General features: G+C 63.4%; 32 protein-coding genes and 3 pseudogenes. 15 read left to right on the top strand and 20 right to left on the bottom strand.

The window, feature by feature from the left end:
- The 3 pseudogenes from P3H15_RS40420 to P3H15_RS40410 all read right to left on the bottom strand — a co-directional run.
- Positions 1 to 606 (bottom strand): annotated as a pseudogene (locus P3H15_RS40420) (IS3 family transposase); the annotation flags it as partial.
- Between the two features lie 66 nt (positions 607 to 672).
- Positions 673 to 1,080, bottom strand: a pseudogene (locus P3H15_RS40415) (VWA domain-containing protein); the annotation flags it as partial.
- A 133-nt stretch (positions 1,081 to 1,213) separates the two neighbouring features.
- Positions 1,214 to 2,287: pseudogene (locus P3H15_RS40410) on the bottom strand (APC family permease); the annotation flags it as partial.
- Between the two features lie 156 nt (positions 2,288 to 2,443).
- Here P3H15_RS40410 and P3H15_RS40405 point away from each other — a divergent pair.
- Positions 2,444 to 3,955, top strand: a complete 1,512-nt coding sequence (locus P3H15_RS40405) for a CdaR family transcriptional regulator (protein WP_276142407.1) — start codon at positions 2,444 to 2,446, stop codon at positions 3,953 to 3,955.
- On the opposite strand, the gene P3H15_RS40400 is transcribed toward P3H15_RS40405, so the two are convergent.
- Positions 3,938 to 5,041 (bottom strand): transporter substrate-binding protein, encoded by a 1,104-nt coding sequence (locus tag P3H15_RS40400; RefSeq protein ID WP_346348829.1) that lies wholly within the window; start codon positions 5,039 to 5,041, stop codon positions 3,938 to 3,940. The two genes, P3H15_RS40405 and P3H15_RS40400, sit on opposite strands and share 18 nt — an antisense overlap.
- A 334-nt stretch (positions 5,042 to 5,375) precedes the next feature.
- Here P3H15_RS40400 and P3H15_RS40395 point away from each other — a divergent pair, with 334 nt between their 5' ends.
- The 3 genes from P3H15_RS40395 (at position 5,376) to P3H15_RS40385 (ending at position 11,275) form a co-directional block, all read left to right on the top strand.
- Positions 5,376 to 7,427, top strand: a complete 2,052-nt coding sequence (locus P3H15_RS40395) for a hydantoinase/oxoprolinase family protein (RefSeq protein ID WP_276142406.1) — start codon at positions 5,376 to 5,378, stop codon at positions 7,425 to 7,427.
- A 43-nt stretch (positions 7,428 to 7,470) separates the two neighbouring features.
- Entirely contained in the window at positions 7,471 to 9,483 is a 2,013-nt protein-coding gene (locus tag P3H15_RS40390) for a hydantoinase B/oxoprolinase family protein (RefSeq protein ID WP_276142405.1), read from the top strand.
- A 127-nt stretch (positions 9,484 to 9,610) separates the two neighbouring features.
- The gene (locus P3H15_RS40385) at positions 9,611 to 11,275 is read left to right on the top strand and encodes a cytosine permease (RefSeq protein ID WP_276142404.1); all 1,665 of its coding nucleotides are present in this window, start codon (positions 9,611 to 9,613) and stop codon (positions 11,273 to 11,275) included.
- Between the two features lie 326 nt (positions 11,276 to 11,601).
- Here the strand turns inward: P3H15_RS40385 and P3H15_RS40380 are convergent, their stop codons facing one another.
- The 4 genes from P3H15_RS40380 to P3H15_RS40365 all read right to left on the bottom strand — a co-directional run bounded on the left by P3H15_RS40380 (position 11,602) and on the right by P3H15_RS40365 (position 15,990).
- Positions 11,602 to 12,753, bottom strand: coding sequence for an alpha/beta hydrolase (locus tag P3H15_RS40380; protein WP_276142403.1), 1,152 nt, complete (start codon positions 12,751 to 12,753; stop codon positions 11,602 to 11,604).
- A 243-nt stretch (positions 12,754 to 12,996) separates the two neighbouring features.
- Positions 12,997 to 13,656, bottom strand: a complete 660-nt coding sequence (locus P3H15_RS40375; protein ID WP_276142402.1) for an SDR family NAD(P)-dependent oxidoreductase — start codon at positions 13,654 to 13,656, stop codon at positions 12,997 to 12,999.
- A gap of 73 nt (positions 13,657 to 13,729) precedes the next feature.
- Positions 13,730 to 14,752: a zinc-dependent alcohol dehydrogenase family protein gene (locus P3H15_RS40370; protein ID WP_276142401.1), complete on the bottom strand. Its 1,023-nt coding sequence runs from the start codon at positions 14,750 to 14,752 to the stop codon at positions 13,730 to 13,732.
- Positions 14,753 to 14,775: 23 nt separating this feature from the next.
- Positions 14,776 to 15,990 (bottom strand): multidrug effflux MFS transporter, encoded by a 1,215-nt coding sequence (locus P3H15_RS40365; RefSeq protein WP_276142400.1) that lies wholly within the window; start codon positions 15,988 to 15,990, stop codon positions 14,776 to 14,778.
- Between the two features lie 152 nt (positions 15,991 to 16,142).
- Between P3H15_RS40365 and P3H15_RS40360 the strand changes: the two genes are divergently transcribed.
- The gene (locus tag P3H15_RS40360; protein WP_276142399.1) at positions 16,143 to 17,015 is read left to right on the top strand and encodes a helix-turn-helix transcriptional regulator; all 873 of its coding nucleotides are present in this window, start codon (positions 16,143 to 16,145) and stop codon (positions 17,013 to 17,015) included.
- Positions 17,016 to 17,290: 275 nt separating this feature from the next.
- On the opposite strand, the gene P3H15_RS40355 is transcribed toward P3H15_RS40360, so the two are convergent.
- From P3H15_RS40355 to P3H15_RS40340, 4 genes are all read right to left on the bottom strand, one after another.
- Complete coding sequence (locus tag P3H15_RS40355) at positions 17,291 to 18,172, bottom strand: aldo/keto reductase (protein WP_276142398.1); 882 nt, start codon at positions 18,170 to 18,172, stop codon at positions 17,291 to 17,293.
- Positions 18,173 to 18,379: 207 nt separating this feature from the next.
- Positions 18,380 to 19,144: an SDR family NAD(P)-dependent oxidoreductase gene (locus P3H15_RS40350; protein WP_276142397.1), complete on the bottom strand. Its 765-nt coding sequence runs from the start codon at positions 19,142 to 19,144 to the stop codon at positions 18,380 to 18,382.
- A gap of 62 nt (positions 19,145 to 19,206) precedes the next feature.
- Entirely contained in the window at positions 19,207 to 20,688 is a 1,482-nt protein-coding gene (locus P3H15_RS40345; RefSeq protein WP_276142396.1) for an aldehyde dehydrogenase, read from the bottom strand.
- Positions 20,689 to 20,801: 113 nt separating this feature from the next.
- The gene (locus P3H15_RS40340; RefSeq protein WP_276142395.1) at positions 20,802 to 22,163 is read right to left on the bottom strand and encodes an MFS transporter; all 1,362 of its coding nucleotides are present in this window, start codon (positions 22,161 to 22,163) and stop codon (positions 20,802 to 20,804) included.
- Between the two features lie 1,340 nt (positions 22,164 to 23,503).
- Here P3H15_RS40340 and P3H15_RS40335 point away from each other — a divergent pair.
- Positions 23,504 to 26,767 carry a protein kinase gene (locus P3H15_RS40335; RefSeq protein WP_276142394.1) on the top strand — a complete coding sequence of 1,088 codons (3,264 nt, stop codon included), beginning with the start codon at positions 23,504 to 23,506 and terminating at the stop codon, positions 26,765 to 26,767.
- Positions 26,768 to 27,033: 266 nt separating this feature from the next.
- Here the strand turns inward: P3H15_RS40335 and P3H15_RS40330 are convergent, their stop codons facing one another.
- Positions 27,034 to 27,561 (bottom strand): cupin domain-containing protein, encoded by a 528-nt coding sequence (locus P3H15_RS40330; protein WP_276142393.1) that lies wholly within the window; start codon positions 27,559 to 27,561, stop codon positions 27,034 to 27,036.
- Positions 27,562 to 27,764: 203 nt separating this feature from the next.
- Entirely contained in the window at positions 27,765 to 28,139 is a 375-nt protein-coding gene (locus P3H15_RS40325; RefSeq protein ID WP_276142392.1) for a nuclear transport factor 2 family protein, read from the bottom strand.
- 368 nt (positions 28,140 to 28,507) lie between these two features.
- Here P3H15_RS40325 and P3H15_RS40320 point away from each other — a divergent pair, with 368 nt between their 5' ends.
- The 3 genes from P3H15_RS40320 (at position 28,508) to P3H15_RS40310 (ending at position 31,544) form a co-directional block, all read left to right on the top strand.
- Complete coding sequence (locus tag P3H15_RS40320) at positions 28,508 to 28,732, top strand: hypothetical protein (RefSeq protein ID WP_276142391.1); 225 nt, start codon at positions 28,508 to 28,510, stop codon at positions 28,730 to 28,732.
- Between the two features lie 434 nt (positions 28,733 to 29,166).
- On the top strand, positions 29,167 to 30,675 hold the full coding sequence (locus P3H15_RS40315) for a sugar porter family MFS transporter (RefSeq protein WP_346348830.1): 1,509 nt from the start codon (positions 29,167 to 29,169) through the stop codon (positions 30,673 to 30,675).
- A gap of 101 nt (positions 30,676 to 30,776) precedes the next feature.
- The gene (locus tag P3H15_RS40310) at positions 30,777 to 31,544 is read left to right on the top strand and encodes a glucose 1-dehydrogenase (protein ID WP_276142390.1); all 768 of its coding nucleotides are present in this window, start codon (positions 30,777 to 30,779) and stop codon (positions 31,542 to 31,544) included.
- Positions 31,545 to 32,450: 906 nt separating this feature from the next.
- Here P3H15_RS40310 and P3H15_RS40305 read toward each other — a convergent pair.
- The 3 genes from P3H15_RS40305 to P3H15_RS40295 all read right to left on the bottom strand — a co-directional run bounded on the left by P3H15_RS40305 (position 32,451) and on the right by P3H15_RS40295 (position 36,192).
- On the bottom strand, positions 32,451 to 33,260 hold the full coding sequence (locus P3H15_RS40305) for an IclR family transcriptional regulator (protein WP_276142389.1): 810 nt from the start codon (positions 33,258 to 33,260) through the stop codon (positions 32,451 to 32,453).
- Between the two features lie 393 nt (positions 33,261 to 33,653).
- Complete coding sequence (locus tag P3H15_RS40300) at positions 33,654 to 35,144, bottom strand: NAD-dependent succinate-semialdehyde dehydrogenase (protein WP_276142388.1); 1,491 nt, start codon at positions 35,142 to 35,144, stop codon at positions 33,654 to 33,656.
- Positions 35,145 to 35,400: 256 nt separating this feature from the next.
- Positions 35,401 to 36,192 (bottom strand): hypothetical protein, encoded by a 792-nt coding sequence (locus P3H15_RS40295; protein WP_276142387.1) that lies wholly within the window; start codon positions 36,190 to 36,192, stop codon positions 35,401 to 35,403.
- A gap of 292 nt (positions 36,193 to 36,484) precedes the next feature.
- On the opposite strand from P3H15_RS40295, the gene P3H15_RS40290 reads away from it, so the two are divergent.
- The 6 genes from P3H15_RS40290 (at position 36,485) to P3H15_RS40265 (ending at position 42,997) form a co-directional block, all read left to right on the top strand.
- Positions 36,485 to 37,309, top strand: a complete 825-nt coding sequence (locus P3H15_RS40290; RefSeq protein WP_276142386.1) for an SDR family NAD(P)-dependent oxidoreductase — start codon at positions 36,485 to 36,487, stop codon at positions 37,307 to 37,309.
- Positions 37,310 to 37,348: 39 nt separating this feature from the next.
- Entirely contained in the window at positions 37,349 to 38,803 is a 1,455-nt protein-coding gene (locus P3H15_RS40285) for an aldehyde dehydrogenase family protein (RefSeq protein WP_276142385.1), read from the top strand.
- Positions 38,804 to 38,835: 32 nt separating this feature from the next.
- Complete coding sequence (locus P3H15_RS40280) at positions 38,836 to 39,627, top strand: HpcH/HpaI aldolase/citrate lyase family protein (protein ID WP_276142384.1); 792 nt, start codon at positions 38,836 to 38,838, stop codon at positions 39,625 to 39,627.
- Between the two features lie 29 nt (positions 39,628 to 39,656).
- On the top strand, positions 39,657 to 40,643 hold the full coding sequence (locus P3H15_RS40275) for a ketopantoate reductase family protein (RefSeq protein ID WP_276142383.1): 987 nt from the start codon (positions 39,657 to 39,659) through the stop codon (positions 40,641 to 40,643).
- Positions 40,644 to 41,141: 498 nt separating this feature from the next.
- The gene (locus tag P3H15_RS40270; protein WP_276142382.1) at positions 41,142 to 41,600 is read left to right on the top strand and encodes a MarR family winged helix-turn-helix transcriptional regulator; all 459 of its coding nucleotides are present in this window, start codon (positions 41,142 to 41,144) and stop codon (positions 41,598 to 41,600) included.
- A complete protein-coding gene (locus P3H15_RS40265) occupies positions 41,597 to 42,997 on the top strand; it encodes an MFS transporter (RefSeq protein WP_276142380.1) in 1,401 nt (466 codons plus the stop codon). The genes P3H15_RS40270 and P3H15_RS40265 overlap by 4 nt, the downstream gene beginning before the upstream one ends.
- A 406-nt stretch (positions 42,998 to 43,403) precedes the next feature.
- On the opposite strand, the gene P3H15_RS40260 is transcribed toward P3H15_RS40265, so the two are convergent.
- Genes P3H15_RS40260 through P3H15_RS40250 form a run of 3 tightly spaced genes read right to left on the bottom strand, consistent with a single transcriptional unit; the run spans position 43,404 to position 47,437 of the window.
- Entirely contained in the window at positions 43,404 to 44,903 is a 1,500-nt protein-coding gene (locus P3H15_RS40260) for an aldehyde dehydrogenase (RefSeq protein ID WP_276142379.1), read from the bottom strand.
- A gap of 32 nt (positions 44,904 to 44,935) precedes the next feature.
- Positions 44,936 to 45,964, bottom strand: coding sequence for a zinc-binding dehydrogenase (locus tag P3H15_RS40255; protein WP_276142378.1), 1,029 nt, complete (start codon positions 45,962 to 45,964; stop codon positions 44,936 to 44,938).
- A gap of 18 nt (positions 45,965 to 45,982) precedes the next feature.
- The gene (locus P3H15_RS40250; protein ID WP_276142377.1) at positions 45,983 to 47,437 is read right to left on the bottom strand and encodes an MFS transporter; all 1,455 of its coding nucleotides are present in this window, start codon (positions 47,435 to 47,437) and stop codon (positions 45,983 to 45,985) included.
- Positions 47,438 to 48,105 lie beyond the last annotated feature (668 nt).

Below are 48,105 nucleotides of genomic sequence, written 5' to 3'. Positions count from 1 at the left end.
GGTGGATCCGCATCAGCCGGGTCACCCGTTTGCGGTTGATCCTGCGCCCGCGGGAGCGGAGTTCGGCATGCACCCGCGGGGCGCCGTACGCGCTGCGGTGCTCGGCGTGGATGGCACGGATCTCGGCGACCGTGGTGGCTTCCTCGGTCTCGCGCTCAACTCGGGCCGGCTCGGTGGCCAGGTGCTTGTAGTAGCCGGAGCGGGAGGTCCCGAGCACCCGGCACAGCCGCTGCACGCCGAATTCGGCGCGATGAGCGGAGATGAAGTCCCAGCGGCGGGTCTTCACTTCACCTCCTTTGCAAAATAGGCGGCTGCCCGGCGCAGAATCTCGCGTTCGAGCTGCCATTCCTTCGCCGCACCGCGTAGCCGGGCGTTCTCTGCCCGCAGGCGCGCGAGTTCGTCCGTTTCGGTCTCACCACCGGCGGTGCGGCGGTGATCGGAGTGTGCATTGCGGGCGGTGTCCTTGCGGACCCAGGTTCGCAGCGTCTCGCCACTGATGCCCAGATCTGCGGCGACCGCCGCGTAGGTGCGTTTACCGTCGGCCGCGCGGTACAGCGCGATCGCATCCTTCCGGAATTCCTCCGGGTATAGAGACTGGCGTCCCACTTCGACATCCCTCCTGGCTCTCCTAGAACCATTGTCAGGGGTGTCCACTCCAAGGGGGCAGCCTTAGAAGGACACCAGCCCGAGGTTGATCCCCGCGGTCAGGTCGTCGGCGAAGGCCTTGGCGGCCTCCTGGGCCACCGCGATCCGGGACGGCGGCACGTCGGTGGCCTGCATCGACAGGGACACGTCGATCACCAGGACGACGATGGCCCGGTTGCGGGGCACCCTCTTGTCGGCGGTGGGCCCGGCCAGGGCGACCGCCAGCAGCAACAGTCCCACCACCATCAGGGCGACCGGGATGTGCCGTGTCGGCCCGGGACGTTTCGGGGCCACCCGTTCGAGGAGGGCGAGGTTGGTGAACCGCAGCAGGTGCCGGTGCCGCACCCGCTGCACCAGAACGTACCCGGCCGCGACCGCGACCGCGGTGACGGCGAACAACAGCCAGAACGGGGACGCGAACGCGAGCCCGCTCACCGCGCCACCCCCACGTGAGAGGGGCGCGCGACAGCCCCCCAAACTGGCGGGGTACTTCCACTATCGGCCCCCGTGGACGGGTCCGGCACCCTGCACGGTGCCGCCGCCGATCCCTCGCCGCGGGGTGTGCCACTCAGCGCGGGTGGTGCGACGCTGCCGTTCCGGGTGCGATGGTTCCGCGGCGGATGTCGCCGGAGGCGGGCCTGGCCGTCGGATACGTGATGTGTTCGGCCGAGTCCAGCAGCCAGGGCACGCTGGTGACCATCACCCCCGGGGTGTACAGCAGCCGGCCCTTGAGCCGCAGGGCGCTCTGGTTGTGCAGCAGGTGTTCCCACCAGTGCCCGACGACGTATTCGGGGATGTAGATGGTGATCACCTCGCGGGGGTTGTCCCGCCGAATATTTTTGACATAGGTGACGATCGGCCGGGTCACCTCCCGGTACGGGGACGCGAGCACCTTCAGCGACACCGGCATACCCTGCTTGTCCCACTCCTTCTGCAGGCGGGCCGTGTCGTCGCTCTGCACCGTGACGGCCTCGAGGAGCGAGGGCCGGGTGGCCCGGGCATACGCGAGGGCGCGGGCGGCCGGTTTGTGCAGCTGAGAGATCAGCACGATGGCATGCACCCGGGAGGGAAGGTCGAAGCTGTCCTCGTCGAGGACCAGGGCGGCGGCCACCCGGTCGTAGTGCCGGCGGATGGCCTTCATCATCACGAACAGGATCGGCATCGCGATCACCACCAGGTAGGCGCCCTGGGTGAACTTGGTGGCGGTCACGATGATCAGCACCAGCCCGGTGAGGGCGCAGCCGATCCCGTTGACGGTGCGCCGCAACCGGATCCGGTGCCGCTCGGCCCGGCCGGGTTCGGCGCGCAGCAGCCGGTTCCAGTGCCGCACCATCCCGGCCTGGCTGAGGGTGAAGGAGGTGAACACCCCCAAAATGTAGAGCTGGATGAGGTGGGTAACCGAGGCGTCGAAGACGACGATCAGGATGCCGGCGGCCAGGGCGAGCAGCACGATGCCGTTGCTGAACGCGAGCCGGTCGCCGCGGGTGTTGAGCTGGCGGGGTAGGTAGCGGTCGCGGGCCAGGATCGAGGCGAGCAGCGGGAACCCGTTGTAGGCGGTGTTCGCGGCCAGGATCAGGATCAGCACGGTGGCGGCCTGGATGTAGAAGAACCCGACGTTGGTGGTCCCCCCGAACACCGCGGCCGGTGACCGGCAGTGTCGCGGTTGCTATCGCCGCTGGTGGGTGACCGGTGTCGAACGACACCGTCCGCCTCGACCACGCGTGCGCCCTCCACCGGTCGAGAAAACCCCTGTATGGCGCGATAATCGGCGCACGACCCGAGTCCGGAGGGAGGCGCGTTGGCCACGGTAGGCGATCTTGTCGATCATGGGGGCCTGCGATCCCTCACGCCCGGCGCCGTGGAGAAGGTGCGGCATGATCCGGTGAATGCGCTCTACGAGCTCGACCCCGCGTCGTCGATCGATCCCCCGGAGGGCAGCCTGGTCTACCTCCCGTCGACGGTCTGGTCCTCGCTGCCGGGACCCGAATCGCTTCCCTCCGCGTTGCGATCGGCCGGAGGGATTGCGGTGGTCATCGATAATGACGACTGCAGTCTTCCGCCGGAATTCCTGACCGAGTGCGTGCGCCGATCCATCCCGGTCTTCCTGCTACCGAAGACCATGCCATTCGATCAGCTCGGTGCCGCACTCCTGCCACAACCCGTGGGTTCCCCGAGCGAGCAGAAGCGGGAATCGGGCCCCGAAGCGATTAGCGACCTGATCGACCGGTTCGCCGGAAAGAGCGGTGTCAGAGGCGCCCTGGTGATGCAGGGGTGTGTCCTCTCCGGATCGAACCCACCCGACATCGACCTTCTGACAAAAATCCTGGCGCGCAATCCGGTTCCATTGGAGCGAATCTCGAGCGCCGCCGCCGCAATACACGCGACACTTCCTAGATCCGGCCACGCTCTCATTCTGACGAATCCGAATCGCATTTCGTGGGACGTGCAAAGGGTGAGCCGGCTTGCCGAACAGATCGACGCCCAGGCTCACGCAATCGAGGTGACAAGGACGGCGCGACAGCAGTCCGAGAGCGCGTTGATCCGGGAGCTGATCGGAGCGAAGGTCGCCTCCGCGGCACTCGATCCGTGGGCGCGATCCCTGGGGCTGGAACCGGGGACCCGGATCCGGGCGGTCGCGGTCGTCGTGCCGGAGAGCGCGGCCACACCGATTGAGCAGGTTGTTGCCGCGCTGCAAGATCTCGGGCTGCGCAGCGGCGGTACCTGCGTGTGCGGTACCTACGAGGACGGCGCGTACACCCTGATCACGATCGACGGTGGGGGTGCTGCAGGCGGTGCCGCCGACGGCACCGGGTTCGATCATCACCTCGAGGTCCTGGCGAGGCTGTTCGCCCAACGACACGGCTGCACGCCCTCCATCGGCACGAGCTCCTGTGTCCTCCGAAGCAGCGACGACCTGGTGCGAGGATTGATCAGCGCTCGTCAACTGGCAGATCGTCACGCCCGCTCCTCGCGCTCCGAGGGACATTCAGTTCCGCTTCCGGCACCCCTGGCGGCGACACTGCTCGCGACCGAGCCGCGGCTGGCGAGCGTCCTCTACCAGGCGCTGCTGAAACCGGTCGTCGACTACGACGAACACAAGGGTTCCGCCTACCTCGAGACGCTGCGCACCTTCCTCGCGCTGGACGGGCACTGGGGTGCGACGGCTGCCGAGCTGGGCATCCACATCAACACGCTTCGATACCGACTCACCCGCATCGAGCGCTTGACCGGGCGCGGGATCCACGCCACCGCCGATCGTGCGGACTTCTATCTCGCTCTCGCCCTGAGGGAATCAGCTCGACGCGGATAGCGGAATGCTCCCCGCCCACCAGGGTTCGGGAAGCCTGGGTGGGAACTCCTCGATGACGTCGTAGTCGCCGTCGGCCGCCCGCCCGACGTAGGACGGATGCGCGCTGTAGTGATCGCTTCGGAAGTAGAAGGGCAATCCCTCCGGATTGGCGTCGAATCGAACACAGAGCAGGGCCTCGGAGAGATCGACCGGGTCCAGTGACCGGGACTGCTCTGCGGCGAGACGCAGTGCGTGTACGGCGTTGTACGCGCCGACCTGCGCCGCGTGTGTGCGGTGTTGTCCGCAGATGTCGATCAGCGATTGCCGGTACGCCGCGTTGACGTCCGACTCGACCCTCGAGAAGTAGGTGGCGACCATGTAGTGGCCGTCGCTGACCTCCGGTGGCATGTGCCCCAGATCGATCGCGGTGGTGGCCGTCGCCGCGATGGGAAGTGAAGCCGCCGTGAAGCCGGCACCGTGAAACTGGGTGTAGAACGCCGTCGTCGAGTCACGCCCGACAAGGTTGCAGACAATCACCGACGGACGTTGACGCCCGATGTCGTCGAGGACCTCCGCGAAGGAGGTCTCGCCGAGCGGTGCGTACCAGTCCCCGACGGTCTCGACGTCCCAATGCGCCCCGAGTCGGCGTATCGCCTCGCCGAGGACCCTGGGGTAAATGTAGTCGGATCCGACGATGTAGACCCGTCGCCCGAGCGTGCCCGCAATCCAGCCGAGATAGTCAGTGAGGTACTGGTTGGGCGCTGCGCCGCAATAGAATACGCGCGAATCGGTCTCTTCGCCCTCGAAGTACGTCGGATACATCAGCAGTGACCGATTGGCGTGGATGGCCGGCCGCATCGCAACCCTGCTGGCCGAGGTGTACCCACCGACGATGACGTCGACGGACTCGTCACGGCACAGATGGTCGATTCCGCGTGCCGTCGATGCGACTTCCGAGCGATCGTCGAACACCGCAACTGTCAGTTCCTCGCCGAGTACTCCACCGCTCGCGTTGATCTCGTGAACCGCGACCACGGCGCCGTCGAGTATGGACTTCTCCATTTCCGCCTGCGCGCCGCTGAGTGAGTACAGCATGCCGATCTTCACTCGTTCACTCCTCTCGCGGGAGGGGGCCACCTCGTGGCGGTCGAATGCCACTCTACGGGCACTCCGGACGCGCCACACGGCGGAGACGGGAAGTGCTCCGCACCCCGCGCGGAGCGTGTTGCAATCCGGTGACCATCGGTTTCGCCGGGATGTCGGATACCTGGATGTTACTCGACTCGTCCACTCGTTCCTGCAGGTAGAGGCGAGCGCGGGTAGTCGACCTGTGTCAATCTCCAGTATCGGCGGGCCTCCGATCGGTCGATGGGCCAATTGCCGGTTCCGGCGGCGAAGCGTTGTGTGACGGAGGTCAGCGACACATCCCGAGGAGGGCACCATGACCGAAGCCATCAGTAGGCCGGAGAAGATCCGCACCGCGGTCGACATCGGAGGAACCTTCACCGACGTGTTCGTTCAGCGTGAGGACGGGCAGATCATCACCGCGAAGTACCCGACCCAGGCCGACCCGATCGAGGGCGTGCTCGCCGGGATGAAGCAGGCGGGTGTGAGCTGGGAGGATGTCGAGTTCTTCTCGCACGGAACGACGATCGCGACCAATGCCCTCATCACTCGCAACTTCCCCCGGATCGCGCTCGTCACGACCGAAGGATTTCGCGACGTCATCGAAATTCGCCGAGGAGACCGCGAAACCTGGGATCCCTACCAAGAAGTCGCCGAGCCCTTCGTTCCTCGCCGGCACCGCCTGACGGTCCGCGAGCGCATCGGCTACGACGGCACGGTTCTCGAACCGCTGGACGAAGATCAGGCGCGTGACGTCGCGCGGATCCTCAAGCGCCGTGCGGTTGAGACCGTGGCCGTGTGCTTTGTCAACTCGTTCACCAACCCCGACCACGAGAACCGGATGGCGGAGATCCTGGCGCAGGAGCTGCCGGGTGTCGCGATCACGACATCGAGCGACGTCCTTCCCGAAATCTTCGAGTACGAACGATTTTCGACCACCGTCGCCAATGCTGCACTGGTACCGATCATCGGGCCATACGCGCGCACCCTGGAGGGGCGGCTCGCAGAGAACGGATACGCCAACGACGTCCTGCTTCTCCACTCCGGCGGCGGCATGATGACCCCCACCATGGCGGAGAAGTACGGTGCGCGCCTGGCAGCCTCGGGTATCGCCGCGGGCGCGATCGCCAGTCGTCACATCGCGCGAATGTGCGGATACGAGAACTCGATCGGGTTCGACATGGGCGGCACCTCCACCGACGTGTCCCTCACGGACAACGGGGTGCTGGGGACGACGAACATGTGGAGTGTCGAATTCGGCTATCCGATCTGCTTCCCGAGCATCGAGGTCCTCACCATCGGCGCCGGTGGCGGTTCGATCGCATGGCTGGACGACGCCGGCTCACTTCGCAACGGACCGCAGTCGGCAGGATCGGAGCCCGGGCCCGCCTGCTACGGCGGCGGGGGCGAGTTGGTGACCAACACCGACGCCAACCTGATCCTGGGCACCGTCGGCAAGAAGCTGGCCGGCGGAGTCAAGGAGCTCGACGAGTCGCTCGCGCGCACCGCCGTCGAGAAGGTCGCCCGACCACTCGGCCTGGACGTGGAAACGGCCGCGCAGTCGATCATCAAGGTGGCCAATGCGAACATGGCGGACGCCATTCGACTGATCTCGATCCGCAAGGGTCACGATCCGCGCGACTTCGCCCTCGTCGGATTCGGCGGGGCCGGACCGTTACATGCCGCCTACCTGGCCAAGGACCTGGGCATCCCCGCGGTGATCATCCCGCCGCACCCGGGAGTGACCTCGGCGATGGGCTGCATGCTCGTCGACATCCAGCACGACCTCACCAAGATGTATCTTGCTGATGCGGCCGAGGCCGACCTCGGCCACCTCGCAGAGTCGTTCCGCGAACTCGAGGCGCAGGGACGCGAACGCCTGGCCGCGGAGCACGTCGACGACGCGGACATGATCTTCGAGTACTACCTCGACATGCGGTACCTCGGTCAGTGGCGGGCCATCGCCGTGCCCGTGACCGTGCCGCTGGCGAACCTCGACGACGTTGTCGCCACGTTCCACGCCACCCATCTCAGGGAGCACAACTTTGCCGCCGACGACGCGGGCGTGGAGATCTACCGAATCCTGGTCCGCGCCATCGGTCTCACTCCGAGGACCGAGGTCAAGCCTGCGAAACTCATCGACCCCGCGGACTTCGTGCCGGTTCCGACCGAGGTCCGGCACGTCCTGTTCCCGGACGAGGTGGCTCGCCTCGACACTCCGGTGTTCGACCGCGCCGCCCTTCCCTCGGGGGCGGTCCTGTCCGGTCCCTGCATCGTGGACCAGCTGGATTCGACCACCGTCGTTCCGCCTCGGACAACCGCCCGGGTCGACGAATGGGGAAATCTCATCCTCGAGCACTCCGCATAAATAACGTTCGGCTGCAATCGAATTCGGAAGAGGTATTGGAATCATGGCTACATCACTGGACCCGGTGACATTCGAAGTTCTCAAGAACGCCTTCATCAACACCGTCGATCAGATGGCAGAACAGATCCTGCGGACCTGCTATTCGTTCGTCATCTACTCGCGTGACTTTTCCTCGGCGATCTGCGACCCCGAGGGCAACACCGTCATGCAGGGAACGGGTGACATCGCAGCGCACGTCGGCACCCTCCACTACACCGCCAAGGCCGTGATCCGCCAATTCGAGGGCGACATCCATCCGGGGGACGTCTTCGTCATCAACGACGTGTACGAAGGAGGTAGCCACTTCAACGACACCCGGATCATCCGGCCGATCTACTACGAGGGCGAACTGCTCGGCTACGCGCAGGCCAACGGCCATTGGGCGGACGTCGGCGGCGCGACCCCGGGCTCGTTCAACGTCAAGGCACTCGACCACATGGGCGAGGGCCTGCGAATTCCGCCGACCCGACTGTGGAGCAAGGACCAGTTCCTCGAGGACGTCGCCTACCTCATCGCCAAGAACACCCGGAACCCACGCGACATCATCGGCGACATGCAGGCGCAGGCCGAGGCCACTCGTGTCGCCGAACGCGAAATACAGCGTCTGTGCGACAAATACGGTGTCGACACGATCAAGACGGCCATGGCCGAGGTCCAGGATTACGTCGAAGATCTCACCCGCGCCAAGATCGCCGCCCTGCCCGACGGCGTGTGGTACACCGAGGACTACATCGACCAGGATCCGGCACTGGGCGAGGGCCTGATCCCGGTCACCATGAAGATGACCATCAAGGGTGACACCGTCCACTACGACCTCAGCGAGTCACATGCGTCCATCTCCTCGATGCTCAACGCCGGGTTCGGTGGTTCGTTCGCCGGAATCGTCGCCGGCACCAAGATGCAGTTCCCGGACATCCCGCTCAATTCCGGCTTCTACCGTGTCGTAACAGCAGATCTCGGCCCGCTCGGTTCGGTGGTCAACGCAGACTGGCCGTCGCCGTGTGCCGGATTCTGCTCCGGGCCGTTCGAAAAGATCATGAGCTCGGTGTTCGAGATCTGGTCCGACATCCAGCCCGAACGCGCCATGGCCTGCACCTTCAACCTCGAGTATCTGCTGGTGGGTGGGCGCGACGGGCGCGAAAACGGCAACCCCAACTTCATGTGGTACGACTGGATGATGGGAGGCTGGGGCGCCCGAAACGGTGCCGACGGCTACAACGCATCGGCCGCCGTGTTCGGAGTCCAGTACGGCACTCAACCGTTCGAAGGCCAGGAGCGACTGGCCCCGGTACTCACCTCGTGCCATGATCTGGTACCCGATTCCGGAGGCCCGGGAAAATACCGCGGCGGACTCGGTGCCGAGAAGGGCGGCCGACTGTGGGCCAGCAGCAACACCGTGATGTCCTACTGCTGTGACCGGGAGCGCTCGGTCACCTGGGGGCTGTGGGGCGGATTGCCCTCGATTCCGCACGGTGTCTGGCTCAACAAGGGAACCGACAACGAGCAATACCTGGGCTCGATCTTCGCGGCAGTACCGATCAAATCCGGAGACGAGTTCACCCGCCCTTCCGCCGGGGGCGGCGGCCTGGGCGATCCGCTGCAGCGTGCCGTCGACGCCGTGCTCGAGGACGTCATCGACGGCTACGTCACGATCGAACGCGCCGAAAAGGACTACGGAGTCGTCATCAAGGAGATCGACCCCGAGGTCTTCGAGTACGAGGTGGACGCCGGCGCCACCGGCAAGGCCCGCGAGTACATCCGGAACAACCGGCATGCCTGGATGGAGCGTGATCCACAGGAGGTATCGGCGGAGTACCGGTCCGGTCTGATCAACGAGATGGACTGCGTCCGCCAGTACGGAGTGATCCTGGACTGGGGCAGCGGCGAGGTGCTGCCCAATACCACCGATCAGTTCCGCGCGATGCTGAAGCGACGCACGATCGTCCACTGGACCGATGATCCCGGCGTCGACTACATCAAGGGGACGCTCTCGATCTCCGAGACCGCGGCAGTCTGAGCCCACGTCCGCTCCTACCTGCTCGGGTGCCTCATCGAGGTCGTGGGGCACCCGGGCGAGGTGCAACCTCCAAATTTCAGGATCCAGATGGCAACGGCGCCAGAAACCGTCATCGAAAGGAACAACCATGCCACTATCGCCGGAGTTGAGTGCGAACAACACAGTGCCCGCACTCGTCGTGTCATCACATGACGATCCCAAGGTTCTCGAACACGCTGCTGCCGAGGACTACTCACTGCACATCGTTCCCCTGTCGTGGCGCAGCGGGCGCCTGTCGGTCCCGATGGCGTGGCTCGGGCTGATGAGCGCGATGTTCTGGGTCGTGGTAGGAAGTACGGTCACGCTTGCCGTGGGTACGGTCGACACCCTGATCGGCATCGCACTGTCGGCCGTGAGCTATGGCGCGATCAACTCGGTGGCCGCCAGGTACGCCGCCAAAACGGGAACAAGCGTGTCCCTCTTCTCCCGCGCCCTGTTCGGTCGAGCCGGTTCCGCATTCGCGGCCGCGCTCTTCGGAGTCACCATCACCTACTACGTCGTCGCAGAAGGCGCCATCGTCGCCAGCGCCCTGCACGCCTACATCCCCGCCCTCCCGATCGCACTGTGCTGTCTGATCGTCGTGGTGTACCAGGCACCCCTGGCGATGCGCGGCGTGACCACATGGCTGGACAAGATCAACGGGGTGCTCCTTCCGCTCTACCTCGTCGGCCTCATAGGTTCGGTCGTCTGGACCATCGTCCGCTACGGGTACAACAACGACTGGCTCACCTACGAACCCGACGGCGCAGCCGACCTCGGTGTGCCGGGCTGGTGGTTCGCGTACACCGTGTACATGGGTGTTTGGGTCGTCACCATGATGGCGTGGGACTTCGCCCGCTTCGGTCGTCCCGAGGACGCGACGTTCAACGGGCGCGTGACCTTCGGAACGCCCTTCTACGTGATGACACTTCTCGTGAATGCGGTCGTGGGGATGTTTCTGGCGCACACCATCGCCATCGAGGGAACGCTGAGCGAGGAGTCGGCGATCCTCGGGATCGTCGCGATGATGGGGTTCTGGGGACTGTTGTGGGTCCTCGTCAGCCAGACTCGGGTCAACACCGGGAACTTCTACCTCGCCTCGACGAACCTGCAGAACTTCTTCGCGCGGGCCTTCAAACTCACTCTCCCCCGGGTGTTCTGGCTGGCGGTCGTTGCCGTGATCGTCTACGTGATGATGCTGACGAACGTCCTGACGTGGATCCTGCAGGCGCTGAGCTACCAGGGCGTGATCATCGTCAGCTGGGTGGCGATCGCCCTCACCCACATCCTTGTCTCGTCGCGAACCAAGGGACCGGACGCCGCGGCGGCGGAATTCCGGCCGGGACGCGTCCCGTCGGTGAATCCTGCGGGGGTGTTCGCCTGGGGCGTCTCATCTCTGACGGGCATCGCCATGGTCGCATTCGGGGGAACCACGGGCGCCGTCTGGGCACCGCCAGCGAGCTGCGTACTCGCGGCAGCCCTGTACGGGATCGCCCTCCGATTCTCGAAGCCCTCCTGGTTCACGCTCGATCGCCCGTTCGACCCGCGCGACGAGGTCGCCGACCCCTGGGAGTCGCGAATTCAGTGCCACCGCTGCGGTGACTCGTACATCGCCTACGAGATGGATCGGGATCCCTCGGCAGACCATCAGGCGATCTGCCTCGCCTGTGCATCGAACACCCCCAGCTTCCTGCGCGCAGCCGACGCGGAAGCTGCGGCGTACCGGTCCGGAACCATCGACCCCGGGACCCCGACAAGCGTGTCCCCGATCTGACCGCCCCGGCGACCCATGCGCTGGGCTACGTGCTCGACCATCGCGCCGGTTCCGGCACGGTGGTCGAGCACGGCACGGATCGTCCTCTCCTCCGAGCGTGCAGCTAGTCGTGCACCGCTCAAAGCCCGCGGTTCGCTTGCGCGTTCAACTTTGCTCGTTTCACCTCGCCCGAACCAGCCTCGCCGGCGGCAAAACCTACGCCGTCACAGTGGTCTCGAACGGAACACGGTTCTCGCCCCGGTACCGGTGAGCGGCCCTCCATCCTCGGAGGTCAGCTCACCGGTGTCGGCACACACTGTCGGTTCTTCCTTCTCCTTGAGGCGTGGTCAGTTCAGGTTGGTACGGAAGAAGCTGGTCAGCTTGTCGAAGGGGATGAGGTCGACGCGGTCGTAGAGATCGACGTGACCGGCACCGGGCACGGTCACCAGTTCCTTGGGCTCACCGGCGAGCCGGTAGGCCTCTTCACTGAACTCCCGGGAATGGGCCTGGTCGCCGGTGATGAACAGCATCGGGCGGGGCGAGATGGTCTCGATGTCAGTGAAGGGGTAGAAGTTCATGAACTTTGAATTGCTCGACAGCGTCGGATGCGTAGTGGTGTCCGGGCTGTTCCCGCGCGCGGTGCGGTAGAAGTCGTAGAACTCGCGCTCGATCGCCGTCGACTGATCATTGAGCTCCTCCGGGGTGCCGCTGGTGTATTCGGTTGCACCACCGGCGAACTCCACATCACGCTGTTCGGCTGCCTGGGCCAGGGCGGCTTGACGCTGCTCGGGGGTGACCGAGTGGCCCAGACCGTTACGGGTGGCGCCACCCATGTCGTACATGCTGACCGTGGCGACGGCCTTGATCCGCGGGTCGATCTTGGCGGCGCTGATCACGAAGCTGCCGCTGCCGCAGACCCCGAGCGCGCCGATCCGCTCCCTGTCGACGAACGACTGGGTGCGCAGAAAGTCCACGCCGGCGCTGAAGTCCTCGGCGTAGATGTCGGGGGCCACGGCGTTGCGGGGCTCGCCGTCGCTCTCACCCCAGAATGACAGGTCCAGAGACAGGGTGACGAAGCCCTGCTCGGCCATCTTGGTCGCGTACAGGTTGGCGCTCTGCTCCTTGACCGCGCCCATCGGATGTCCGACCACCATCGCCGGATTCGTCACATTACGGTCCATGTCCTTGGGGACGAACAAGTTACCCGAGACGTTCATCTGGTACTGGTTCTTGAAGGTCACCTTCTCCACGGTGACCCGGTCGCTGGTGTAGAAGTTGTCCGCACCATGGGAGGTGTCACCAGCGGCCAGGTTCGACGCTTGGGCCGCCGGTGTCGAGGACGCGGTGGGCTGATCGGCCGGAGCGCAGCCTGTCGCCGTAAGGACGCCGACTACGGCGGCACTGGCACCGGCCAGCTTCAACAGCCCCCGGCGTTTGAGGTTCCGCCTCGCGAAGGCAGCTGCCGTCGCCTGTCCGACGGTATCAGACTTCGTGTTCATCGTTGATACTCCAAATTTGTGCGCCGAAAGCTTTCGGCTGAAGGGGAATTGCAGGGACTATCCGACTTGGGTGGTTGGTGAGCGGTGGCGTGATCGCACGCCCTTACACCGCCGTGCTGTCGGCATGCGGTCAGCAGACGCGGTGAGCGTGTGAACCCTTCGCCTCGGTGGGCGCGGTGTCGGCGGCGCTCGGTCGTGTTGTGCTGGCCGCGAGCAGTTCTATCGACGTCAACGTCGATCCGTTCAGGCTGCGTCGACTACCTCACGGAAGCTGCCGCGAGCAGTGTGCATGGTCCAGAGTTTGTCGGCGAGCACATCGGGGTCGTGTGTCGGGTGACCGGGTGTGATCGCCCCAGGAATAATGAGTTGGGCGACGTGGACACCGGTGTCTGCCAGATCCGTGTGCAGCATCTGTGCGTAGGCGGATTCGCCGGCGAAGGCGATCGATGTTCCCGCGACGTTCGGATTCGGTCGGGCGGCGCTGGCGCCGTTGACGAACAGTACTGTTCCTCGGCCTCTTTCCCGCATGCTCGGCAACACGTGGCCGACCGCCGTGACGGGGCCTAGAACGGAGAATTCGATCGCGGCAGTCAGGTCGGCGCGAGTGGTCTCTAGCACGGGGCGGAGGAACTCGCGCTGCGGAATCGGGCTGTATTCGAGCACCTCGATCGGGCCGAGCTCGGAGGTGGCATGGGCGAGGGCGGCGGTGAGGGCATCGGCGTCACGGACGCTGGCGGTGTAACCGCGGGCGTTGATGCCCGCCTTCTGCAGGTCGGCAGCGAGTGCGTCAACGTTGCCCTGGGTGCGGGAGATGAGTGCGACATCGAAGCCGTGGGCGCCGAATTTTCGGGCGACGGCGGCACCGAGTCCCTTGCCGGCGCCGACGATGGCGATGGCGGACATTGGCATGGTCCTTCCAGTCGGGCGGCGCGCGGCCCCAGAGGGGTGAAGGGGCCGCACGGGCGCTCTGTGTCGATCAGAGTGTGAGCAGAACCTTGGTAGCGCGGCGCTCGTCCATTGCCTCGTATCCTTCGGCAGCTTGCTCGAGGGGCAAGGTGAGGTCGAAGACCTCGCCGGGGTTGATCTCGCCGCTGATGATGAGCTCGATCAGCTCGGGCAGAAACCGGCGTACCGGCGCGGGGCCGCCGTGCAGGTGCACACCGGAGAAGAACAGCTCCAAGCCGGGGAGTTCGACCTCGTGGGTGACGCCCACGTAGCCGACGTGACCGCCGGGACGGGTCGATCCGATGGCTTGCATCATCGATTCCTGAGTGCCGACGGCCTCGATGACCGAGTGCGCCCCGAGACCGTCGGTGAGCTCCTTGATCTTCGCGACGCCGTCGTCGCCTCGTTCGGTCACGATGTCGGTCGCGCCGAACGTACGGGCCAGGGCCTGTCGATCTGCGTGGCGGCTCATGGCGATGATGCGCTGTGCGCCGAGGTGCTTGGCGGCGAGCACGGCAAGCAGTCCCACCGCGCCGTCGCCGACGACCGCAACTGTCTTCCCGGGGCCGGCCTCGGCGGCTACGGCGGCGAACCATCCGGTGCCGAGGACATCGGAAGCGGCAAGCAGGGACGGGATCTGTTCCGGGGTCGGCTGCGTCGGAGTGGCTACCAGGGTGCCGTCGGCCAGCGGGACACGCACATACTCTGCCTGGGTGCCGATGGAGCCCATGGGAACGGCGTGCACACAGCGGCTCTGGTAGCCGGACTGGCAGATCTCGCAGGTGTTGTCGGAGGCGAAGAACGACCCGATGACGAAGTCGCCAACCTTGACGTTCTTGACGTCCTCGCCGATCTGCTCGACGACGCCGACGTACTCGTGGCCCATCGGCTGGGGCCACTCGGGCTTTTCGATACCGCGGTAGGGCCAGAGGTCGGAGCCGCAGATGCAGGCCGCGGTGACGCGGATGATCGCGTCGGTGGGTTCGGTGATGGTCGGGTTGTCGCGCTCTTCGACTCGGACGTCGCCGGGCGCGTGCATGATGACTGAACGCATAAATATGTTCCTTACTGATGGGTTTAGCGATGTTCCGCCAGCGGGCGGGCTGTGTCGGAGGCGGGAATTGGATTCGGGGTGTTCCGGCGGCACATGTATATGAGGTATGCGGTCGCCGCTAGCGCGACCGATGCAGCGGTGATGAGGCCCAGTGGCAGCAACATGGCGGCTCCTGCGATGCCGACGAATGGGGCGGAGATGCCGCCGAATGCAAAACGGGCCATGCCCAGCAGTGACGATGCGGTGCCGGCGATCTGCGGGTATCCGGCGAGGGCGAGGGTGGTGGTGGGCGGGGTGGTGACAGCGACGCCGCTGACCATCACCACGAGCGAGATGATCACCGCGGCCAGTGGCAGTTCAAACAGTCCGGACGCGAGTAGGCCCAGTGCTCCGAATGCGCACATGGCCAGCCCGGCGAGAAGTGTGCCCTGCACGCTCCAGTGTTCGCTGGTGCGCCCCGCCAGGAACCCGAAGACCATGAACCCGGCGGAGTTCAGGCCGAACGCGAACGCATACTCCTGCGGTGAAAGGCCGTACATGCCCTGCAGCACATAAGTCGCCCCGCTCAGGTAGGCGAACAGCGCGGCGTATACGAAGCCCTGGACAAGCACCGCGCCGAGGAACACGCGGTCCGACAGCAGAGTGCGGACGTCGTGGCCGATCTGCGCGAAGCCGCCGTCCGCGCGCAACTGACGAGGAAGGGTCTCACGGAACCCCAGCACGATGGCGACGAGGATGAGCACACCGATCGCCGCCAGGAACAGGAACAAACCACGCCAGTCGGTGACCTTCGCAAGCTGACCCCCCAACAGCGGCCCGATGATGGCGGCGAAACCGCCCAGGACCGTGAGGCGACCATAGAAGCGAATGAGCGCTCCACCGGAGTAGATGTCGCGGCCCGCGGCCTGAGCGATGACGATCCCGACGCCCCCTGCCATCCCCTGCACGAGACGGGCGGCGATCAGCAGCTCGACGCTCGGGCTCACCGCGCACAGCACGGAGGCGAGGACGTACGCAGCCACCCCGACGAACAGCGGGAGGCGACGACCGAATTTGTCCGACAGTGGCCCTGCGATCAGCTGCCCCAGCGCAAGGCCGACAAGGCACGCCGTCACGGTTAGTTGTGCCATCGACGTGGCCGCGTCGAGTTCGATCGTCAGTGCGGGCAGCACCGGCAGATAGAGGTCCATCGAGATCGGGCCGAAGACCGTCAGCACGAGCAGCAGGATCGGCAACACTCGACCGGCAGGCCGCTGCGACCGAGAGGATGGGGACGAGGAAATTGGCACACTGGCAGTCAACCCTCGCGTCGTGTTACCAGGAAGTCCCTGCTGAGAGGTGTACCGAGAGAGCACCCCTCCCCCGCAGACCACGATCTATTCTTTCGAGCATGGACAACCGCACCGAGGTCCGCGAGTTTCTCATGTCGCGCCGTGCCAAACTCACTCCGGAGCAAGTGGGGCTTCCGGCTGGCCCGAACAGGCGAGTTCCGGGACTCCGCCGCGCCGAAGTGGCCATGCTGGCGGGGGTTAGCGTCGAGTATTACTCCAAACTCGAACGCGGTGCGATCGCCGGCGCCTCCTCGTCGGTGCTCGATGCAATCTCGCGTACGCTCCACCTCGACGACACCGAACGTGAGCACCTGCTCGACCTCGCGCGCGCCGCCGACGGTATTCCCACGTCACGGCGTCCCCGACGTCGGGCATCCAAGCAACCACCCGCACGTCCCAGCCTGCAATGGGCGCTCGACGCGATCACCGACGGCATCGCGTTCGTCCGGAACCAGCACCAGGACCTTCTCGCGACGAACGCACTCGGACGCGCCTTCTACTCGCCCCTGATCGGTGACGGCGGGCTTACACCCAACCTGGCCCGATTCCAATTCCTCGACCCCGCCTCCCGCGACTTCTACCCCGACTGGGACGCATTCGCCGAGATGTGCGTCGCAATCATGCGCGCCGAGGCCGGACGTGACCCGCACGACCGCGCAATGCAGGACCTCGTCGGCGAGCTCTCTACCCGAAGCGAGACCTTCCGCAGACTATGGGGTGCCCATGACGTCCGAACCCACGGGACCGGCACCAAACGGTTCAACCACCCGCTCGTCGGTGAAATCAACCTCGCATACGAAGAACTCGTCCTCACTGCGGAACCCGGACTCGTCCTCATGATCTACACCGCCGAACCCGGCTCACCCTCGGCCGAACGCCTCCGACTACTCGCCTCCTGGACCACTACCAGCCACCCCATCCCCGAACACTGACCCGACGGCCTCGTCAGTACAAACATCGCTGCGCGCGAGAGCAGTTCGCCAGAATCTCCTGCCGTTCGTCGATAGGTCTGAACCGCCAGCGCATCGACACGCTGTCAGGTGAACCGTATCGACTCGACAGAATCGAACCTTGGCCGATCCACCGACACATCGCTGAATTGCTTCCTATTCAGTCGAACTCGTAGCCGACTGTTTCACCCGCTGCCGCTGAGGGGCTCGAGGAATCAGTCAGTTGCAAGTTGTTCCCTCCATTCGGGGGATGATGCTCAGGACACTTTGATGCCGAGCGCACGATCGAGACGGTCGAGTTCTTCGGTTGTGAGGTCGACGACCGAGGCTCGGACGGAGTCGCGAATCGATTCCGGACGTGATGCACCAGGGATCGGGATGACGCATTTGCTCTTCGCAAGCTCCCAGGCCAGGGCGATTACCTGCGGAGATTCATCGTGGCTCACCGCAATCTCGCGGAAGATGTCGTATGCTTCGCCGCGCGCGCTGGTTGCGGAGATCCCACCGAGTGGGCGCCAAGGCAAGAACGCGATGCTCATCGCCTCACACACCATGATCTCGTCTGCGCTCGAGACGAACTGTGGGGAGTACTGATTTTGCACCGACGCAAGCCGGCCGTTGAGGATTGCGTTTGCTTGGCGAATCTGCTCACTGTTGGTGTTGGAGACGCCGGCCATGCGGATGACACCCTCATCCAGGAGTTCCGCGAGTGCACCAACCGAGTCACCAAACGGCACCAGCGGATCCGGTCGGTGAAATTGGTACAGATCGATCGCATCGACCCCCAGGCGTTTGGCCGAGGCTTTGGCGGCCTCCTTCAGGTAGTCAGGATGCCCGTCAAGTGCCCAAGTTCCTCGCTCGGGGCGCAGATGGCCGCCCTTGGTTGCTACGAGAACGGAGGACGTGTCGCCGCCATATTGCCGGAGCGCCCGGGCGATCAGTTCCTCGCCGTGTCCGGCTTCGTTGTGGCCGGCGAGGTGATAAGCGTCGGCGGTGTCAAGCAGGGTGACGCCGGCGTCGAGTGCTGCATGGATAGTCGCGATCGATTGCTCTGGAGACGGTCGTCCTTCAACCGACATTGGCATCGTGCCGAGTCCGATTGCGCTGATGGTGAAATCGCCAATGGTGCGTTGTCGCATAGCCAACTATTCTTTCGTCCTACTCCTGGTCGAACACCGTCAGAGCCGATGCAGGTCGATCGTTCGCGCCCGGCACCTGCCACCATGGCGGCCAGAATCTATCCCTGCCCGAGGCGGTGTATCGCTGAGACTGACCTGCCTGCCGCACCTCGACGCCCTCGAGAAGGTCAGCGTCACAGGTGAAAAGGCAGGTGCGGCAACAATTGCTCAGTGGAACACTCGACCCCCATCGGTCGCCAGAGCCGCTCCGGTGACATAAGACGATTCAGCGCTGGTCAGGAAGAGAATGGCGCGGGCAATCTCGACAGGATCCGCCAATCTGTTCAATGCGTAACTTCCTACATTGTGCCGGTGGCCATCGGCCATCGCGGTGTCCACCATGCCCGGGCAGACACTATTGACCCGTACTTTCGGTGCCAACTCGGCTGCAAGCGCCCTCGTCAGATTGATCACCCCGCCCTTAGACGCCGCGTACGCGGTGTATCCGGGTGCATTGGGCAGCAGCCCTTGCGCAGAAGCAATATTCACGACGGTCGCGGTCTGCTCCCGCAACATCCACGGGATGCAGCTTCGCAGGACGATGTACGCCCCAGTGAGGTTGACCTCGAGAACCTGCCGCCAATCAGCTGCCGGCACATCGGCCGCTAAGCCGCGGAACATGATTCCAGCAGCATTCACAACCCCATCGATACCCCCAAGAGCGGCTCCCGCCCTCTCGACGGCATCGGCAACTGCCTTCTCATTGGAGATGTCAACTGTGAATCCGTGTCCGTTGGTCTGTTCGGCGGTCGCTTGGACCCCTCTCTCATCGCGATCGAACAGCGCGACGGACGCGCCCTCGCTGGCAAAGAGCTGGGCGGTGGATCGTCCAATCCCTGAAGCGGCACCCGTGACGACGATGCGGCGCCCAAGAAGCCGGTGGGTCGACGGCGGAGACTGTAGTTCTTGTGTTTTCGACAGAGCTTCGGTCATTGGCGATATCCTTTTGCTATCTATTGTTCGGTTCTGAATTCAGGTGGTGCGCTAGTTTGTAATTAGCGCATCACGAACGCATTTGATGGCTGGCCGTCGTCCGTTGAGATCACGACACTCTTGGTTTCGAGATATTCGTCGACGGCTTCGATTCCGTGTTCACGGCCCAAGCCGGACCGCTTCGTACCTCCGAAAGGCACCATGTAACTGTAGGTGCGGTATGTATTTATCCAGACAGTGCCTACGTGCAAGGCCTTCGACATGCGTAGGGCCCGTCCGATGCTCTTCGTCCAAACACCCGCCACAAGGCCGTAGGCAACATCATTGCCGAGCTCGATGGCTTGATCCTCGTCATCAAATTCGATAATCGACAGAATAGGTCCGAAAACTTCCTCCTGTGCGATTTTCATATCGTTCGTGACGTCGACGAAGATCGTGGGTTCGATGAACTGTCCACCGACCAAGCCTGGATCGGTCGCGGGCCGCCCGCCGAGAATGGAGCGGGCCCCCTCGGCCTTCGCGACATCAATGTAGTGCAGAACCTTCTGATATTGCGGTGGAGTAGCGATCGGACCAACGTTCGTCTGCGGATCCATGGGATCGCCGAGGCGAATGTTCTGGGCGAGCTGAAGCAGCTTCTCCGTGAAGGCCTCCGCGATGGAGCTGTGGACGAGCAGCCGCGACCCCGCGGAGCACATCTGGCCCGCCGCTCCGAAGATGCCGGAGATCACTCCCGTCGCAGCCATATCGAGGTCGGCATCGTCGAATACGATGTTCGGGGACTTTCCACCGAGTTCGAGCGATACTCGCTTCATGGTGCGTGCGGCGGTCTCATAGACTCGGGTTCCAGTTGTATCCGAGCCGGTGAAAGTGATCTTCGAAACTACTGGGTGCTCGACCAGTGCGGAACCGACCTCCGGCCCCAGGCCGGTGACGACGTTGAACACCCCATCGGGAAGTCCGGCATCCTTCGTGAGGCCGGCAAACTCCAACGTGCTGGCGGAAGCGAACTCCGAGGGCTTGACGACCACTGCGCAACCTGCTGCCAGAGCGGGAGCACATTTGACCGCAGCGAACCACAGCGGCGAGTTCCACGCGGTGAGCGCTGCCACGACACCAATGGGCTCTCGGGTGGTAAAGGCAACGGATTGGGGTTTTTCGACGGGGATCGATGATCCCTGGATTTTGTCGGCGAGACCTGCGTAGTAGTACCAAACTTCGGAGAGCGCAGTGAGTTGGCCGTGCATCTCTGCTAGCAACTTACCGTTGTCGCGCACTTCGATCTCAGCTAGGCGTTGGGCATTCTTGACGATGAGATCGCCAATATTTCGCATGATCTTTCCGCGTGCGGAGGCTGACATCGTCGCCCACGGACCATCTGTCATTGCGTGCTGTGCGGCGGACACCGCATGCGATACGTCTGTGCTGTTGCCTCGGGGGATCTGAGCCCACGCCTCTCCCCGATACGGATCGATGGTATCGAGCCACTCGCCGCTATCGGGGTCTACCCAATCTCCAGCGATATGCAACTGATATTTCGTCACTATGGTGTTCCTTTGATCGTGTCAGTCCGGGTATTCGGCAGCGGAAGTCGCTCTTCGGGGGTCGGTCGCGAGTGAGATGCCGGTGAATCGCTAGTTCTGCGTGCCAGAAGGTGTCAAGACCGCCCTGAAGTTATCGTTCCTGCATCCGATTGCTGCGGTTGCGGCTTTTTGTCGGACGTGAAGTCGGCGAGGTCGAGGTGTCGCCCTTCCTGCAACTTGGACACCGCGACGGCGGAACCGATGATGACACAGAGTGTGAACACCATGACCAAGTTGGTTCCACCGACTGCAGCCAATGCTGCGGCGATGAACGGAGAAGGTGCGGAGAAGATCAGGTTGGAGAAGGTATGCGACATGGCAGCGCCCGAGAATCGAACCTCGGTAGGGAATTGCTCCGCAAAGAGCGCAGGCTGTGCGCCGCTGAGGAACTGGATCGAACACAGTACGAGGGTGACAATCAGTCCCGTTGTCACCGGGTTGGACCCAGCCGCAGTAAAGAACAGCGTGATGCCGACGAAGCAACCGGTGAGTCCAAAGAGGAATACTGGTTTGCGGCCAATGCGGTCGCAAACGAACCCTCCTGCCAACGCGAAGAAGATGGACGCTCCGTTGGCAACCATCAGTATCACAAACGCCGTCTGTGAGGACATTCCGGTCTCTTTGGGCAGGTAGCTGAGTCCGTACACGGCGATCAGGTAGAAGCTGAGTGATGAGCCACCCCAAGCCAGCGTCAGCAAGGAGACTTGGCGGGGATGTGTAGCTAGGACTCGAAGTCCTGCGCTTCGGCGCTTTTCGACGCGGAGGTCAATGTCCTTGTTGGCGACGAATGCGGGAGTTTCTTCGATCTTCAGACGAATGAAAACTGCGACTACGACAATGATGATGCTGCCGAGGAAGGGAACGCGCCAGCCCCACGTTTCGAACTGATTGTCTGTCAGTGTCGTGCTCAGCACCACGAGAACGAGGTTTGCGAGAACCTGGCTGATCGGAGAGCCCATGATGATGAACGCACCCAAGAGTCCGCGCCGGCTCTTGTCCCCGTGCTCCATGGTCATGAGTTGGTTGCCGATCGCTTCGCCACCCAGTGAGAAGCCCTGGATGAAACGAAGTCCGACGAGCAGAGCCGCAATGCCGAATCCGTGACCGGTTGGTAGGAGGCCGATCAGGATCGAGGACCCGCCCATCAGGAGCAAGGTAGCAAAGAGGATTGGCTTGCGGCCGATCCGATCGCCGAGATGTCCAAAGACGATGGCGCCGACGGGTCGAGCGACGAAGCCGACACCGAATGTGGCGAAGGAAGCCAACAAGGCACCGGTCGAACCCAATTCATGGAAGAAGAGGGTCGGAAACAGCGTGGCCGCGAGCGCGCCATAGACGGCAAAGTCGAAGTATTCCAAGGCGGAGCCCAAGGCGCCACTCACAACGGCGCGAGCCTCCATCGGCCGCGAGTGCTTGCGGGCGTGTATGTCAGCCATCGAGGCTTCTGATGGTGCGGCTGATCTCATGTGTTGCTCCCGAATCTCTGTTCTTGAATCCGCGGAAGGGTGTCGACGTGTGACAGGGCAGGATCGATCTGGTAGCGCATGGCCTGTCGGCGATCATGAGTGCTCGTTATGGACTCCGGATGGCGGCGTCGCCGCAGGATCAGACCGTCGGCGCGGATCTGGGCGATTGACACGGACGGTCGTGATCGTGGGCAACAATCCCCTTTCGCGAAAGCCATGGGTTGGCGAACCTGCTCAAGCGTTGAGAAGACCCGGTAGGCGGCATCGATACCAACACGGCCGGGATAGGCCTTATCTGGTAGACCGTTGGTTGCGATTCCACGGATTTCTCCATTGTCGCGCAAGTCACATTCGGACTCCGACCATTAAGGCTCTACAAGGCCGCCCGCGTCCAATACCGAGAACCGATCCTCCTTAGAGGTTTTACCTAACTGACAGACATGCTGCCGGTAGGGTGCCTGTTGATCGCATAGCCTTCGCTGTCGCAGGCGATTGCTCGGGCTCGAACGCGACCTGGACGTGCCACTGTTCCACCGCGTCGGTAGACGACTGGTACTCAGCGAGACTGAGCAAAACCCGTGTCGAGCCCGCAAGAGTGTGCTGCGCGGATCTCGAGGACGCAATGCCTCTGTTCATGCCTTGAAATGACTTCGGATTACAAGGGGTCGATCTGATCACGATGCCGTCGCCGAGAATCAGCCCCTCACCACCATCCTCGCCAAGTTCCGCAGCGAAGCCTTTCCCGGCGGTGACGATCAACGCCGAGGCCGTGTTCACACCGGCGCAGATGCTCCGCGCGGTCCGCACGGGTGTTTGCGCGATCGAATTCTCGGCTCGCGCGATAACTGTGCGCGCGCCGGAACTCGACGTGGTGGAACTCGAAAGTCAGGCACTCATTCTGATCTCAGGCCCGGACAGGGTCATGCCTGATCGCGCCGAAATCCAACGCTCCGAGATGACTGCCCTCAGATTTGATTGCCTCCCACCAGGCATCGTTGGTAGGAGCATTTGGTCGGCGAGATGATCGCCAGTGGCGTCGAGGCAATCGTCGCGGCAGAGGTCGCACACAGGACTTCGATCTTGCCGATGGTTCTCCTGTGGGTCGCACACGCTGTGGTGCCGTCGTCCTGGACGACTCTCCGACCCCGATCAGGAATCCAGTCATGGGACTGGCCCCGTCCCCGATAACACACATCGGGGATATTCTGGAGGGCGGCGATCGAGAGAAGAGCGCAGGGGTAGAGGTTCGCTGGTCGTGCCGCCGGATCAGTGCAATTGCCGACGAGTTGGCGGAGTGTGTAGACCGTCCGATGGGTGAAGGTGATCCGCTCGAAACTCAGAGGTACCCGCCCTCCCCCACCGCGGAGCTGACAGGCACCGGCTTCGGCGATGCCCAGGAGATCGGCCGCGGCGGTTTCGGTGTGGTCTACCGCTGCACCCAAGCGGACCTGGACCGCACGGTGGCGGTCAAGGTCCTCACCGTCGAACTCGACGAGGAGAACCGCGCCCGGTTCTTCCGGGAGCAGCGGGCGATGGGGCGGCTGACCGCGCACCCGAACATCGTCAGCATCTTGCAGGTCGGTGCCACCGACAGCGGTCGTCCGTTCATCGTGATGCCGTATCACCCACAGGATTCCCTGGACGTGCGGATTCGCCGCGACGGTCCGCTGCCGTTGGATCAGGCGCTGCGGCTGGGGGTGAAAGTGGTCGGTGCGGTGGAGTCGGCGCACCGGCTCGGCATCCTGCACCGGGACGTCAAACCCGCCAATATCCTGCTCACCGACTACGGCGAACCGGAGCTGGCCGACTTCGGCATCGCACACATCAGCGGCGGCTTCGAGACCACCACCGGAGCCGTCACCGGGTCACCGGCGTATACCGCGCCGGAGGTCCTCGCCGGTGACCCGCCGAGCCCGGCGGCCGATGTGTACGGCCTCGGCGCCACCCTGTTCAGTGCCCTGACCGGCCACGCCGCGTTCGAACGGCGCAGCGGTGAGCAGGTGGTGGCGCAGTTCCTGCGGATCACCACCCAACAGGCACCCGACCTGCGGGAGCGCGGCATCCCCGACGACGTGTCCGCGGCGATCGCACGGGCGATGTCCCGGACCCCCGGTCAGCGCCCGGCCACCGCCGCCGACTTCGGGGAGGAACTGCGAGCCCTGCAACGCAACCACGGCCTTCCGGTCGACGAGATGGCACTCCGTGCGGAACCCGATGTGCAGGGACACGGCCTGCCGCCGACGTCGCGCAGCGAACGGGGCTCGCCGGCTCCGTCCACGCTCGGGACGACCGGCAGTCTCCCCCTGGAGATGACGAGTTTCGTCGGCCGGCGGCACGAGCTGACGGAGACGAAGAACCTGCTGTCCGGGTCCCGGTTGGTGACGTTGACCGGGATCGGTGGTGTGGGCAAGACACGGCTGGCGATGCGGGTCGGGCAGTCCACACAGCGCGAGTACGGCGACGGTGTGCGGCTGGTCGAGTTGGGTGAGCTGCGGGACGGGTCTGTGCTGGTCGACGCGGTAGCTGCCGCGGTGGGGGTGCGGGTCCAGTCGGCGAGACCTGTGCGGGAGGTGCTGGTCGAGTTCCTCGCACCGCGGGAGGTGCTGCTGATTCTCGACAACTGCGAGCACGTGGTGGACGCCGCGGCGGAACTGGCGGACACCCTGTTACGGGTGTGCCCGGGGCTGCGGATCCTGGCTACCAGCCGTGAACCGCTCGGTATCGGTGGGGAGGCGGTGCTGCGGGTTCCGCCGCTGGGTGTCCCAGGCCCGGGGCGGCAGATCTCGGTGCGGACGCTGCCCCGATACGATGCGGTGTCGTTGTTCGCCGAACGCGGCGCTGCGGCCGTTCCGGGTTTCGCGCTGACCGAGGAGAACGCGGCGGCGGTGGCGGGGATCTGTCACCGGCTGGACGGGTTGCCGTTGCCGATCGAGTTGGCGGCGGCCCGCTTGCGGGCGATGACGCCCGAGCAGATATTGGGGCGGCTGACCGACCGCTATGCCCTGCTGACCCGCGGCAGCCGGGGTGCGCCGTCGCGGCAGCAGACGCTGCGGTTGTCGGTCGACTGGAGCTTCGAGTTGTGCAGCGCGAAAGAGCAATTGGTGTGGGCTCGGCTGGCGGTGTTCGCGGGGAGCTTCGAACTCGATGCGGCGGAGCAGGTGTGCGGTGCGGATCTGGATCCGGACGAGTTGCTCGACACGGTGACCTCCCTGGTGGAGAAGTCGATCCTGATCCGGGAGGAATCGGGTGCGGTGGTTCGGTTCCGGATGCTCGAGACCCTCCGCGAATACGGGCACGAGAAACTCGAGCGGGCCGGCGAGGCTTTGGCCGTGCGCCGCCGGCACCGGGACTGGTATGAGGCGTTGGCACTCGAATCGGAGGCTGAGTGGATCAGCGACCGCCAGCTCGATTGGATCGCCCGCCTGAAGCGGGAACAGCCCAATCTCCGTGAAGCACTTGAATTCTGCATCGACGACGATCCGGTCGCCGGCCTGCGCATCGCCGCCGCACTGTTCTGGTTTTGGGGCTCCCAGGGCTTCTACATTGAGGGGCGGCGCTGGTTCGATCACCTGCTGGCCCGTCAGAACGGCCCAGCCACCCTCGAATGGGTCAAGGCACTCTATTGCGACAGCGTGATGGCTGACGTACAGGGTGACCTCGAGGCGGGGACTACGCTCGCCGAGAAGGCCGGAGCTCTGACCGCGCACACGCGCGATCCGATGATGCGCGCGTTCGGTGCCTTCGCCGACGGCATGCTGGCCCTATACAGCGGTGAACTGACGCGAGCGTCCTCGCTCCTCAACACCGCCGTCGTCGAGTTCAGCGACTGCGGCGACCGAACGCTCGAAGTAGGCGCCTTGTACCCATTGGGCGTGGCGTATGGGCTCTCCGGCCGGACCAGCCAGTCGATTGGATGTCATGAACGAGTTCTCGCGATCACGGAACGATACGGCGAGAAAATGTACCGATCACGCTCCCTGTGGGGTTTGGGCATCGCCGTGTGGCAGCAGGGCGATTTCGATCGTGCGGTGCGCTTCCTGAAGCAATCGCTGGAGATATCCCGGCAGGTGCACAGTCCCCGGATCGCCACTTCATGCCTTGAAGCACTGGCCTGGATCGCCTGCGAACTGCACGACGAACCGAGGGCTGCGGTTCTGCTGGGGGCTGCAGAGGGGTTGGCGCGGGCAGTGGGCAGTGCCGTGGTGATTCATTCCAATCTGATTGTTTATCATCAGAACTGCGAGCAGAACGCCCGTCGCAAACTCGGAGACAAGGCGTTCGCAGCGGCCCATCGCAGAGGTGAACGACTCGGCTTCGACGCGGCAATCGCTTACGCCCTCCGCGAGAAACCACCCGCTACCGCTCCCGACACCGACCCGTCGACGCGACTGACCAAGCGGGAACGCCAAGTCGCCGACCTCATCGCCGAAGGACTGACGAATCAGGCCATCGCCGACCGCCTGGTGATCTCACCGCGTACCGTCCAGGGCCATGTGGAGCACATCCTCGCCAAACTCGGCTTCACCTCCCGAACTCAGGTCGCGGCCTGGGTCGTGGAACGGACACACTATTAGGCCGGGTCACCGATCATTCTGACGACATGTGTCGTGCTCGCCTGGGCCGACGGCGACCGCACCGGCCATAACTGCCTGCTGGCCGGCGCCACACTGGAGTTTCGACCATGCGCGTGCCCAGCGTGGGACGACTAGTCGTCGTCGCTCGGCCCATCAACTCCGGTTCGTGGACCGTGGATTTGATTTCGTACTTCACGCGCGAGTTGGTGACCATCGCTTCGAATACGCACAGGACCTGGCTGCAACCGTGACCTGACGGGAATGCGTCAACGAATCACACTGACGTGCACCGCTGAGACCACGCAGGGCTCGTCGGTCCTATTCCGCCAAGCGTGCTTGGTGCCGCGCTGGATGATGGTGTCGCCCTGTCTCATGGTTGCCTCGCCCGTATCGAGCAGAACGCACGCCTCCCCGGAAATCACGGTGACGATATCGATCGTGTCCGTCGTGTGCATTCCGGGGGCATCTGTCGGATCAACTGCGTCACCGGCACCTGACTCAGCCAGGATCCGCGCGTACCCGCCCTCGTAGTCCCATTCGCTGTCGGGCGCAAAAGCCGTGATCACGTAGTTGTACCCGGCTGGCGGCGGCGGGATGATCGAGGCATCACCGGGGCCATTTGGCGCTAGCACTGGCGTCGGCACCTCCATTGCCTGCCACAGGTGGTTCCGGGTGTAGCCGTCGGCGACAAGGCGGTCAGTCGTCGGACCATCGCTCACGAATGTGGACCTTCCTTCGGCATCCAGCCCGGTAACGATCAGGCGCGACTGAAACTCGCGATGCTCTCCAGCCATGATTGTGCTCCGTTCCATATTGTGAATTGTTGTTGTGCGCGTGGCTGCGGCCTCGCCGTTGTTGCGCGAGGCGACCGGGCCCGTCCCAGGCCGGAATTCCGGGGCGGACTGATCTCCACCGGTGCGGCCGCGGCGGATCTACCCCTGAAGAAGCTTCTGGTCGTACGAAAGCCCACTGTCCCAGCCACTTCAAGGACGTCTTACTAGTCCTCTTCTCGCTTAAGTGCTTCGAATACGGGGGCGTTGTCCACGTAGATGCGCTGATCGACGAACTTGCCACCCGCAATTGTGATTTTCGAAGCCGCTTTGATCTCGATCACCGCACCACTGCGGAGGGTCCAGCGACCGATGGACTCGAAGAAGACAACACCGTCTTCTTCCTCCCACGCATTTACGAGGTCATGTCCGAGCGATACGACCTCGTCAAGCTTGTCACCGAAGGCCGAGATGATGTTATCTCGCCCCTTGATCTCCGGGCTGTTCCCGAATGTCAGTGTCATATTCTCCGCGTAGTAGGAGCCGAACTCCCGGGGGTTGTTTGCCTCCATGGCTGCGTAATAGTCGGTCAGCAGCCTCATGGTTTTGGTGCTTGCGCGCATTGGATCAGCCTTTCGTTGTTGGCGTGGTGGTTGTGCATCCGGTTGAGTCGGTTGCGAGATCCTCACCGGGCGGAAGCCCGCCGCCCGCCGGGAGTGCATCTGGTTGCCTCCGACGCCCATTCTGGTGTGAAAGCAGCTGTCACGCTGCAGTTTACCGGTGGGCGTGGCGGCAGTGCCGGATGCATCTCATGCGGAACCTGCAGGGGTCTGGTCGTCGCGAAGCATGCGCCGCCAGTGACGGCCGCGGTGAAGACGATCGTCGCGAACACCGACCCGGTCGAAGCCGCCGCCAAACGGGACCAGGTCGTCGTACCCTCACCGGATCGTCCCCGAAGGTCGCGGCGGTGATGAGCGGCGCCCAGCACGAGGTGCTGACGTTCCCGCTGGCGCACTGTAGAGATCTTGTCGCACAACCCGACCAGCTGGCCCGGGATCAAACGCCGCGCCGACATAGAGAAGATCTGCACTACCCCGGCCGCCGCACTGCTCTGGCGACCGCGCTGGTCATCGAACAACGCGACGGATGGCAGGTCACCCGCCGCTACTGCCGTGACTGTGTCCAGCCAGCCTGAACGTCTCACTGGCGGCCGCTGTTGACCAGACGGGCCCTGCTGCGGTGAATGGCCCCAGGATGGAGAGCATCCTGGCCAGACCACCCGGATTCTCCGGCCCCCCTGCGACCTTGCCGACGCCACCGGGGCGAGACGTGTCCAGTCATGACGTGAGTCCCATTCTTCTCTTCTTGCCGGCGGGTAGACGGGCAAGATAATCAGGCCCATTGACGAAGTCTCATAATACAGGATATCGTCAAGCCTGTGAGAGCCGTCACTTCCGGGACTGTTGACGGATTGACGCACTGTGCGGACGTGTCAGCAGTGCCAACGTGTCAAGGCAGACCGACCACTCGATGCGTACGGTCCGCCCACGTCGAGAAGGATCAGTTCACAACACACCGTAGGGTTCGCGCGACTGCGCACCGAACACCAATACTGCGGGTAGTAGACGCATTACCGAACAATGCCAATCACACCATTTCGGATCTTGTGCCTCAGCCCGGCCGATCTCTAAGGAGACTTTTGTGTCCGAAAGCTCTGACTCCACGCGAGTCTTGACCGCCACGGTCCGTCGCGAAGATCCGAGAACGTTCATGTTCCGGCTGGCCATGATTGCCAGCCTCGGTGGTCTGCTGTTCGGTCTAGACACCGGCGTGATCGCGGGAGCACTGGTGTATCTCCGGGAGGACTTCCAGTTGACCGCCGTCAGCGAGGGGCTGGTCGTCACCTCGCTGCTGTTCCCCGGTGCGACGGTAGGCGCGCTTCTGGGCGGGCCCATCGCTGACCGTGTGGGGCGCAAGAAGTCGCTGGTAATTGCCGGCGTAATCTTCGTCTTCAGTACGATCGCATGCGCTCTGGCGCCCAGTGTCGGCATCCTGGTCGCGGCTCGCATCGCGCTCGGCTACGCCGTCGGCGTCGCATCCGTGGTCGTTCCGCTGTATCTTGCCGAGATGGCACCGGCTTCGCAGCGAGGCCGGATCGTCACGATGAACCAGCTGATGCTGGTAACCGGCCTGTTCCTGGCCTTCGTTATGAACGCGGTACTTGCCAACCTGATCAACGATACTGTTGTGTGGCGCTACATGATTGGCATCGCCTTGGTTCCTGCTGCAGGGATGCTCCTCGGTATGCTCACCCTGCCCGACACCCCACGCTGGTACGCGAGCAAGCAGATGTGGTCGGAGGCGAAGTGCGTTTTGCAGCGCGCCCATCTCGCGGACCGGGTTGAGGCCGAATACGAGCAGATCACGGCCATCGTCGAAGCCGACCACATTCAGGGGAAGGTCTCCGTCTTCGCTACCCTTCGCAGTGAACCGTGGATGAAGCGTTTGATCTGGATCGGCATGATCCTGGCGATCGCCCAGCAGACGACAGGAATCAACGTAGTCATGTACTACGCACCGACAGTGCTGGAGAGCTCTGGCCTAGCCCGGTCCGCGTCGCTGCTCGCCTCCGTCACCGTCGGAATCGCGATGATCGTTTTCACGCTGGTGGGTATGTGGACTCTCGGCGTGATGGGGCGTCGCACGATGATGCTGTTCGGTTTCGGCGGTGTTGCCGCCTCGCACCTGGGGCTCCTCGTCACCTACCTGCTACCTGAGTCCAGCCTGCGTTCGTACCTGATCCTGGTGTTCATGCTGCTGGTGACGGCGTTCATGGTGACATTCTTGGGTACAACGGGTTTCCTCGTGCTCTCGGAGCTGTTCCCGTTGCCGATCCGCGGGTTCGCCATGGGCGCTTCGCTCGGCGCGCTGTGGGTGGCGAATTCTCTCATCTCGTTTCTCTTCCCGATCCTCGCCGAGCAATTCGGCTCGGTGTCTGTATTCTCCGGATTCCTCGTGCTCAACCTGTTGGCAGCGTTGTTCGCGTTTCGCTACATTCCGGAAACCAAGGGTCGCACCTTGGAAGAAGTCGAGGTTGAGCAGCGCGACCTGGGCAGCGCAGCAACTGGTCGCCGGTGAAATGGCATCGCCCAACCAACGTTTCGGTACCTGTTGACCCGACCATCGGACTAGCAGGTACCGAGCCCCATCGCCTCATTTGACAGAAAGTGATACTGAAGATGATTGAACGCAGGTTCGCCGGAAAGGTCGCCTTCGTGACGGGCGCCGGTAGCGGAATTGGCCGCGCCACGGCGATAGCATTCGCGGCTGAGGGCGCCGACGTGGTCTTGGCCGACATCGATACGGTCGGCAACAAAGATACTGCTCGACTTGTCGCCGAGCACGGCGGGCGAGTGCTCGCCGTCAAATGTGATGTGACTTCATCCAGCGATATCCAAACCACTATCGACCAGACGGTCCAGGAGTTTGGCCGACTCGATGTAGCGTTCAACAACGCCGGCATCGAACAGCCGCCAGCACCTCTCGTCGATATCACCGAGGATGATTGGTCGCGGCTGCTCGACATCGACCTGCGTAGCGCATTCCTGTGCATGAAGTACGAGATCCCCGCAATGCTCAAGCACGGCGGCGGTTCCATCGTCAATACCTCATCCGGCGCAGGTGTCGTTGGGATCCGAGGGCAGGCCGCGTACGTCGCCGCGAAGCACGGACTAATCGGCCTGACGAAATCGGCGGCGCTTGACTATGCTGCGCACGGTGTGAGGGTCAATGCGATTTGTCCGGGCATCATCGAAACCCCGATGATGGACAGGTTCTCCGGTGGCACCCCCGAAGGCCGGGAACGAGTGATTGGCCAAGAACCCGTCGGTAGGATGGGTAGCCCCGAAGAGATTGCTTCCGCAGTGCTTTGGCTTTCTTCTGATCTCGGCGGATTTGCGACTGGTCATGCAATGGTCATCGACGGCGGCCAGACAGTCGGAATCTGACGCGGCCCCCGTCCGTAGGTCTGGACCTGTCACGGTCCAGGCCTACGGATTCGCGGTGAACGATTTGGCGACACGGCTTCGTCCCCGCTCGATCCAGTTCCGCAGCGTGGCGGCGCGATGCCGAGTAACGCGGCAACATGGCGGCGGGCAGCGACCTTTGAGCCGCCGTGCTCGTCGAGCCGGTCCCGATACATTCGGACGGCCCGCTAATAGGTCTCGGTGTCATACTTCTTCGTGCAGGCGTTGACCACATTTCCCACCTACAGCAGCCTCCACCTCTTCAAGGGCGGTTCAGTCGCAGACGCCCTGACCACCGTTCGACCGCTGCGCTCGTGTCCTGCTACGCGGCCGCCATAGCTGCGGATACACGTCGGCGGGACGAAGCGGTGCGAAGTTGTCGAAAGTTTGATTCGGTGCAATTCGGCATTCGACAGCCATCCACTGTTGGTGCCGCGATTCGCGCCGGTGCCGATGTGTCGATCACCGTGCGCCTGACCTCCACCATTGGACGTACGGTCGCATCGATCCACGACGACACCTGGACACCGTCGAGTGCACCTCCCCCTTACAGCCTCGTGGAGCGTAGGTCTCCAGTCCTCGGCCCATGGGCTGGACGAGGACACCGATACCTGGATCTCACGATCGGAAGTGGGAGTCGTATCACGGCCCCGGAGTCGCGATCTGAGGTTTGGACCAATGTTTCAGCGAGCCCAGGTGGCAGGGCCGCTCGCTTTCGCCTCGGATACGGATCTAATCCGTCCACACCCCGAATGGCACGGTTGAATGATCTGGGGGCGCTACGGCGAGAGCGCGGTGTCCACCAGTGCGCCTTTTGGCATTAGGCCGTACGCGCCCTGTTCGGCTGGGCGCTGGGCTGGCTCTAACCATCCCGCACCTCGGAAACACTCAGCGGAGCTGTTTCTCCATCATGCGTTCCGATATGGTCGTTGCCGCCTGTTTGACGGCGAGCACTGCGTCCTGGACGTCGACGTCGCTCCGCTCCTTTACATCCCAAGCGACACCCACGCTACCCAGAGCTGTCTTCTGATCGGTGAGGATAGGTGCTGCGACCCCGCAGACGCCGGGGTTGAACTCTCCTACGGTCATGACGTAGCCGTCTTTCTTGAACTTGCCCAGAGTAGCGCGGAAGTCACTCCACGTGCTGCCCAAGCCGGCCTTCTCGATTTCCTCACGCTGACGCGGATAAATGGCTTTCAGTCGGTAGTGAGGCAGATGAGCCAGGATGACCTTCGAGATCGCTCCTTGAAACAATGGGCGCCGCTCTCCGCGGCTGAAGCGGTTGGCGGGGCTCATCGGGTCGCGGCACTCGGCGACGCACAAGACCGAGTCACCATACGCGGTACACAGAAGAGCCGAATGCCCGATCTTGTCCACCAAATCCTCCAGTACCCCATGACTGGCCAGGAGCAGCGGATCCGTCTGACGAATCTGCAGGTCCATCTCGATGATCCGGGGGCCGAGAGTGTAATGGCCATTACGCACTGTGTTGAGCAGTCCCGCGTCGTGCAGTGTCTTGATGTAGCGATATCCCGTCGACCTCGAGGTCTCCAGAGCCTCGAGGATGGCGGCTGTCGACCATACGGGCTCTGTTTCACTGAACAGCTGCAGGATGTAGAGCATCTTGGCCAGGCTGCTCGCGCTATCCGGAACCGCTGTCACCTCGCCGACGCCATTCGGCGATTCGAGTCCACTCATGACGTGAGTCCACATCCTTCTCTTCGTGCGGCCCGGCTAGGCGGGCCGCTCAACCGGCCACATCGGGTGCTGCTGAAAGCTGACACTGCACGCAATGTGACTACTGCTCGAAGACCGCTTCGACGGCGCGGGCTTGTTCGGCGGCACCGGTATCGCATGATAGTGCCCGTTGAGTGATGGGATCCGCGGTGTCGACTCGCCCGCCTCCAGCATGCACCGGGCCAGCACCGAGGTGGTAGCTGAATGAGCTCGTGCAGGGCTGATATCGCCGACATGCAGTTCAGCTATTGGCGAGGATGGTCCTTCCTGAAGGTCAGGGCCTGAGCGGTGCAGAACTCCCCGCTCAGGTCCTGAAAGATCACGCTCTCGCCACCTCGGTCGAAGCCCAGCCGGTCACACCCGCGGGACCGCCATGTACTTGTACTCGAGGAACTCGTCGATGCCCACGCGGCCGCCCTCGCGGCCCAGACCCGACGCCTTGACGCCGCCGAACGGAGCGGCGGGGTTCGACACAATGCCCGTGTTCAGGCCGACCATGCCGACCTCGAGGGCGTCCCCCACACGGAAGCTGCGGTCCACGTCCTGAGTAAACAGGTAGGCCGCGAGTCCCCAGGGTGTGTCGTTGGCCATGCGGACGGCCTCCTCTTCGGTGTCGAACGGGACGACGGGGGCCACCGGACCAAAAATTTCTTCGGTCATGAGATTCGCCTCCGCTGAGACGTCCGACAGGACGGTGGGCGAGTAGAAGTAGCCCGGACGGTCGGGGCGGTTGCCGCCGCAGACCACATTCGCGCCCTTGTGGACGGCATCGTCGACGAGCTCCTGAACCTTCCGCAGGGCCTTTTCTTCCACGAGCGGACCGACCTCGGTGCCCGGCTCGGAACCGTCGCCGACCGACAGCGAGCCCAGCCGTGCGGCGAGACGGCGAGCGAACTCCTCGGCGACGGGCCGCTGGACAAAGATCCGGTTCGCGGCCGTACATGCCTCGCCCATGTTGCGCATCTTGGCGGCGACAGCCCCTTCGACTGCACGGTCGAGGTCTGCGTCGTCGAAGACGATGAGAGGGGCGTTGCCGCCGAGCTCCATCGACGAGCGCATGACGTGCTGAGACGCCTGCTCGAGCAGACGGACGCCCACCTCGGTCGAACCCGTGAAACTGATCTTGCGGGCGATGCCGCTCGCCATCCACGGCGAGACCACTGAGGACGCCTTGGTGGTGCACACGACGTTGACCACACCCTTGGGGAGCCCGGCCTCGGCCAAGATGTCTACGAGCGCCAGGGAAGCAAGCGGGGCAAGGTTGGCAGGCTTGAACACGACTGTGCAGCCGGCTGCGATTGCCGGCCCGATCTTGCGTGTGCCCATGGCGAGCGGGAAGTTCCACGGGGTGACGAGAACACAGGGGCCGACGGGTTCGCGAGAGACGATGATGCGGTTCTTCCCGTCGCCCGTTGTTGTGACATCGCCGCCGATGCGGACGGCTTCTTCGGAGAACCAGCGGAAGAATTCGGCAGCGTACGCGACCTCGCCCTTGGCTTCGGTGAGCGGCTTGCCCATTTCGCTGGTCATGATGAGGGCGAGCTCGTCCTGTCTCGCCATAAGGAGGTCGTAGGCGCGGCGCAGAATCTCGCTGCGGTCACGGGGAGTTGTCCTGGCCCAATCCTTTTGCACGCGGCCTGCGGTTTCGATGGCGCGCAGTGCGTCCTCGGGGCCGCCGTCCGCCACAGTCGCAATGACTTCCTCGGTCGCAGGATTGACGACGTTGAAGCGGGCACCGGACGCGGCTTCACTCCATTGCCCGTCGATGAAGATGCCGGTGCTGACGGTGGCGATGGCCTCGCGGGCGCGCTGCGACAAGCGAAGGTCGCTGACATTGGTGGTCATGGGAGTTCCTCTGTTTTCCTTGGTGTGGCGATCTCTGCCACGTGGTCGAACGTGTCTCGTCGATGACGAGTTCACAATCCATGCGCCGCAACAGGTCCGGGCCGAGACGCGGTCGACGGTGTCCATGACATCGTCGACGGTGCGCGGGGACGCGACCGCGAGCGACACGCAAGTCGAGGGCGTCGGAGCTGATCGAGACGCCGCGTCCGCCGGCGTGCAACACGGGGCCACGTTGCCCCGTGTTGCACGTGCCGACTCAGAACGTGTGAAGCACCGCGCGCACAAACTCCGTCGGTTCGACGGCTTCGACAGGCACCGGACCTTCGTTGGCCAAGAATTCGTACCCGGTCTCGGGACCGTACTTCTCGCCACCCGCCGACACCTTGCCATTGATCTGGAACAAGATTTCGATGGAAGGGTGCTGGCCCGCCTGGTACACCGCACCGGCGTCCAGACGCAGGAATCCGATGCGCAGGTTGCGTTCGGTGAAGCTTCCCAGCCATTTGTCCCAGACGCCCGTGTCGCCCTGCTGGATCCAGTCGTAGGCCTCAGGGTTCATCGCGATGACATCGGTGTACCGCGGAGCCGCGAATTCCAGCTTCTTCCCCGTGGCATGTTCGAAGATCGCCTGCGAGCCATCGGCGGTCTGGGGCACGCCGTTGGCGTCCGTGTAGTGGTACAGACCCTTCTTGAACTCTCCGGTCTTGTTCAGCTCGGCGTTCGTGGCTTCACGCTGCGCGACGCTCAAATAGCCATTGCCACTCGCACCGCCAGCTTGTAGAACCAGGGTTCGAAGTCCCTCTGCCCGCTCCTGCGGCCCGTAATGGACACTCTCCGGGAAGTATCCCACCCACCCTTCCTCCAGGAAGTCGGTCTCGCTGTAGGGCAGCCTGCCGCTGATGACATAGCGGATCTGGTCGAAATCGTGGCGATGGCGGGGGGTCCGCCAACCACCACTGCCTGTGTGTCCGGTGTTCAGGTCGTAGTTGTTGGGCGAACCGTCTTCACCGAACAGCAGGTGCTTCTGGTCGAGCTTTCCCTCACGCATTGTTCCGACTCGTTCTTCGCCGGTGTCGGATGCCCTGCTTACTCGCATCTCTCGCTCCTTCACAAAATCGATGTCACCCCACGGCAGGGGCAGATGGGTGAAGCGTCCCGCCTGCTGTCGTTCTGCGTCGGCGCATGCACGGGCGCTTACAGGATCTCGTATAACGAGATATCTCTCAGCCGTCCATTGACAATATCTCATATTGCGGGATATTGTCCAGTATCCGTTGAACGAGAGTTTCACGCTTTTCACCACTGCCCGCACGTTCAGCACGACGCGACGAGGATCGACGATGACGACGACTGCCCTGACTCACGCCCCCCATGACTCCGGAGTGCCGGTGTCGGCCCGAGACTTCAGCGTCGAGGAACGGGTGGTGATCATTACCGGCGCAGCCCAGGGCATCGGCCGTGAGCTCGCGCGCCAGTTCGCCGCGGCCGGAGCTCTCGCCGTGGTGGCCGACCTCGACATCGACAAAGCGGACACCGTCGTCAAGGAAATCCATGATGCCGGCGGTATCGGGTTGGCAGTCAAGGTGAACGTGGCCGACGAGTCGTCCGTGGAAGCGATGGTCGATACCGTCATCGGACAGTGGGGCCGAATCGATGTGCTGATCAACAACGCGTCGATCTTCGCGACCATCGAGAAGGGTCCATTCGATCAGATCCCCGTCGCGCAATGGGAACACGTGTTGAAGGTCAACATCACAGGGACCTATCTGTGTGTTCGGGCAGTGGCGGACCACATGCGCACAGCGGGCTTCGGCCGCATCGTCAACATCTCATCCGATGCGGTGACCCGCGGCACCGTCAACTACCTGCACTACGTCACGTCCAAGTCGGCGGTGATCGGAATGACCAACTCCTTGGCACGCGAATTGGGTGGTCACGGAATCACCGTCAACTGTGTGCGACCGGGCTCGGTGGCCACGGAAGTCGAGCGCACCGTCAACCCCACCCCTGAGATCCGGCAGCGTGCGGCGTCACTGCAGTGCATTCCGCGCGGCATGGTCCCCACCGACCTGGTCGGAATCATGTTCTTCCTGGCCACGCCGGCGTCCGCCTTCGTCACTGGCCAGACCATCGCGTGCGACGGCGGCTACACCCACAGCAGTTGACCCACCGGACCAGCCACACAGCCTGAGGAGACCTCGATCATGAGGCAGTACCCGCATCTTTACATCGACGGCCGATGGACCGATCCGATCCATCCCCGCGAACTCGAGCTCATCGACCCCACCCGCGAAGAGGCGTTTGCCAAGGTTGCTCTCGGGAGCGCTGCAGATGCCGACCTCGCGGTCGCCGCCGCCCAGCGCGCTTTCGAGAGCTTCTCCACGACCTCGGTGGACGACCGAATCGCACTGATCGACCGCATCATCGACGTGTACGAGTCGTACTCCGATGAGTTCTCCGAGTTGATCGCTCGCGAGGTCGGCATCCCCGTCGGGAACCGCGCTCAGGTCGCAGGTCCTGCCGAACACATGAGGGTTGCCCGCGACATCCTGCGCGATTATCCCTTCGAGTCGCGTGTGGGCAACGCCATCGTCCGTCGAGAGCCGATCGGCGTCTGCGCGCTGATCTCACCGTGGAACTGGCCGATCCAGACCGGCGTGATCAAGCTCATCTACGCGCTGGCCGCCGGGTGCACGGTCGTCGCCAAGCCCAGTCTCAACTCGGCCGCGAGCGGAGTCCTCTTGGCCCAGGTGCTGCACGAGGCCGGTGTACCGTCGGGGGTGTTCAACCTGGTCAGCGGCACCGGTCGTGACGTGGGCGATGCGTTCTCTCACCACCCGGGTGTGGACATGATCTCCTTCACCGGATCCACCGGAGCGGGCAAGCTGGTCGGGGCTGCGGCAGCGACGAGCACCGTGAAACGTGCCTGCCTCGAACTGGGGGGAAAGTCCGCCAACATCGTGTTGCCCGACGCCGACCTCGAACGGGCCGCCCGCTGGAACATCCAACGCTGCTTCTTCAATGCAGGTCAGTCCTGTCATGCGCCTAGCCGAATGCTGGTGCACGAGAGTCAAATCGATGCGGTGGTCCCGTTCTTGATCGACGAGGCGCAACGCTTCCGCCTGGGTGACCCCCTGGAGAGCTCGACCACCATGGGTCCGGTTGTCAGCGCCGCCCAGTTCAAGTCGATCAAAGATCTCATCCAGAGCGGCATCGACGAGGGCGCCAACCTGGTGACCGGTGGCGTCGAGCGCCCCGAGGGGCTCGACCAGGGCTACTTCGTACAACCCACGGTTTTCACCGGAGTCACCCCGGACATGACGATCGCCCGGGAAGAAATCTTCGGACCCGTTCTGGCTGTACTGCCCTACCGCGACGAGCAGGATGCCTTGCGTATCGCCAACGATTCGCCCTACGGGCTCGGGGGCTTTGTCTTCGGAGGCGATCGTGAGAATGCCCGACGCGTGGCGAATGGGCTGCGTGCCGGAAGGGTCAGTGTCAATGGTGCAGCGACCGATTCGTACACGCCCATGGGGGGATACAAGCAGTCCGGCATCGGCCGCTCGATGGGCAGGTTCGGGCTCGAAGAGTATCTCGAAGTCAAATCCGTGTACGGGTTCGAGGACGAGGCAGAAGCATTGCCGACGCTGTTCGGCTGAATACCCCCACATCGGTCAGGAGACCACAGAACATGAGTAACGAAGCCCCCATCCTGTTGCGCAATCCTGTCAAGGAGAAGTTGTCCAGGGGTGAGCCTGTCTACTCGATGACCGTTCGTCTGGTGCGGACCATCGATATCGCCTCCATCGCCTACACGGCAGGCTTCGACACCGTCTACATCGACTTGGAACACAGCAGCTTCTCCCTGCAAGACGCAGGCCAGATCTGTCTGGCCTGCAACCACCTCGGCGTCACTCCTCTCGTCCGCGTCCCCGGCCTGGACCCGTCCCTCATCGCCCGAGTCATGGACTCCGGTGCCATGGGGATCGTTGTGCCCGGCGTGCAGTCCGCCGACGAGGCACGCGCCGCGGTTCGTGCCGTGAAGCATGCGCCCCTGGGTGAGCGATCCCTGGCCGGTGCAGCCCCTCAACTGCACTATCGAACCCTCCCGGCCGATCAAGTTGTCCGTGAGCTGGACCAGGCCTCCCTGGTGGTTGCCATGATCGAAAATCAGGCTGGCCTGGACGCGGCCGAAGACATCGCAGCAGTAGACGGCGTCGACATCATCTTGGTGGGTGCGAACGACCTCAGCGTCGAACTGGGTGTGGCCGGGCAGGTGGATCACCCGAAGGTGCACGAGGCGTATCTGCGCATCATCAAAGCTTGCCAGGCACATGGGAAGACGGTGGGCATCGGCGGGATGGGTGGCCGCCCGGACCTGATTCGCCAGTACCTCGAGCTCGGCGCCGGCTATGTCTCGACCGGTAATGACATCTCATTCCTCGGCGCCGCCGCAGCACAGAAACGCCAGCAGTTCGCCTGATCACCCCACCACGGAAGCAGGAAGCACATATGAAGATCTGCGTGTACGGCGCAGGGGCCGTGGGCGGTCACCTCGCCGGACGCCTCGCTGCAAGTGGAGCCGATGTCTCGGTAATCGCACGAGGTGAACAGCTGGCCGCAATCCGACAGCACGGGCTGCAGGTGGAAACGCGCGACGGGGAGCTGAGTTCCCACCCGGCCGCCACCGACCGACCCGGGGAGTTGGAACCACAGGACGTCGTCCTGGTCACGGTTAAGGCTCCTGCCCTACCGTCCATCGCCGAAGGAATTGGTTCCCTACTTCACAAGGACAGCTTGGTGCTGTTCGTCACGAACGGCATTCCCTGGTGGTACTTCCACTCGCACGGCGGGGCCTTGGACGGCACCCACCTTCGACGACTGGATCCCGAGCTCTCGCTGTGGAAACACATCGGGCCGGAACGCGCGGTGGGTGCAGTGGCATACACCGCCTGCACCGTGGTCGCGCCGGGCAGAATTCGTGCCGGGAATCCCCGGAACCGCCTGATCATCGGACACCCCGACGGCCGCCCTGACGACAGGCTCGATGCTCTGGCGTCACTCCTAAACCCCAGTGGGCTGGAGGTGACAGTCACGCCGAAGATCCGTGACGCCGTCTGGGCCAAACTGTCGATGAACCTGATCGGGGGCTCGCTGGGCGTGCTCAGCGCCTCGGCCATGAAGGATGCCCTCGACAAGCCCGCTGTTGCCGCCGCCGCGCGGGCGATGGCCGACGAGGGTGCCGCCATCGCCCGTGCCCTGGGCTGCGATCCAGGCGATCCCGACGAGGGACTGCGCAGACTGGCCACATCCAGCCACCTCCAAAGTGTTGTGCAGGACCTTCAGGCCGGACGCCCCATGGAGATCGACGCCTTGTTCCGTGTCCCCCTCGACTTGGCAGAACTAGTACAGATTCCGACCCCCAACCTCGACTTGGTGATCGACCTGGCCACCCAGCGAGGCCGTGCCGCGGGGCTGTACCACGACACCAGCAGATGACACCGCTGCGCCCCGGACCTGCATCGCGGTCCGGGGCGTAATGCGACCCGCTCGTCGATTTGTGAAATGCAGACCATCGCCACCGGACCGGTCGTTGCCGTTGGGGACGTTGGCGAATGGCACCGATGCTCGCGACCTGGACGTGTGCTGCGCCGGCCCGGTCCGCACACGCGGCCACCCGTGGGAGTGACGTCGCCCCCGTCCAGGTAGGTCCCACAAGTCCCAGTCAGGCCCGCATGACAAAGTGCGGACAGTTGCCGACTGGTTGAATTCCATTGGACGACAGAGTCACTCGTCGAGAGTCGCGGAAAGTGCAACCTCAGCGGCGGCCTCGGAACGGGTCGTGTCGAGCATCGCTCACCTCGTGCTCGAATCCGCACCGACTTTCAACACTATTTTAGGCAGTGATGCTGCCTACTTTCCAACCTTTCTTCCAGCAATCTGCTCCTTACCCCGGTATATTAGTAAACAATGCTGACTACCACTGAGGAGTGGCTGATGGACGAAAGGGTCGATCGACTACGGGAAGACATCGTGCTTTTCAATCGCGCGATTCGCACGAACACTTCTGGTCACCTACTGACTCCCACACAACTGCAGGCGTTGGCAAACCTCGACCGCCTTGGCGCGATGAGCGCGCGCGAGCTTGCGAAAGTCGAGCAAGTCGCCCCGCAGACCGTGGCCCGCACGGTTGCACTGCTGGAGGAACGTGGCTTGGTTTCACGCATACCGGACCCCAACGACGGTAGAGCACAGATTATTTCAATTACAGACATAGGCCGGGGCAAGCTTGTCGCGGATCGCGTCAAACGGAGCGAGTGGCTGGCGGACGTACTCGATGAGCGATGCACCGATGTCGAACGGGAGGTTCTGTTCGCCGCAGGTACGCTCCTGCGGCGGTTGTCGACGACGCCAACCGCCGCAGCAGAAGGTGCCGAGTTGTTGATGTATCCGTGACCGCCGATACCTCGACTCAACGTGACGTCAGCCCGATCCCTTTCCGGGTAAGCGGAGCAGCAGCAACCGGAACCATTCTGCAACCACTCAACTCTTCGATGATCGCGGTGGCGATTGTTGGAATCACCGCCCAATTCGGCCCGAACGCCAATGTCTCATGGGTCATCTCCGCCATGTACATCACGACGGCAGTGTGTGCACCGATGTCAGGCCGGCTGGGGTCGATGCTGGGAGCGCGGCGAGTGTTCCTCGCGGGATTGATCTTCGTGGCAATCGGCTCCATATCCGGAGCATGCGCACCGAACGTCGGGTGGCTGATCGCGTCGTACGTCGTTCTGGGGATCGGGATATCAGCTCACATGCCCAACGCGATGACCATGGTGCGAGCCTACGGGGATCGACACCGACTGCAGTCGCGTACGGCTCTTACGACCATCGTGATGTGCGGGCAGTCCGTTGCGGCACTCGGCCCCACCATAGGTGGGCTTTTGGTCGGAACATTCGGCTGGCAGTCAATATTGTGGGTGAACCTGCCCGTCGTGATCTTCAGCGCGATAGCCGTGCTGTGCGTCGATGTCGGTGACAAGGATCGCACTGCCGTGTCCGTGATGGACGCACTTCGTGCAATGGACGGAATCGGCATCGCATTCTTCCTGGTCGCGGTAACGACGCTGATGCTTTTCCTCGTATCGATCCGAGCAGCCGTACTGTGGTGGTTTCTACCCATATCGGTAATGAGCTTCATGCTGTTCATTACGTGGGAGTTGCGGGTCCAAGAGCCGTTCTTCGATGTCCGCGCTTTGGTGACGAACCGGGCGCTGACTGCCACCTTGGGTGGCGCTTTGATTACCTACACCTGCTTCTACTGCGTATTCTTCGGGATCCCGCAGTGGCTACAGGCGTCACGGGGAATGACGCCCATCGAAACCGGCCTCACCATGTTGCCAGTTGCTGGCGTCACCGTTCTGTCCACCGCACTTGGCGCCAGAACATACGGCAGCTTCGGCGCTCGCCGAACACTGTCAGTCGGCACCGTATCGATGATGCTCGGAGGCGTTCTGATTGCAACCGTCGAAAACAGCGCGGCTCCGATCTACGTGCTGCTTCTGGTAGCCGCGGTGCTCGGAATCCCAAATGGGTTTCACAATATCGGGAACCAGAGCATCATCAATTCAGTCACGTCCGTCGACGAGGTCGGCACTGCAATCGGAATGTACCGCACCATCGCATTTATCGGCGCAAACCTTGCAGTCGTAGTCCTGCAGGTGACAGCCGGCCCGGTTGTCAACGATCAAGGATTACACCGTACGGGACTGTTCATAATCGCGTCCGCCGCAGTATTACTAGCGGGATTGTCGTTGTACCGTTCGACGAAGTCGCGAGGAACGGCCATATAGTTCTTCGATTTCGAGGACACGGGGGAAGTGAATTTTGCGGTCCTCTTGTTCATCGCGGGAAGTTCTCGGCGTGGTTGTTCCGCCACTGCCCTTCCCTCTCGTGTGACCCGCTTCGCGGTGACTCGGCGAGGTCATCGACTGGACTTGCCGGCGCTGGGTGGCGCACTGGGTGATCGTTCACACCTGTGACGCAGGTCCGACCGCAAAGAGCGGGCCTCTCCTGCAGATCGCTGACCAGTCATCGAAGACCACCAGCTTCAAGGTAGAGACCCGCTCGTCGTCGGGTGCTGCGGAGCATGTTGCGCAGCGTCGGTCAGCGACGTGTGGCTAGGGCAAGACGATAGCGTAGCCCTGCCACTGCACTTCCCGCGGCGCGTTGACACCAGCGCCCCTTCGCGTCATGAGCTCACAGCTCCATGTAGACACTCTTGGTGTAGAGGTATGTGTCCATATGTGCAGCACTGCCTTTGGATCCGTACCCACTCAGCTTCGTCCCGCTGAAGCCGACCAACGGATCGATGTAGCCATAGCAGTTCACCCACATCGTGCCCGTGTGCACGCCGTGGACTACTCGGAGGGCGGTAGACAGAGACTGGGACCACACTGCTCCGCCGAGACCGTAGTCGCTGTCGTTGGCGATGGCGATCGCCTCGTCCACGTCGTCGAATGGAAGGATCGACAGGACCGGACCGAAGATCTCTTCGCGAGCGATGCGCATCTGGTTGGTGACACCGGTGAACACGCTGGGCTGTAGGAAGTATCCGTTACCGAGTTCGCCGCCCAGCCGGTGGCCGCCGCGGAGCAGTTCTGCGCCTTCGTTGCGACCGACATCGATGTAGGACAGCACCTTGTCCAGCTGGGGTTGGGAGATGATCGGCCCCAGCGTCGCGGCGTCGTCCAAGCTGTGTCCGACCCGCAAACTGTCCATGAACTGCAGCAGCCGCTCGGTGAACTCGTCGACAATGGGCCGCTGCACCAGTACTCGCGTCCCGGCGAAACAGATCTGACCTGAGTTGGCGAAGACCCCCATCGCCGCCCCCGGCACGGCTTTGTCCAGATCCGCGTCCGAACACACGATGTCCGCTGACTTGCCGCCCAGCTCCAACTGCAGCTTCTTGATGTTCACAGCGGACGCCTGAATGATGCTGCGGCCGGTCTGGGTCGATCCGGTGAAGGCGATGCGGTCGACGTCCGGGTGGCTGGCGAGTGCATGACCGGCGTCCTTGCCCAGGCCGGTGACGACATTGATGACGCCCGCCGGCGTTCCGGCTTCGTGCAGAACCTCGGCCACCCGCAGAACCGACAGCGAAGCGTCCTCGGAGGGCTTCAGGACGGTTGTACACCCACTGGCCAGAACGGCACCGATGATCCAGAACTGACTGTTCAGAGGACCATTCCAGGGAATGATTCCGCCGATGACGCCGACCGGGGCCTTGAGAGTCATGGTGGTGACGTTGCCGGGGATGCCGTTCATCAGCGTCTCGCCAGAGATGTTCGCCGCTTGAGAGGCGAAGAACGACAACATCTTCAATAGTGCGGGTTTGGTGTTCCGCAACCTCGTGACCGGGGCTCCCATGTCCAGGGCCTCGATCTGGATCAGTTCCTCGAAGCGTTCGTCGAGGATCTGGGCGATGCGCGTCAGCAACGCCTGTCGGTCGTACGGAGTCCAGGTGCTCCACGGGCCGTTGAAGGCCGTGCGCGCCGCGACCACTGCGCGTTCGACGTCGAACTGATCGCCGGCACCGAGAAGTGCAAGGGCCTCACCGGTCGACGGATTTACGGTGGTCAGAGTCTGGCCCGAGTTGGCCGGAACCCTCTGGCCATCGATGAAGTGATGGTGCACCTCGCGGGACAGGAATCTCTGGGCTTGCTCACGCAGAGTGAAGTGCTGCTGGGATGTAGTCATTGCTTTCCTCTCACATGACCTACGAGACTGCGTCAGTCGAAAACGAAGACGCCTTTGCCGATCTCACGACGGTCGAACAGCTCGTAAGCCCGCTCCGCCTCCGCCAGACGGAACTCATCGGTGAACAATGACTCCACGTCGAGGCCACGCTCGGCGACGAACAGTGCACACTCCTCCTGCAGATTCTTGCTGAAGGTGAGTGACCCCACGATGGTCTTGTGCAAATGGATTACTTCGTCGCTGCTCAGCTCGAGCTTGCCGAATACCCCGACCATGCACGCCGTTCCCCAGCGCCGCAGCGCCTGGACCGCATGTTGACGCACGGTTGCGTTGGCGCTGCATTCGATGGACTTGTCTGCGCCTTCGCCGTTTCGAGTCAGTTCACGGACAGCGGCGACGGGGTCTTGCTCCTGCGAGTTGATGACGAAATCGGCGCCGAAGTGTTTGGCCATTTCCAGTCGGGCAGGATCGACGTCGAGGGCGATGACTCGAGCGCCGAAGGCCTTGGCCAGCATGGTGCAGCTCAGCCCGACTGGACCCTGTCCGAAGATCGCTACGGTCTCGTCGGCGGACAGATCGACTCTCTTGATTGCGGCGAAGGCCGTTCCGGTGCCGCACGAGATTGCCGCGCCGGTCTTGAACGAGAGTGAGTCGGGCAGGTTGATCAGTGTGTGTGCGGGAACTTTCATGAAGTCCGCATGGCCACCGTCACCGTTCAGCCCGCCGAAAACCGTGCGCGCGTTCGGGCAGTACTGCGTCCAGCCGGAACGACAGTACTGGCAGGTGCGGCATCCGTCGTAGTGGTGGACCATGACCCGGTCTCCGACCTGGGCCTCGGTCGGTCGCACGGCGTCGCCGACGAGCTCGACGACTCCACACGGCTCGTGCCCTTCGATCACCAGTTCGGGTCCGGTGCGTAGTGGGCCGTGCAGGTGATGGAGGTCGCTTCCGCACATGCCGGAGGCCTTGATGCGAATGACTACCTCGTCTGGTCCTGGCACGGGGTCGGGATATTCACGGATATCGATTTTGTTCTCGCCCAAAAAGACTACAGCTTGCATGTCAACGCTCCTCGATGGTCAAGAGATGGACGGGCCCGAACGCGACGGGCCCGCAGCCGCATCCGATTCTCGCTGCCGGGTGCTCATTGCTCCGGGCCCCTCTGGCGCATCGCCGGTTTCGGCCTCCTGGGCAATCCGCTCCAGTGCCTCGCGGGAGGTGTCCACTCGGGCGATGGCATAGAGCAAGGTCACGGCCACGTACATGCCCGAGACTGTCAGGATGACCCCGAGGATGCCATAGCTGTTGTACAGCCCGAGAACGATGAAGGGAGAAAAGATCAGGCAGATGCGCCCGACGGTTTGGGTGATGCCGCCGCCACGGAAACGGAAGGCGGTGGGGAAGAACTCCGGGACGGTCCCCAGGCACAGGGTCAGGAACGACGCGGCCATGGCGACCAAGATGAATCCGACGGTCATGATCAGCGCAGGCGCGTCCATGAACGGATAGATGGCAGCGAAGATCGCCGCAAGCGTCCCGAACAACATGATGCTCCTACGCCGGCCGAGGCGGTCGGCGACGAGTGCACAGAGCAGCGGTCCCACAACGTAGCCGGACATGATGGCCGCGTTGAACCCCAGCGACTTCGACACGGTCAGACCCTGCTTCACGAAGAACGTGGGCATCCAACCGGTGATGATGTAGGAACCGAACAGGCAGGTGACGGTCAGGGTCAAAGCCATCAAGGTTCGCCGAATGACAGGGCGCCCGAACAGCACCGTGATCGGCACCCAGTCGGCCTTCTCCTCCGCCGTATCGGCGCCCTGATTCGCATCCGGGGCCGAGCCAACTTCCTCGATCGGGGCGCCGTTGTCCTTCTCGATCCTCTGCATGACGGCTTCGGCTTCCTCGTACCGCCCCCGCGATTCCAGCCACCGTGGGGACTCCGGCATCTTCCGGCGCAGCCACCAGGCGATCAACGCACCCACGCCACCGATGACGAACATCCCACGCCAGGACAACGCCGGGATGACCGCCCAACCGACGAGCGCGGACATCGAGACGCCGAGCCCGCCGAAGAAGCCGAGGACACCCAGGTATCGGCCGCGACGGGCACGCGGAATGAACTCGGTGATCATGCCGTAGCAAATAACGTACTCGGCTCCCATCCCGATGCTCATGAGGAATCGCAGGCCGATGAGCACCTCCATGTTCGGTGCCACCGACGCACACAGGGCGAAGACCGCGAAGAGCGCCAGATTGAATTGGAAGGCGAACCCGCGTCCAACCCGATCACTGAGCCAGCCGGCGAAGGCGGCTCCGATCGCGAGACCGGCGAACGTGGCCGACAGGAAGAGCGAGTTCAGCTCGAGCGTCGAGAAGCCGGTGGGCAGCATCGATGCCAGCACCGCCGATGAGAGCGTGTTGTCGAACGCGTCCCAGAACATGCCGAGCCCGACCAGCACCACCAGGCGCCGGTGAAACTTGCCGATCGGGAGATTATCGAGCCGCAGGCCCGCATTGACGTTCGTCATCGGACAACTCCTCCCGATCGCACCGGGTTCACAGCGTGCCCAGAACTGGTGGTGTCCGGGACGCCGAGAGAGGGTAGCGCCCGTTCAGGGGTGGCCAAGCTGCGAGTACGCGGTTCGCACGGGTTCGATCGACATTGTTCGGTCATGCGTCTGACTACCTTTGACTTGGTGTTCGGTGCGCATCGGCGCGAACACGACGGTGTGTTTTGAACCGCTCCTTCTCGACGCGGGTGGACCCTTTCGATCAAGGTGAACCGCCGGCTCCGCCCTGACACGTTGTGCCGGCGGTTCAGCTGCGACGGTGCCCAGTTCTCGAAGCGATCTTCTTCACAATATCCCGTACTGTGAGACTTAGTCAACAGCATTCACTCCTCAGTACCTACACGATCGATTGCGTGATCTTCGACCAAGCACTGTCACCGCCCTTCGGACGTGCGGCGAACTGCGGAGTGAACGGGTCGACCATCTTCGCACCCCATCCGGGCCCAAACGCCATGACAATTCACCCTGATCGCAACATGATTTTCCGAATTTCTACAGGCCCGCCTCTGGGCGCCCGCACTTCTCCGGCATGTCCCATGCGGCTGGCATATCTGCGGCGTAGCGACGCGCTTCGTCCATGAGCGTCCGCGCGGGTGGCGTGAGGTGGCTCTGCCGGCAGACGGCGG

It is taken from the genome of Rhodococcus sp. T2V (assembly GCF_029269925.1).
Classification (GTDB): Bacteria; Actinomycetota; Actinomycetes; order Mycobacteriales; family Mycobacteriaceae; genus Rhodococcus_F; species Rhodococcus_F koreensis.
Note: the sequence above shows the minus strand (reverse complement) of the source record. Positions and strands in the feature narration are given on the sequence as shown.

Coding starts and splice junctions, on each gene's coding strand:
- P3H15_RS40330 (WP_276142393.1), bottom strand. CDS start 27,561: ATGGCTGGAGAGCATCGCGAGTTTCAGTCGCGCCTGATCGTTACCGGG.
- P3H15_RS40380 (WP_276142403.1), bottom strand. CDS start 12,753: ATGAACACGAAGTCTGATACCGTCGGACAGGCGACGGCAGCTGCCTTC.
- P3H15_RS40340 (WP_276142395.1), bottom strand. CDS start 22,163: ATGGCTGACATACACGCCCGCAAGCACTCGCGGCCGATGGAGGCTCGC.
- P3H15_RS40335 (WP_276142394.1), top strand. CDS start 23,504: ATGGGTGAAGGTGATCCGCTCGAAACTCAGAGGTACCCGCCCTCCCCC.
- P3H15_RS40310 (WP_276142390.1), top strand. CDS start 30,777: ATGATTGAACGCAGGTTCGCCGGAAAGGTCGCCTTCGTGACGGGCGCC.
- P3H15_RS40370 (WP_276142401.1), bottom strand. CDS start 14,752: ATGCGTTCAGTCATCATGCACGCGCCCGGCGACGTCCGAGTCGAAGAG.
- P3H15_RS40285 (WP_276142385.1), top strand. CDS start 37,349: ATGAGGCAGTACCCGCATCTTTACATCGACGGCCGATGGACCGATCCG.
- P3H15_RS40270 (WP_276142382.1), top strand. CDS start 41,142: ATGGACGAAAGGGTCGATCGACTACGGGAAGACATCGTGCTTTTCAAT.
- P3H15_RS40260 (WP_276142379.1), bottom strand. CDS start 44,903: ATGACTACATCCCAGCAGCACTTCACTCTGCGTGAGCAAGCCCAGAGA.
- P3H15_RS40350 (WP_276142397.1), bottom strand. CDS start 19,144: ATGACCGAAGCTCTGTCGAAAACACAAGAACTACAGTCTCCGCCGTCG.
- P3H15_RS40255 (WP_276142378.1), bottom strand. CDS start 45,964: ATGCAAGCTGTAGTCTTTTTGGGCGAGAACAAAATCGATATCCGTGAA.
- P3H15_RS40305 (WP_276142389.1), bottom strand. CDS start 33,260: ATGAGTGGACTCGAATCGCCGAATGGCGTCGGCGAGGTGACAGCGGTT.
- P3H15_RS40280 (WP_276142384.1), top strand. CDS start 38,836: ATGAGTAACGAAGCCCCCATCCTGTTGCGCAATCCTGTCAAGGAGAAG.
- P3H15_RS40390 (WP_276142405.1), top strand. CDS start 7,471: ATGGCTACATCACTGGACCCGGTGACATTCGAAGTTCTCAAGAACGCC.
- P3H15_RS40275 (WP_276142383.1), top strand. CDS start 39,657: ATGAAGATCTGCGTGTACGGCGCAGGGGCCGTGGGCGGTCACCTCGCC.
- P3H15_RS40395 (WP_276142406.1), top strand. CDS start 5,376: ATGACCGAAGCCATCAGTAGGCCGGAGAAGATCCGCACCGCGGTCGAC.
- P3H15_RS40385 (WP_276142404.1), top strand. CDS start 9,611: ATGCCACTATCGCCGGAGTTGAGTGCGAACAACACAGTGCCCGCACTC.
- P3H15_RS40325 (WP_276142392.1), bottom strand. CDS start 28,139: ATGAGGCTGCTGACCGACTATTACGCAGCCATGGAGGCAAACAACCCC.
- P3H15_RS40300 (WP_276142388.1), bottom strand. CDS start 35,144: ATGACCACCAATGTCAGCGACCTTCGCTTGTCGCAGCGCGCCCGCGAG.
- P3H15_RS40355 (WP_276142398.1), bottom strand. CDS start 18,172: ATGCGACAACGCACCATTGGCGATTTCACCATCAGCGCAATCGGACTC.
- P3H15_RS40295 (WP_276142387.1), bottom strand. CDS start 36,192: ATGCGTGAGGGAAAGCTCGACCAGAAGCACCTGCTGTTCGGTGAAGAC.
- P3H15_RS40290 (WP_276142386.1), top strand. CDS start 36,485: ATGACGACGACTGCCCTGACTCACGCCCCCCATGACTCCGGAGTGCCG.
- P3H15_RS40250 (WP_276142377.1), bottom strand. CDS start 47,437: ATGACGAACGTCAATGCGGGCCTGCGGCTCGATAATCTCCCGATCGGC.
- P3H15_RS40375 (WP_276142402.1), bottom strand. CDS start 13,656: ATGTCCGCCATCGCCATCGTCGGCGCCGGCAAGGGACTCGGTGCCGCC.
- P3H15_RS40360 (WP_276142399.1), top strand. CDS start 16,143: ATGGACAACCGCACCGAGGTCCGCGAGTTTCTCATGTCGCGCCGTGCC.
- P3H15_RS40320 (WP_276142391.1), top strand. CDS start 28,508: ATGAGCGGCGCCCAGCACGAGGTGCTGACGTTCCCGCTGGCGCACTGT.